Annotated in this window: 55 protein-coding genes and 1 tRNA gene (1 of these 56 only partly in view); 43 read left to right on the top strand and 13 right to left on the bottom strand. The window is 65.8% G+C overall.

Translation table 11 applies throughout. The features are described 5' to 3' along the window. Positions 1-434: 434 nt before the first annotated feature. The 4 genes from rnr to AC3WOS_RS16040 all read left to right on the top strand — a co-directional run bounded on the left by rnr (position 435) and on the right by AC3WOS_RS16040 (position 5,259). On the top strand, positions 435-2,921 hold the full coding sequence (rnr, locus tag AC3WOS_RS16025; RefSeq protein ID WP_492717018.1) for a ribonuclease R: 2,487 nt from the start codon (positions 435-437) through the stop codon (positions 2,919-2,921). Between the two features lie 3 nt (positions 2,922-2,924). After that, entirely contained in the window at positions 2,925-3,668 is a 744-nt protein-coding gene (rlmB, locus tag AC3WOS_RS16030) for a 23S rRNA (guanosine(2251)-2'-O)-methyltransferase RlmB (protein WP_492717019.1), read from the top strand. A gap of 149 nt (positions 3,669-3,817) precedes the next feature. Next, entirely contained in the window at positions 3,818-4,567 is a 750-nt protein-coding gene (gene cysE / locus AC3WOS_RS16035; RefSeq protein WP_492717020.1) for a serine O-acetyltransferase, read from the top strand. 14 nt (positions 4,568-4,581) lie between these two features. Beyond that, the gene (locus AC3WOS_RS16040; protein ID WP_492717105.1) at positions 4,582-5,259 is read left to right on the top strand and encodes a YceH family protein; all 678 of its coding nucleotides are present in this window, start codon (positions 4,582-4,584) and stop codon (positions 5,257-5,259) included. Between the two features lie 77 nt (positions 5,260-5,336). Here the strand turns inward: AC3WOS_RS16040 and AC3WOS_RS16045 are convergent, their stop codons facing one another. From AC3WOS_RS16045 to AC3WOS_RS16055, 3 genes are read right to left on the bottom strand one after another with little or no spacing between them, the layout of a single operon-like run. Then, positions 5,337-6,272 carry a hypothetical protein gene (locus AC3WOS_RS16045; protein WP_492717021.1) on the bottom strand — a complete coding sequence of 312 codons (936 nt, stop codon included), beginning with the start codon at positions 6,270-6,272 and terminating at the stop codon, positions 5,337-5,339. Then, positions 6,269-7,126 carry an ABC transporter ATP-binding protein gene (locus tag AC3WOS_RS16050; protein ID WP_492717022.1) on the bottom strand — a complete coding sequence of 286 codons (858 nt, stop codon included), beginning with the start codon at positions 7,124-7,126 and terminating at the stop codon, positions 6,269-6,271. The genes AC3WOS_RS16045 and AC3WOS_RS16050 overlap by 4 nt, the downstream gene beginning before the upstream one ends. Then, complete coding sequence (locus AC3WOS_RS16055; protein ID WP_492717023.1) at positions 7,123-7,491, bottom strand: GntR family transcriptional regulator; 369 nt, start codon at positions 7,489-7,491, stop codon at positions 7,123-7,125. Before AC3WOS_RS16055 ends, AC3WOS_RS16050 begins: the two co-directional genes overlap by 4 nt. A gap of 150 nt (positions 7,492-7,641) precedes the next feature. Here AC3WOS_RS16055 and AC3WOS_RS16060 point away from each other — a divergent pair, with 150 nt between their 5' ends. From AC3WOS_RS16060 to AC3WOS_RS16120, 13 genes are all read left to right on the top strand, one after another. Then, positions 7,642-8,223, top strand: a complete 582-nt coding sequence (locus AC3WOS_RS16060; RefSeq protein ID WP_492717024.1) for a DUF1439 domain-containing protein — start codon at positions 7,642-7,644, stop codon at positions 8,221-8,223. Between the two features lie 90 nt (positions 8,224-8,313). Beyond that, on the top strand, positions 8,314-9,198 hold the full coding sequence (locus tag AC3WOS_RS16065) for a class I SAM-dependent methyltransferase (protein ID WP_492717025.1): 885 nt from the start codon (positions 8,314-8,316) through the stop codon (positions 9,196-9,198). A 761-nt stretch (positions 9,199-9,959) separates the two neighbouring features. Next, on the top strand, positions 9,960-10,097 hold the full coding sequence (locus tag AC3WOS_RS16070; RefSeq protein WP_492717026.1) for a hypothetical protein: 138 nt from the start codon (positions 9,960-9,962) through the stop codon (positions 10,095-10,097). Positions 10,098-10,243: 146 nt separating this feature from the next. After that, positions 10,244-11,218: a TOMM precursor leader peptide-binding protein gene (locus tag AC3WOS_RS16075; RefSeq protein ID WP_492717027.1), complete on the top strand. Its 975-nt coding sequence runs from the start codon at positions 10,244-10,246 to the stop codon at positions 11,216-11,218. Between the two features lie 3 nt (positions 11,219-11,221). Then, complete coding sequence (locus AC3WOS_RS16080) at positions 11,222-12,565, top strand: YcaO-like family protein (RefSeq protein WP_492717028.1); 1,344 nt, start codon at positions 11,222-11,224, stop codon at positions 12,563-12,565. A gap of 12 nt (positions 12,566-12,577) precedes the next feature. Continuing rightward, a complete protein-coding gene (locus AC3WOS_RS16085) occupies positions 12,578-13,423 on the top strand; it encodes a SagB family peptide dehydrogenase (RefSeq protein ID WP_492717029.1) in 846 nt (281 codons plus the stop codon). Beyond that, positions 13,420-15,882, top strand: coding sequence for an ATP-binding cassette domain-containing protein (locus tag AC3WOS_RS16090; protein WP_492717030.1), 2,463 nt, complete (start codon positions 13,420-13,422; stop codon positions 15,880-15,882). Before AC3WOS_RS16085 ends, AC3WOS_RS16090 begins: the two co-directional genes overlap by 4 nt. Beyond that, complete coding sequence (locus AC3WOS_RS16095) at positions 15,879-16,979, top strand: ABC transporter permease (RefSeq protein ID WP_492717031.1); 1,101 nt, start codon at positions 15,879-15,881, stop codon at positions 16,977-16,979. Before AC3WOS_RS16090 ends, AC3WOS_RS16095 begins: the two co-directional genes overlap by 4 nt. A 28-nt stretch (positions 16,980-17,007) precedes the next feature. Next, entirely contained in the window at positions 17,008-17,562 is a 555-nt protein-coding gene (locus AC3WOS_RS16100; protein ID WP_492717032.1) for a DUF2141 domain-containing protein, read from the top strand. A 10-nt stretch (positions 17,563-17,572) separates the two neighbouring features. Continuing rightward, on the top strand, positions 17,573-18,247 hold the full coding sequence (locus tag AC3WOS_RS16105) for an ABC transporter ATP-binding protein (RefSeq protein WP_492717033.1): 675 nt from the start codon (positions 17,573-17,575) through the stop codon (positions 18,245-18,247). Next, positions 18,244-19,479 carry an ABC transporter permease gene (locus tag AC3WOS_RS16110; protein ID WP_492717034.1) on the top strand — a complete coding sequence of 412 codons (1,236 nt, stop codon included), beginning with the start codon at positions 18,244-18,246 and terminating at the stop codon, positions 19,477-19,479. Before AC3WOS_RS16105 ends, AC3WOS_RS16110 begins: the two co-directional genes overlap by 4 nt. A gap of 9 nt (positions 19,480-19,488) precedes the next feature. Next, the gene (locus AC3WOS_RS16115) at positions 19,489-20,229 is read left to right on the top strand and encodes an outer membrane lipoprotein-sorting protein (RefSeq protein ID WP_492717035.1); all 741 of its coding nucleotides are present in this window, start codon (positions 19,489-19,491) and stop codon (positions 20,227-20,229) included. Positions 20,230-20,231: 2 nt separating this feature from the next. Beyond that, positions 20,232-21,485: a hypothetical protein gene (locus AC3WOS_RS16120; protein ID WP_492717036.1), complete on the top strand. Its 1,254-nt coding sequence runs from the start codon at positions 20,232-20,234 to the stop codon at positions 21,483-21,485. 73 nt (positions 21,486-21,558) lie between these two features. Here AC3WOS_RS16120 and AC3WOS_RS16125 read toward each other — a convergent pair whose 3' ends face one another. Together AC3WOS_RS16125 and AC3WOS_RS16130 are read right to left on the bottom strand one after the other, a co-directional pair. Further along, positions 21,559-21,771 (bottom strand): hypothetical protein, encoded by a 213-nt coding sequence (locus tag AC3WOS_RS16125; protein WP_492717037.1) that lies wholly within the window; start codon positions 21,769-21,771, stop codon positions 21,559-21,561. Between the two features lie 90 nt (positions 21,772-21,861). Continuing rightward, on the bottom strand, positions 21,862-22,527 hold the full coding sequence (locus tag AC3WOS_RS16130) for a hypothetical protein (protein WP_492717038.1): 666 nt from the start codon (positions 22,525-22,527) through the stop codon (positions 21,862-21,864). Positions 22,528-23,267: 740 nt separating this feature from the next. On the opposite strand from AC3WOS_RS16130, the gene AC3WOS_RS16135 reads away from it, so the two are divergent. Continuing rightward, positions 23,268-23,777, top strand: coding sequence for a DUF6622 family protein (locus tag AC3WOS_RS16135; protein ID WP_492717039.1), 510 nt, complete (start codon positions 23,268-23,270; stop codon positions 23,775-23,777). A 96-nt stretch (positions 23,778-23,873) separates the two neighbouring features. Further along, positions 23,874-24,623: a hypothetical protein gene (locus AC3WOS_RS16140; protein WP_492717040.1), complete on the top strand. Its 750-nt coding sequence runs from the start codon at positions 23,874-23,876 to the stop codon at positions 24,621-24,623. A 53-nt stretch (positions 24,624-24,676) separates the two neighbouring features. Here AC3WOS_RS16140 and AC3WOS_RS16145 read toward each other — a convergent pair whose 3' ends face one another. Beyond that, positions 24,677-24,988, bottom strand: a complete 312-nt coding sequence (locus AC3WOS_RS16145) for a cupin domain-containing protein (protein WP_492717041.1) — start codon at positions 24,986-24,988, stop codon at positions 24,677-24,679. 144 nt (positions 24,989-25,132) lie between these two features. Here AC3WOS_RS16145 and AC3WOS_RS16150 point away from each other — a divergent pair, with 144 nt between their 5' ends. Next, positions 25,133-26,089: a helix-turn-helix domain-containing protein gene (locus tag AC3WOS_RS16150; protein ID WP_492717042.1), complete on the top strand. Its 957-nt coding sequence runs from the start codon at positions 25,133-25,135 to the stop codon at positions 26,087-26,089. A gap of 9 nt (positions 26,090-26,098) precedes the next feature. Here the strand turns inward: AC3WOS_RS16150 and AC3WOS_RS16155 are convergent, their stop codons facing one another. The 4 genes from AC3WOS_RS16155 to AC3WOS_RS16170 form a co-directional block, all read right to left on the bottom strand. After that, complete coding sequence (locus AC3WOS_RS16155) at positions 26,099-26,902, bottom strand: hypothetical protein (protein WP_492717043.1); 804 nt, start codon at positions 26,900-26,902, stop codon at positions 26,099-26,101. A gap of 71 nt (positions 26,903-26,973) precedes the next feature. Beyond that, a complete protein-coding gene (locus tag AC3WOS_RS16160) occupies positions 26,974-27,732 on the bottom strand; it encodes a UDP-2,3-diacylglucosamine diphosphatase (protein ID WP_492717044.1) in 759 nt (252 codons plus the stop codon). 138 nt (positions 27,733-27,870) lie between these two features. Beyond that, complete coding sequence (locus AC3WOS_RS16165; protein WP_492717045.1) at positions 27,871-28,365, bottom strand: peptidylprolyl isomerase; 495 nt, start codon at positions 28,363-28,365, stop codon at positions 27,871-27,873. A 77-nt stretch (positions 28,366-28,442) separates the two neighbouring features. Further along, positions 28,443-29,069 carry a peptidylprolyl isomerase gene (locus tag AC3WOS_RS16170; RefSeq protein WP_492717046.1) on the bottom strand — a complete coding sequence of 209 codons (627 nt, stop codon included), beginning with the start codon at positions 29,067-29,069 and terminating at the stop codon, positions 28,443-28,445. A 282-nt stretch (positions 29,070-29,351) separates the two neighbouring features. On the opposite strand from AC3WOS_RS16170, the gene cysS reads away from it, so the two are divergent. The 8 genes from cysS to AC3WOS_RS16210 all read left to right on the top strand — a co-directional run bounded on the left by cysS (position 29,352) and on the right by AC3WOS_RS16210 (position 37,786). Continuing rightward, positions 29,352-30,743 carry a cysteine--tRNA ligase gene (cysS, locus tag AC3WOS_RS16175; RefSeq protein ID WP_492717047.1) on the top strand — a complete coding sequence of 464 codons (1,392 nt, stop codon included), beginning with the start codon at positions 29,352-29,354 and terminating at the stop codon, positions 30,741-30,743. After that, entirely contained in the window at positions 30,743-31,405 is a 663-nt protein-coding gene (locus AC3WOS_RS16180; protein ID WP_492717048.1) for a DNA-3-methyladenine glycosylase family protein, read from the top strand. Before cysS ends, AC3WOS_RS16180 begins: the two co-directional genes overlap by 1 nt. Positions 31,406-31,469: 64 nt before the next feature. Then, positions 31,470-32,444, top strand: a complete 975-nt coding sequence (locus tag AC3WOS_RS16185; protein ID WP_492717049.1) for an acetyl-CoA carboxylase carboxyltransferase subunit alpha — start codon at positions 31,470-31,472, stop codon at positions 32,442-32,444. 221 nt (positions 32,445-32,665) lie between these two features. Then, positions 32,666-34,060 (top strand): tRNA lysidine(34) synthetase TilS, encoded by a 1,395-nt coding sequence (gene tilS, locus AC3WOS_RS16190; protein ID WP_492717050.1) that lies wholly within the window; start codon positions 32,666-32,668, stop codon positions 34,058-34,060. Between the two features lie 141 nt (positions 34,061-34,201). Then, positions 34,202-35,449 (top strand): aspartate kinase, encoded by a 1,248-nt coding sequence (locus tag AC3WOS_RS16195; protein WP_492717051.1) that lies wholly within the window; start codon positions 34,202-34,204, stop codon positions 35,447-35,449. 114 nt (positions 35,450-35,563) lie between these two features. Further along, positions 35,564-35,656 (top strand) — tRNA-Ser (locus AC3WOS_RS16200). 560 nt (positions 35,657-36,216) lie between these two features. Continuing rightward, positions 36,217-37,083: a transposase gene (locus tag AC3WOS_RS16205; protein WP_492717052.1), complete on the top strand. Its 867-nt coding sequence runs from the start codon at positions 36,217-36,219 to the stop codon at positions 37,081-37,083. Positions 37,084-37,234: 151 nt separating this feature from the next. After that, positions 37,235-37,786: a hypothetical protein gene (locus tag AC3WOS_RS16210; protein WP_492717053.1), complete on the top strand. Its 552-nt coding sequence runs from the start codon at positions 37,235-37,237 to the stop codon at positions 37,784-37,786. Here AC3WOS_RS16210 and AC3WOS_RS16215 read toward each other — a convergent pair. The 3 genes from AC3WOS_RS16215 to AC3WOS_RS16225 form a co-directional block, all read right to left on the bottom strand. Then, entirely contained in the window at positions 37,783-38,010 is a 228-nt protein-coding gene (locus AC3WOS_RS16215) for a DUF885 family protein (RefSeq protein WP_492717106.1), read from the bottom strand. The genes AC3WOS_RS16210 and AC3WOS_RS16215 overlap by 4 nt on opposite strands. 283 nt (positions 38,011-38,293) lie before the next feature. After that, positions 38,294-38,956, bottom strand: coding sequence for a response regulator (locus AC3WOS_RS16220; RefSeq protein ID WP_492717054.1), 663 nt, complete (start codon positions 38,954-38,956; stop codon positions 38,294-38,296). An 84-nt stretch (positions 38,957-39,040) separates the two neighbouring features. Next, positions 39,041-39,292, bottom strand: a complete 252-nt coding sequence (locus AC3WOS_RS16225) for a hypothetical protein (protein WP_492717055.1) — start codon at positions 39,290-39,292, stop codon at positions 39,041-39,043. Positions 39,293-40,011: 719 nt separating this feature from the next. Between AC3WOS_RS16225 and AC3WOS_RS16230 the strand changes: the two genes are divergently transcribed. The 15 genes from AC3WOS_RS16230 to AC3WOS_RS16300 form a co-directional block, all read left to right on the top strand. Continuing rightward, a complete protein-coding gene (locus AC3WOS_RS16230; protein ID WP_492717056.1) occupies positions 40,012-40,950 on the top strand; it encodes a LysR family transcriptional regulator in 939 nt (312 codons plus the stop codon). Positions 40,951-41,107: 157 nt separating this feature from the next. Continuing rightward, positions 41,108-41,611, top strand: a complete 504-nt coding sequence (locus tag AC3WOS_RS16235; RefSeq protein ID WP_492717057.1) for a cupin domain-containing protein — start codon at positions 41,108-41,110, stop codon at positions 41,609-41,611. A gap of 25 nt (positions 41,612-41,636) precedes the next feature. Beyond that, entirely contained in the window at positions 41,637-42,641 is a 1,005-nt protein-coding gene (locus tag AC3WOS_RS16240; protein WP_492717058.1) for a hydroxyquinol 1,2-dioxygenase, read from the top strand. A gap of 96 nt (positions 42,642-42,737) precedes the next feature. Next, entirely contained in the window at positions 42,738-44,201 is a 1,464-nt protein-coding gene (locus AC3WOS_RS16245) for an aldehyde dehydrogenase family protein (RefSeq protein WP_492717059.1), read from the top strand. 11 nt (positions 44,202-44,212) lie between these two features. Continuing rightward, a complete protein-coding gene (locus AC3WOS_RS16250; protein ID WP_492717060.1) occupies positions 44,213-45,286 on the top strand; it encodes a maleylacetate reductase in 1,074 nt (357 codons plus the stop codon). Positions 45,287-45,393: 107 nt separating this feature from the next. Then, positions 45,394-46,296, top strand: coding sequence for a SphA family protein (locus tag AC3WOS_RS16255; RefSeq protein ID WP_492717061.1), 903 nt, complete (start codon positions 45,394-45,396; stop codon positions 46,294-46,296). 37 nt (positions 46,297-46,333) lie between these two features. Further along, positions 46,334-47,608: an ABC transporter substrate-binding protein gene (locus tag AC3WOS_RS16260; protein ID WP_492717062.1), complete on the top strand. Its 1,275-nt coding sequence runs from the start codon at positions 46,334-46,336 to the stop codon at positions 47,606-47,608. Positions 47,609-47,624: 16 nt separating this feature from the next. Beyond that, on the top strand, positions 47,625-48,347 hold the full coding sequence (locus AC3WOS_RS16265) for an ABC transporter ATP-binding protein (RefSeq protein ID WP_492717063.1): 723 nt from the start codon (positions 47,625-47,627) through the stop codon (positions 48,345-48,347). Next, positions 48,344-49,063: an ABC transporter ATP-binding protein gene (locus AC3WOS_RS16270; RefSeq protein ID WP_492717064.1), complete on the top strand. Its 720-nt coding sequence runs from the start codon at positions 48,344-48,346 to the stop codon at positions 49,061-49,063. Before AC3WOS_RS16265 ends, AC3WOS_RS16270 begins: the two co-directional genes overlap by 4 nt. Beyond that, positions 49,060-49,938: a branched-chain amino acid ABC transporter permease gene (locus AC3WOS_RS16275; RefSeq protein WP_492717065.1), complete on the top strand. Its 879-nt coding sequence runs from the start codon at positions 49,060-49,062 to the stop codon at positions 49,936-49,938. The genes AC3WOS_RS16270 and AC3WOS_RS16275 overlap by 4 nt, the downstream gene beginning before the upstream one ends. A 10-nt stretch (positions 49,939-49,948) precedes the next feature. Continuing rightward, the gene (locus AC3WOS_RS16280) at positions 49,949-50,980 is read left to right on the top strand and encodes a branched-chain amino acid ABC transporter permease (protein WP_492717066.1); all 1,032 of its coding nucleotides are present in this window, start codon (positions 49,949-49,951) and stop codon (positions 50,978-50,980) included. A 14-nt stretch (positions 50,981-50,994) separates the two neighbouring features. Further along, positions 50,995-51,855: an intradiol ring-cleavage dioxygenase gene (locus AC3WOS_RS16285; protein WP_492717067.1), complete on the top strand. Its 861-nt coding sequence runs from the start codon at positions 50,995-50,997 to the stop codon at positions 51,853-51,855. Beyond that, complete coding sequence (locus AC3WOS_RS16290) at positions 51,852-52,154, top strand: Dabb family protein (RefSeq protein WP_492717068.1); 303 nt, start codon at positions 51,852-51,854, stop codon at positions 52,152-52,154. Before AC3WOS_RS16285 ends, AC3WOS_RS16290 begins: the two co-directional genes overlap by 4 nt. A 291-nt stretch (positions 52,155-52,445) precedes the next feature. Next, positions 52,446-54,125 carry a methyl-accepting chemotaxis protein gene (locus AC3WOS_RS16295; protein ID WP_492717069.1) on the top strand — a complete coding sequence of 560 codons (1,680 nt, stop codon included), beginning with the start codon at positions 52,446-52,448 and terminating at the stop codon, positions 54,123-54,125. 330 nt (positions 54,126-54,455) lie between these two features. Beyond that, positions 54,456-55,914, top strand: partial view of a methyl-accepting chemotaxis protein gene (locus AC3WOS_RS16300; RefSeq protein ID WP_492717070.1) — the 5' portion only. Its footprint extends 167 nt past the window's final position; the window shows 1,459 of its 1,626 coding nt (coding positions 1-1,459); the start codon lies at positions 54,456-54,458; its stop codon lies off the right edge, out of view.

Raw genomic sequence — 55,914 nt, forward strand, 5'->3', positions numbered from 1 at the left:
GGGACTCGAACCCCCACACCTTGCGGCACATGGACCTGAACCATGCGCGTCTACCAATTCCGCCACGTGGGCACTGATGTTACTCTTAGATGCTGCTCAACAACTTCTGCTATTATAGCGATCGGGAGAGTTTTGCGCCAGATGAACTTTCATTCCTTACTGCACATCAACCCTGTCTTACGCTTCCCGCTTTGCCGCTGTCCGTAGACGTTGTCGCTGCGAGAGACCAAGATTATAGAGTAATCTTGTGCGATGTCAAATGCGATTGCGTAAAAATTTTCCAAAAAAATCTGAGCCCGCGTGGCCCCATGTTAGGTAAAGCGGGCCGATACCAAGTACACTACGCGCTATCACCGTGTCAATATAGGTGACCGGTCGCAGTCGTCGGGCCTTGTCCCCAGTGATCACTGTCAATAATAACTATAGAAATACTTTTGAGCCCAATTACCCATACCATTCCCAGCCGGGAGGAAATTCTCGGCATCTTCCGCAGCGCCTCGGCGCCGCTTGATCTGCGCGCCCTCGCCAAATCGCTGAAAGTCGGCACGGAAGCGCAAGCTGTCCTGTCGCGCCGCCTGAACGCCATGGTGCGCGACGGCCAGCTGATGGCCGACCAGGACACCGGCTGCTTCGTGCTGGCCGACCTGAGCGGCTTTATCGCCGGCCGCGTCTCCAGCCACCGCGACGGTTTCGGCTTCGTGATTCCCGACGAACCGGGCGACGACCTGTTCCTGCCTGAAAAAGAAATGCAGAAAGTGCTGCATGGCGACCGCGTGCTGGCCAAGGTGGTCGGCGTGGACCGCCGCGGCCGCCCGGAAGGCACCATCGTGGAAGTGGTGCAGCGCGCCAACACCCACATCATCGGCCGCCTGCTCAATGAAAACGGCGCCTGGATCGTGGCGCCGGAAGACCAGCGCATTTCGCAGGACATCCTGGTGGCCGGCAGCATCGGCAAGGCCAAGTCCGGCCAGGTGGTCAGCGTGGAGCTGACCGAGCAGCCGATGCGCTTCAAGCAGCCGGTGGGCAAGATCGTCGAAGTGCTGGGCGAGCTGGACGACCCCGGCATGGAAATCGAAATCGCCGTGCGCAAGTTCGGCGTGCCCCATATCTTCTCGGACGGCGCCCTCAAGCAGGCTGCCAAGCTGCCCAATGAAGTGCGCGAAGCCGACCTGGGCGAACGCGTCGACCTGCGCGACGTGCCGCTGGTGACCATCGACGGCGAAGACGCGCGCGACTTCGACGACGCCGTCTACTGCGAACCGGTCAAGATCGGCCGCACCAAGGCTTACCGCCTGATCGTGGCGATCGCCGACGTCAGCCACTACGTCAAGCCCAACGACGCGCTGGACCTCGATGCGCTCGAGCGCAGCACCTCGGTCTACTTCCCGCGCCGCGTGATTCCCATGCTGCCCGAGAAGCTGTCGAACGGCCTGTGCTCGCTGAACCCGGCCGTCGACCGCCTCACCCTCGTGTGCGACGCCGTCGTCACGGCCAAGGGCGAGATCAAGGCTTACCAGTTCTACCCGGCCGTGATCCACTCGGCGGCCCGCCTGACCTACACGGAAGTGGCCGACATCCTCGGCAACACCAAGGGTCCGGAAGCGGCGCGCCGTCCCGGCATCGTGCCGCACCTGCTGAACCTGCAGGAGGTGTACCAGGCGCTGCTCAAGGCCCGCCTGGAGCGGGGCGCCATCGATTTCGAGACGACGGAAACCTACATCGTCTGCAACCCGTCGGGCAAGATCGAGAAGATCATTCCCCGCACCCGCAACGATGCCCACCGCCTGATCGAGGAATGCATGTTGACGGCCAACGTGTGCGCCGCCGACCTGCTGATCCGCCACAAGCATCCGGGCACCTACCGCATCCACGCCAGCCCGACGGCCGAAAAGCTCAAGCAGGTACGCACCTTCCTCAAGCAGGCCGGCCTGCACCTGGACGGCGGCGACAAGCCGACGGCGGCCCACTACGCGGAACTGATGCGCGAAGTGAAGTTGCGGCCGGACGCCTCGCTGCTGCAGACCATGCTGCTGCGCTCGATGCAGCAAGCCGTCTACAGCCCGGACAACATCGGCCACTTCGGCCTGGCCTACGAGGCTTATGCCCACTTCACCAGCCCGATCCGCCGCTACCCCGACCTGCTGACGCACCGCGCCATCAAGGCCATCCTGCTGGGCAAACGCTACGAGCCCAAGCTGACGGAAAAGAGCGTGCTGAACACCAACGTGTCGAACGCCACCCGCAAGCAGCAGGCCAAGGACAAGGCGGAAGGACGCGAGAAGAAGGCGGCCGACCTGACCGTGTGGGACGCGCTGGGCGTGCACTGCTCGGCCAACGAGCGCCGCGCCGACGAAGCGTCGCGCGACGTGGAAGCATGGCTCAAGTGCTACTTCATGCAGGACAAGCTGGGCGAGGAATTCACCGGCCTGATCACGGGCGTGACCACGTTCGGCATCTTCGTCCAGCTCGACCAGCTGTTCGTCGAAGGCCTGGTGCACGTGACGGACCTGGGCGCCGACTACTTTCAGTACGACGATGCGCGCCACGAACTGCGCGGCGAGCGCACCGGGAAGCGTTACCAGCTGACCGACCGCGTCACCGTGCAGGTGGTGCGGGTGGACCTGGAAGCGCGCAAGGTGGACCTGCGCCTGGCCGGCATGCCGGAACGGGAAGCGGCGCCCGCCAAGGGCGGCCGCGGAGCATCATCGCAGGCGCCGGGCCGCACCAACGTCAAGCCCGGTCCCCGGACGGAGCAGCAGCCGCGCTTCGAAGCGGCCGGCGCCGGCAAGAGCAAGGCCGGCAAGACCAAGGCAGCGGCCGCCAGCAAGGCCAAGCCTAAACGCAAGACCAATGCCGCGGCGAGTGCCGCGGTAGCACCCCGGGCAGCCAAGCCTGCCTCAAAAAGTAAGAAGAAGCGATAAACAATGAAGAATAAAATGATTTTTGGTTTCCACGCGGTGACCTCGCGCCTGCGTCACGAGGCCAGCTCCGTGGAAGAGATCTTCATCGATGCCGGCCGTACCGACCGCCGCATGCAGGATCTGGTGGCCGCCGCCAAGGCTGCCGGCGTACGCGTGATGCCGGTCGATTCGGCCCGCCTGGACAAGATCGTCGGCACCCGCCGCCACCAGGGCGTGATCGCCTTCGCGTCGCAGCTGGCGCTGGCGCGCAACCTCGATGAACTACTCGATGCCATCGAAGGCCCGCCGCTGCTGCTGGTACTCGACGGTATTACCGATCCCCATAACCTGGGCGCCTGCCTGCGCGTGGCCGACGGCGTGGGTGCCCATGCCGTGATCGTCCCCAAGGACCGTGCCGTGGGCCTGAACGCGACGGCCGCCAAGGTGGCCAGCGGCGCGGCCGAGACCGTGCCCTACATCACTGTAACCAACCTGGCGCGCACCATGCGCGAGCTGAAGGAACGCGACATCTGGCTGATCGGTACTTCCGACGACGGCGAGAAGGGTTTGTACGAAGCGGACTTCACGGGCCCGACGGCGCTCGTCATGGGTTCGGAAGGCGAGGGCATGCGCCGCCTCACGCGCGAGACGTGCGACGTGCTGGTGAGCATCCCCATGTTCGGTTCCGTCGAGAGCCTGAACGTGTCCGTCGCATCGGGCGTCTGTCTGTACGAAGCCCGCCGCCAGCGCATGGCCAAGGAAGGCTGACCGCCCTCCGAACGCAACGCTGGTGGCGCCGCACGGGGCCGCCGGCTTTCCTCCCGCCGTCCCCGGCAAGCCCCCGCCAGCAATTTGGGACCGGATACGCTACCATAGCTATCCGGTCACCTTGTTTCCCCGTCACTAAAGCCTGCACCATGTTCCGTCACCTGCGCCAAGACATCAACAGCATCATCGAACGCGATCCCGCCGCCCGCAATGCCTGGGAGGTGCTGACGTGCTATCCGGGCCTGCAGGCCATCGTGATGCACCGCTGGGCGCACTGGTGCTGGACCCACGGCCTGAAGTGGTTCGGCCGCTTCATTTCCTACCTGGCCCGCATCATCACCGGCATCGAGATCCACCCCGGCGCCACCATCGGCCGCCGCGTGTTCATCGACCACGGCTTCGGCGTGGTGATCGGCGAGACGGCCGAGGTGGGCGACGACTGCACCATCTACCAGGGCGTGACCCTGGGCGGCACCTCGCTGCATACGGGCAGCAAGCGCCATCCCACGCTGGCGCGCGGCGTCATCGTGGGCGCCGGCGCCAAGGTGCTGGGCGCCTTTACCGTGGGCGAATACGCCAAGGTCGGCTCCAACGCCGTGCTGCTGAAACCCGTGCCGCCGGGCGCGACGGCGGTCGGCAATCCGGCCCACATCGTGCAGAAGGACGTGGAGCAGACCAGTGCCAGCGCGGCGGCCAACCTGTTCTCGGCCTACGGCGTGACGGCCAACGGCGACGATCCGCTGTCCAAGGCCCTGCACGCGCTGATCAACCACGCCGTGACGCAGGAAAAGCAGCTCGAACGCGTGGTGGCCGTGATGAAGGCGGCCGGCCTGAGCTGCCCAAGCATGCCTGAGTGTGATAAATTCGATTCGGCCCAACTGAACAAGCTAGTCGATTAAGGACGCAAATGAACATGGCATCGTCGCCGGAAGGCACTGAAATACTGGACCCGTTTGAAATCCGCGTGCTGGCCGTGCTGGCCGAGAAGGAAGGGCTGACGCCGGATAATTATCCGATGTCGCTGAACGCCATCACCAATGGCTGCAACCAGCTGTCGAGCCGCGATCCCGTCATGTCGATTTCGGAAGAGACGGTGGCCGAGGTGCTGCAGCGGCTGATGCAGCGCAAGCTGGTCAACGGCATCACCCAGGCCGGCGCGCGCGTGACCAAGTACGAACACCGCATGCGCATCAAGTGGTCGCTGGAACAGGACAAGCTGGCCGTGCTCACCATCCTGATGCTGCGCGGCTTGCAGACGGCCGGCGAGATCCGCACTCGCAGCGGACGGCTGCACGAGTTCAAGAGCGTGGCCGACGTGGAGCAGGGCTTGCAATTCTTGATCGATAAATATCCGCCGCTGGTGTCGCGCCTGGCGCTGGCGCCCGGCACCAAGGAGCCGCGCTACGGCCAGCTCTTGGGCGGCGAGGACGCGCTGGCGCGCGAGGAAACGGCGGCCGGTTTCGCCGGCGCCGTGTCGGCGCCCCAGCAGGGCAGCCGCGTGGCGCAGCTGGAGCAGGAAGTGCAGCAGCTGCGGCGCGATTTCGAAGACCTCTCGGCCCAGTTCGCGGAGTTCCGCAAGCAATTCGAGTAACGGTTGGCGGCAGTTGGCGCCGCGGCCAGTGCGCGCTGCGGCCCCGTGCCCAGCGTCCCGCCTTCAATCCCCATCAATCAGCCTTCCTCGCGCCGGCGCCGCATCCACACGGCGACGGCGATCATGGCCGCGCCGGCCGCCACACCTGTCCACAGGCTGGCATTGCCCAACGTGGCCCACGAGGCACCGAACACGCTGTCGCTGTGCAGCAGGTGCCGGTCTTCCAGGTCGGTGAACAGGAACCACGAGCCGGGCGCCACGCCCAGCAGGATGCGGGCCACGATGGCGTGCATGAACCAGGCGGAATTGAGGCCGAAGTGCAGCACCTTGTCGGCCCAGCCCACCAGCATGGCCGCCAGCAGCGGGCCGCCCACGGCCCACAGGAACACCTTGGAGCGCGCCATGCTCGATACCATCAGCAGCCAGCCCACCGTGGGCAGCGCCCACAGCACGTAGACCGGCAGCAGGGCCACCACGCGCAGCGGCGCCAGGTACAGCTCGGGCGACGTCAGCACGGCGCCGAACAGGTTGCTGCCATGGAGCAGCAGCATGCCGCAGCCCGCCAGCAGCAGCAGCAGCGACAGCGCGGTGCCGATGGCGATGGTGAGCAGCGGCGCCACGGCCAGTGCCAGCAGCGCCTTGGACAGCACGGTGGCGCGGTCCGAGATGGGCAGCGATTTCCAGAACAGGATGCTGCGGTCGCGCCGCTCGTCGTGCAGGGCACCCAGGCAGTAGAAGAACACCAGCACGCCCAGCATCATGAACAGGGGCAGGGCGGCGGCCATGTAGTTCCTGGTCATGGTGGCCACCATATGGCCGCGCGCATTGCCCTCGATGACGATGTCGCCGATGGGACCACTCACGCCGTCGGCCTCGTAATTGATGTTATGCCCCAGCAGCAGGGCGGTGCCGGCCAGCAGCGCGACCAGCGCGGCCGCCGCCAGCGGCGCCCACAGCAGCATGCCCTTGTGTTCCCAGAATTCGCGCCGGATCAGCCATTTCATCGTGTTCATGCGTAGGTGCCTTTCATGGTTGCGACGAACAGGTCGGCCACACTGGGGGTGCGGGTTTCGCCGAAGGTGTTGAGCTGGGCCCGCGCCACGCCGTCGAACAGCATGACGGCCTTGCCGAATACGTTGCGCTGGCTGAGCGGCTGCAGCGCGTTGGCGGCGGCCACGAACTGCGGCTCCACCATCACTTCCGTGAAGCGGTCGCCCACTTCGTCCATCGAGGCCGACAGGGTGATCTTGCCTTCGCGGATGAACATCAGGTCGGTCAGGATGTGTTCCACTTCCTCGATCTGGTGGGTGGTGATGAGGATGGTCTTGTGCTCGTCGAAGTAATCCTCCAGCAGGTTCTGGTAGAACTGCTTGCGGTACAGGATGTCGAGCCCCAGCGTGGGCTCGTCCAGCACCAGCAGGCGGGCGTCGATGGCCATCACCAGCGCCAGGTGCAGCTGCACCACCATGCCCTTGGACATGGCCTTGACCTTCATGTCCAGCGACAGCTTGGTGCTGGCCAGGTAGCGTTCGGCCTTGCTGCGGTCGAAGCGGGGATGGACGCCTTCCACGAAATCCAGCGCCTCGCGCACCCGCAACCAGCGCGGCAGGATGGCCACGTCGGCAATGAAGCACACTTCGCGCATCAGTTCCTCGCGCTGGGTACGCGGGTCCAGGCCCAGCACGGACAGTTCGCCGTCGAACGGCGTCAGGCCCAGCATGGCTTTCAGGGTGGTGGTCTTGCCGGAGCCATTGGGGCCGATCAGGCCCACCACGCGGCCGGGCTGGATCTCGAAGCTGGCATCGTCCAGGGCCGTCTGGCGGCCGTAGCGCTTGACGAGGTGGCGCGCGGTGACGACGGCGCTCATGATGCCGCTCCCGGCCGGGCCGCCTTCAGCAGCTGTTCCAGGTCCAGGCCCAGGCGGCGGATGCGCTCCACCATGGCCGGCCATTCCTCGCGCACAAAACGCTCCCGTTCCGTAGCCAGCAGCTTGTCGCGGGCGCCGTCGATGACATACATACCTAGTCCCCTTCGTTTTTCCACTAAAGATTCGTCCACCAGCTCCTGATAGGCGCGCGAGACGGTGATCGGATTGAGTTGATAGTCGGCCGCCACCTGGCGCACCGAGGGCAGGGCATCGCCCGGTTTGAGCAGCCCGTCCAGCATCATGCCCACCACCCGTTCCTTGAGCTGGCGGTAGATGGGCGTGTGTTCGTTCCAGCCTATGTTCATGGCGGCGTCCATTCAGGTGTTGGTGTTGTAGTTAACTATAACACTAAGTGTTAAAAATGCAAGTGCAATGTTCAGGCGTGCCGGCTGGCCGCTGGCGGATGTGAAATAATGGCGCACTTCGTTATAGCCACAGAACCGGAAAGACCCGAAATGACCATCACCACCAAGCATGGCGCCGTGCGGCGCTGGATCACCGTGCGCGGCGCGCCGCTGCTGCTGGCAGGCCTGCTGGGCGCCTGCGCCTCCCTGGTCGGGCCGCGCCAGGTCGACTTGCCGCAGGAACGGCTGCAGCACAGCATGGACCGCCGCTTCCCCATGCACCAGCGCGCGCTGGGCATCCTGGACGTGGAACTGAGCCACCCGCAGCTGACCATCCTGGACCAGAACGACCGCGTGTCGCTGTCGCTGGACGCCAACGTGGCGCCGCTGCTGGCGCGCCAGTCGTGGAACGGCAGCATGGCCATTTCCGGCCGGCTGACGGTGGACCGGGCGCGCAATGCCGTCTACCTGACTGACGCTCACGTGGACCGCTTTGAGTTCGACGGCCTCGATGAGGGGCGCCAGCACCAGGTGGCCAGCATCGCCAACCTGTTGAGCGACAAGGTGGTGCGCGACATGCCGATCTACACCTTCCGCCCCGAAGACTTGCGCTACGCGGGCATGCAGTTCGCGCTGACGGGCATAGGCACCAAGCCCGGCGCGCTGGTGGCGACCGTGGAGCCGGCGCAGTAAGATTCTTCGCCCAGGCTGCGGCGTTGCCAACCTACTGGCGCGCCGTTTGGACTAGAATTGCTGCTTATTCCATGTTTATAAGCAGATAATATGACCGGGACCGCGGGGACTGAAAGCAACAAGGGACTGCTGGAGCAGGGCGAGGCCAGCCGCAGCGCATTGATGGTGGCCATGCTGCGCGCCGCCCACCAGCTGCTGGACCAGCCGCCCCTGTTCGACGACCCGCTGGCCCTGTCCATCCTGGGCCCGGAACACGGGGCCCAGGTGCGCGCCGATCCCCTGCAGTTCGACACCGGCATGCGGCGCATGGTGCGCATGGCCATGGCCGTGCGCAGCCGGCTGGCCGAGGACGAGCTGGCGCAGGCCGTGGCGCGCGGCGTGACGCAGTATGTGGTGCTGGGCGCGGGCCTGGACAGCTACGGCTGGCGCCCCCATCCGCCCGGGCTGCAGGTGTTCGAAGTGGACCATCCGGCCACCCAGGCCTGGAAGCGCGGCCTGCTGCGCCAGGCCGGCCTGGCCACACCCGAGAACGTCCACTTCGTGCCCGTCGATTTCGAGCGCGACCGCCTGGCCGACGCGCTGCAGGCGGCCGGCTGCCGGCTGGACCGGCCCGTGTTCTTCTCCTGGCTGGGCGTCACCTTGTACCTGACGCGCGAAGCCATCTTCGATACCCTGTCCATGGTGGCCGGCCTGCCCGCCGGCAGCGCCATCGTGTTCGATTACGGAGTCACGCCGACCTTGCTGTCTGCCATGGAGCAGTGGGGCGTGAGCCAGTTCGTGCGCAAGTACGCGGCCGAAGGCGAGCCGTGGATTTCCTTCTTCGCGCCTGAGGTGCTGACTGCGGAGCTCAGAGTGCTGGGCTTCACCGATGTACGCAACTTTGGCCCGCGCGAACTTGCAGCGCGCTATTTAGCAGGTCGCAGCAATGCTACCCGTTTCGGAGGCGCAACCTGTTTGATGTTGGCGATAGTGTAGTGATAGCCGGTATTGGTCGATTGTGAATTAATATTGTTATTTCGCAAAATTAGTTGCTAATTATTATGTTAATCTGGATTTCAGTACTTCGTTATGGGTAGAGAAAATATATCTCATGACGTAGTCTTTTCATTATTCTTTTGCAAGGAGATGACAAAATGGAAACCTTGATTGACACTAAATTTATCTCGGTCAACGATTCAACCGAGTCGGAATATCTGCGGGATGACTGCAGCGGTGCACTGGCCATGCTTTTCCCCACCTACGAAATCTCCTGCTGTACCTGTTCTTGCTCTTGCTGCTGCTAAGCTTAAGGGTACCGACTCGCATAAGTCGTCAAAACCGGTTTCTTTCGCTCAATAGCTACGACGTCGGCAGCGCTCGACAATTCGAGTGCCTGCCGCAGTTCAAGTACTTACACATTTGAGTCATCCGACTTCGCGCGAACGGTTGAAGACGAACAGTTGGAATATCCTTGCGCTATCGCAAGACGGGTTCAAATCTTTCTAGTTATTCTCAATTTGCATTCGTGTTGAGCTGCTGTGCAATATCACACGATTCTGCGGCGCCCCCAATTAGATGCCGGCGACCATGCGAAAGCAGCTTAATTAGAGTTGTTATTCTAATATCGTTGTTTTCCTGCAAATTATTTCTGTGCGGCAAGCATCCCGTGTTACTCTCGATTTCGGCTCTTGTTATGAGAAAAACATATATGTCTCATGATGGGGGTCTTTCATTCACATTCTACAAGGATAAGAGAAATGGAAATCTTGATTGATACCAACTTCATCTCCATCACCGATACGACCGAATCGGAATACCTGCAAGACGACTTCAGCGGCGCGCTGGCCGACGTCAGCGTTTCCTGCTGCACCTGCTCCTGCTCCTGCTGCTGCTAAACCCTTGCTGTGCTGACTTTCGCTGGCCGAAAGTCGGGCCGGGTGGGATGGCGGCCTGACCGCTTCCACGTGGCCGGCGGGACCCTGCGCGTGCGCCCGGGTTTCCCGCATTCCGGATCAGGTATTGAGAGATGATGGGGTGTTTGATGAATGAGTGTCTGTACGTTTCGCCGCTGGCGGAAATCACTACGCTGGGCGAGGACAGGATCGCCATGTCCGTGGTCGGGCGGCGTTTCACCGTGGAAGACAAGGTGGGCGTGCTCAAGGTTATCCTGGCCCGCGCCGCCCACGGCTTGCGCGTTGCGGAGCTGGGCGCGGAACTGGGCGAACACTTCCCGCCCGAGGCGGTGCAGGCGGCCGTGCAGGCGCTGGTCAACGCGCGCGTGCTGGTGCCGCACAATGCCCGCGGCAACGGCGACGCCACCCATCAGCACCTGGCCTACCGCCGCGAGATGGATGCGCTGATCGCGCCCGACCAGCAGGCCGCCTACGAGCGCGCCAACTGGCAGCTGGTGCTGGCCGGCGAGGGCGCCTGCGCCGACGCGTTGGCCGCGTCGCTGTCCCAGCTCGACGTGCCACTGACCCGCATCGCCGTCGGCGACGACTTGCCCGACTGCGCCGGCAAGCGCGCGCTGCTGCTGGTGTGCGCCGACTTCGAGGATTACGGCGCCTTCCGCGCCATGAACGCCAAGGCGGTCGAGCGCAGCATGCCCAGCCTGTACCTGGGCATGGACTGGAGCACCGTCCAATGCGGTCCGCTGGTGCTGCCCAAGGCCACGGCCTGCTACGAATGCTATTTCCACCGGGTGCGCAGCACGCGCAAGTTCGTCGCCGAGTTCGACGTGCGCAGCCGGCGCGACAACATCCTGTACCACGCGCTGCCCAGCCGGCTGGCCGTGCAGTTCGGCGTGGCCGAAGCGTCGCGGGTGGCGCTGCAGTACCTGAGCGGCACGCTGGAGGATGTGCAGCACAGCGTGTTCAGCGAGATCGACAGCCTCACCGGCGAAGTCCAGCGCAGCCGCATCCTGCGCCTGCCGCGCTGCGCCTGCTGCGGCACGGCCAGCACGGCCCGTCCGGTTGGCAGCGTGTTCCAGCAAGCGCTGTTGCGGCGCAGGGCGTAAGCGATGGAACGCATGTCCCCCGAAGCGCGCGACGCGGCGCGCCTGGCCCTGATCCACCAGGCACTGGTGCATCGCCGTCACGGCATCATCACCTCGCTGCTGGAAGAAACCGAGCATCCGGATGCGCGCGGCCTGTTCGTCTTCAACGCCCTGATGGTCGACGTCAAGGCGATGATGATCGACCCCTCGCGCGCCAAACCGAACAACCCTACCAGCGACCGCGCCAGCCTGGCCGGCTCCGGCGCCGCATTCGACCGCACCTCGGCCCTGTGGGCGGCGTTCGGCGAAGCGATCGAGCGCTATTCGGCTGCCGCCCATTTCGACGACCAGCTGCACTACGCAAGCCAGCAGGAACTGGGCGACGCGGCCGTGGGGATGGAGCAGTTCGTGCTGTTCGCGCCCGAGCAGTACGGGGCCGCAGGCTTTGCCTACGCGGCGCCCGATCCGGCCGTCACGCGGGCCTGGGCCAGCGCGCTCGACCTGCACGATCCGCAGCGCGCCAGCTACGTGCCGGCGCAGATGGTCTACCTGGGCATGCAGGTCAAGGACAAGCGCGAGATCGTGTTCCAGTCCTCCTCCACCGGCCTGGCCTGCGGCATGGACGAACAGCGCGCCATCCTCAGCGGCTTGTGCGAAGTGATCGAGCGCGACGCTTTTGCCGCCATGTGGCAGATGCGTTATGCGCCGCGCAGCCTGCAGGTCAGTCCCGCCACCCGCGCCACACTGCTGCCAGGCGCGCTGCGCGCGCTCGACCATCCGTCGCTGGAAGTGCGGCTGTGGGACATCAGCACCGACATCGGCCTGCCGGTGGTGCTGTGCCTGGCCCGCAGCAAGACCGACGGCACCATGTCGCTGGGCGCGAGCGCGCAGCTGAACGTGGGGCAGGCCATCAACAAGGCCGTGATCGAGGCGCTGCACGGCTACTGCTGGGCGAGCTCCATCCTGGGTGCGGGCACGCCGCTGCCGGAACGGGCCGCCATCAACAACCCGGGCGACCATTTCGCCTACTTCCTGGAGCCGTCGCGCCAGGCGGCGCTGGCGTTCGTGTTCGGGAACGAGCTAAGCGTGTCGAGCGACGATCCGGCGCTGCACACGCTCGCCACGCTGGACGACCTGCTGGCGCGCCTGCGCGCGCTGGGCCACCGGGCGCTGGCCGTGGATGTGACGTCGGACGATATCGCCAGCCTCGGTTTCGTGGTGGTGCGGGCGCTGATCCCCGGCCTGCATCCGCTGTTGTTCGGCAGTGACCTGCACAGCGCGGACCAGCGCCGGCTGCGCACCATCGCCGCCCACTGGGGCCTGGCGCAGGTGCCGCCGCCCAATCCCGATCCCCACCCATTCCCATAAGGCCCGGCATCCATGAAAAATAGTTTGCAAGAGCTGCTGCCGCCGCAGGCCATGGCGGGCGAGTTCGATATCGACGATCCGGCCGAGATCCTGCACGAGCAGACCAAGTTCCACCGCGCCACCCTGTCCGGGCAGGTGCGCAACATCGTGCGCTATCTGCGCCATCCGGCCTATATCGCCCGTGGCGTGGCCGGCTACAACGTGTACCCATCCTGTCCCCCCATCGCCCTGCCGGAACCGTCGCTGGAACTGGGCCAGCTGTCGGCCGCGCTGGCGGCGCGCAGGAGCGCGCGCGGTTTCGCCGGTGCCGTCACGCTGGCCGAGCTTTCCAGCCTGCTGCACCATGCGCTGCGCGTGAACCGCTACCGCAGCAGCGACGTGGCGCCCCACGTCAAGCTGGCATTCCGGGCCTATCCGTCGCCGGGCGGACTGTATCCGACCGAGTTCTACCTGTTCCTGAACGAGGTGGAGGGCGTGGCGCCCTGCATCGCCCATTACGACGCGCGCAACCATTGCCTGCGCGTGCTCAAGCCGCAGGACGGCAACGCCTTCGCCGGCGCCGAAGTGCGCGGCGGCGAAAAATCGATCAAGGCGCCCATCGTTTGCGTGATGACGAGCGTGCCGCAGCGGGCTACCGCCAAGTACGGCGCGCGCGGCTATCGCATGGCCTTGCTGGAAGCGGGGCACGCGTCGCAGAACCTGTGCCTGGCGGCGCAGGGGCTGGGACTGGGTTCGCTGGTCTACGGCGCCTATTACGACGACGAGCTGGCGGCCTTGCTCGATATCGACGGTGTAACGGAGACCGTGGTGTCCGTCATGCTGCTGGGCCGGGAAGCGGCCGAGGCGCCGGCGCCATGAACGATAACGCCATCCGCGTGCTGGAGACGGAAGGGCAGGGCGCCGCCGCCAGCGCCGCCGCGACGGCCGCCCTGCGGCAAGGCGCCCGCGACGTGCTGCGGCTGGCCGCGGCGGGCGAACGCGACGCGGCGCTGGCCGCGCTCGACGCCCTGTTCGGATTGCGCGGACGGTTCCATGCCTATCCGCTGCTGCTGGACATGGTCACCGGCCGCCAGCCGTGGCGCCAGAGCGGCCCCTTGTGGGTGCTGGGCGAGACGGTCCTGTCGCCGGCCATGCAGGCCAATTTCGAGGACGCCATCGCGCAGTGCCGCCAGTTCCTCGGCCTGCCGGCGCCGTGCATCCTGCTGCAGTGCCGGGCCGAGACGCGCGACCTGCACCTGACCATGGAAAGCTTCCCCGGCCTGGCCGTGCTGCGTCTGTCCACGCTGTCGCCCGGTTATCCGGACGGGCTGCGCGCCGTGCAGTTCCATGAAGTGGTGCACTGCTTCCTGACCTGCGGCGTGCGCCTGCTGGACGAAGGCCTGGCCCATTTCATCGCCGGCCGCTTTGCCGGCGCCACGCTGCCTGAGGCGGACATGGCGCTGCTGCCGCCCATGCGCGCGCTGCTCAGCCGCGCCTCGGACAGCATGTTCGGCGAAAGCGCCGACAGCGACCTGCAAGTGTACCTGTCGGCCTGCCGCGTCGGCGCCGACCTGGTGCAGGCTATCCATGCGCAGGGCGGAGCGGACGGCATCGTGCGCCTGTTCGCCGCCGTGGCGCGCGCCACTTCCGAAGCGCAGATCGTGCGGCTGGTGGAACAGGCCAGCGGCCGGCAGTTCCCGGCCGCGGTGCGCGGCGGCGGTCCCACGCCGGCCCAGGCGGAGCTGATAAGCCTCGCGCGACAGGCCGTCTTCACGGCCTGGATCAACAAGCAGCCGGCCGATACCGACCAGGCCATCGCCGCGCTGGAGGCGGACGATATCTATGGCGAACCGGCCATCCTCGACAGCCTGCTGGGTGCGTTAATCAACCGCGCGCTGTTGCAGGCCAATTTTGCCGAGCCGCCAAATGCGGCCGAAATGGCGCGGCTGGACCAGCTGATGGCCGCCGCCGACTGCTTGCCGCAGGGGCGCCTGTGGCTGTGGCGCGGCACGCGCGCGATCCTGGCCATTTTGCTGGCGCGGCCCAACATCATCAAGGTGGCGGCGGCCGGGCAGCAGGCGCTGGAGTGCTTCGGCAAGGCCGTCCAGCTGATTCCGGACGATCCCGATCTGCTGGTGCAGCATGCCTCGCTGCTGCTGCACGCGCCCACCGCATACGGCGGCGACCGCGACCTGGGCGTCAGCAAGCTGCGCCAGGCCATGCAAAACCCCGTCTACCGCGAACACGCGCGCCAGGTGCTGCTGGAGTACGGCATCGATACGCCGGCGCAGGAGCCGGCGCTGCCACAGCCGGCCGCCGGCGCGGCAAGGACGGCGGCAGATGCCAGCCCGGCGCAATCTGGCCACCAGGCGCAACATGGCGACCCGGCGGCCCATGCTGATGCCGACGTGGGCGGCAAGCTGGCGGAAGCGCCCGTCCTGCTGGAAGTGCGGGACGTCGAGCTGCGCATGTCGTCCGCCTTCACGCTGCGTCCCGGCGCGCTGACGGTGCGGCGCGGCGAGCGCGTGGCCTTCATCGGCCGTAACGGCAGCGGCAAGTCGATACTGATGGAAGCGCTGCTGGGCCTGCGCCAGCCGGACCGGGGCAGCATCGCGCTGCACCTGGGCGATCCGCGCGCGGCCGCCACGCGCCAGCGCATTGGCGGCCTGCTGCAGGGTTACGATATGCCGGGCCTGACCCGCGTCAGCGAAATGATGGCGCTGCACCGGGCCATGTACCGCCGCACCGACCCCGCCGTCACGCGCGCGCTGGGCCTCGACGAGCTGCGCGACCGCTATTGGCAGCAGCTGTCGCGCGGCCAGAAGCAGCGCCTGATGCTGTGGATGGCCCTGGCCCACGTGCCGGAACTGGCCATTCTCGATGAACCCTCGCTGGGACTGGACGAGTGGTTTGCCCGATCCCTGCGCGAGCTGCTGGCCAGCCTGCCGCTGACGCTGCTGGTGATCTCCCATGCACCGGGCGACCTGCAGGGCATGGACCGTATCTGCTGCATGGACGATGGCCGCATCGTGGCCGAGGGCAGGCTCGATGCACTGATGGCGCAACGCGTGGGCCGCCACAAGGGCGTGTTGCGCCAGGCGCTGGGCGACGATGCGCTGGCGGCGCTGCAAGCCTTGCCCGGCCTGGTGCGCGCGCCTGCGCAGCGCGAGGGCGCGTGGGAACTGTACGGCGGCGAAGGATTCGACCAGGCGTTCCGCCACTACATCGATCAGCGGCGCATCGCGTCGTTCAGCCTGGAGCCCGTTTCGGTGGAGGACTTCCTGGCCGACGTCACGCAGGCGCCACTGCCGACCAATCAACCGATTCCGCGACCATGAAAATACTGCTGCACCTTGTACGCGCCGACCTGGCGATGTTCCTGCGCGGACGGCTGGCGCTGTTCTGGACCTTTGCCTTTCCGCTGCTGATGCTGGTGATGCAGATGGCGCTGTTCGGGCATGACGTCAAGCTGGGCCCCGTTTCGCTGGCCGTGGTGGACCAGGACCGCAGTGAGGAAAGCCGCGCCTACACGCGTCACCTGCGGGCCGGCCTGCGCCAGCAGCATAGCGTGGAATTTAATCTGCTGCCCGAATCGGGCAGTGGAGGCGACTTCGTGCTGACCATCCCGTCCGGCTTTGCCGGCAACGTGGCGGCCGGTCGCAGCACGCAGCTGGCGCTGAGCGGCGGGCAGGGCGGCGGTGCCGCAGCCGAGGCGGCCTATGGCCTGCTGCGCGGCTACAGCGATGCCTACAACCTGACCGGCCTGCAGGGCGCCCCGCGGGTGACCCTGCCACCGCCGCCCGAGCGGGGCGCAAGCGCGCTCGATTACCGGCTGTTCCTGGTCACCGGCCTGGCCGGGATGGTGATCCTGTCGACCAGCCTGATGGGGTTTGCCGGCCCGCTGGTGGCCGCGCGCGAAGGCGGCATGTTCCGCATGTACCAGCTGTTTCCCATGCCGACCGGGGTGGTGGTAGTGGCATGGTGCATATCGCGGCTGGCGATCATGCTGCTGGCCAGCCTGGTGATGTTCCTTGCCGCCTGGGGCATCTATGGCATCCGGATCACAGCTGGCGGCATGCAGGTCGCTGCCGCGGTGGGCATGCTGGCGCTGGGCGCGGCGGCCTTCCTGGCCCTGGGCTTGCTGATTGCGGCGCTGTCCAGCAGCGTGGCTGCCGCCACCATGCTGTGCAACCTGCTGTATTTTCCGCTGCTCTTCTCGGGCAACCTGATGGTGCCGATGGGCGGCCTGCCCAAGCCCTTGCGCGACGCATTCGACTGCATGCCGCTCAACGCGCTGATGGCCAGCGTACGGCGCGGTCTGACCGGCGCCATGGCGTGGCATACGGAAGCCTACAGCATGGTGCTGCTGGCGCTCATGGCGGGCGTCTGCCTGGCCCTGTCGGCACGGCGGTTTACCTGGATGCCGCGCGCCTGACGCCGGCCTTAGCAAGAGGATGGAATCGATGCAGCAGTCTCAAATCAAGCAAGTGCGCAAGCAGGTGCGCAAGCCGGTGCAGCCAGTTCCCGGCGCTGGCGGCAAACGCTGGCGCCTGATCGCCGGCGGCGCGGCCGCTGCCGCCTGCGCCGGCCTGGTCGTGGCGGCATTGTGGTGGCGCACGCCTGCCGTGCCGGCCATGGCGGCTGTGCCGGCAGGCGCGGGGGCGAGCGCTGGCCTGACAGTCAACCTGACCGGCGTGGCCGGCAACCAGGGGCAGGTGCTGGCCGCGCTGTGCGACAGGGACAGCTTCCTCAAACGCTGCCGCTACATGTTGATGGTGGCCGCGGCGCCGTCGGTCAAGCTGCATTTCAATCACGTGGCGCCGGGTAAATACGCCTTGATGGCATTCCATGACGAGAACGCCAACGGCACGTTCGACAAAGCCGCCAACGGCATGCCGCTGGAGGGTTATGGTTTCTCCCGCAACGCCAGGGGCAAGTTCGGGCCGCCAACGTTCGACGATGCCGCCATCGACCTGCAACCCGGCACGACGTCCATCGACGTCGAACTGGCATATTGACGGGCGGCGCATGACAGCCATCGTGGAAGTGGACGCCGTGTCCCGGCACTTTGAGCGCGGCGGTGAACGGATCGTGGCGCTCGATGCCGTGTCGTTTTGCATCGACCAGCCCAGCGTGACGGCCGTCGCCGGTCCGTCCGGCAGCGGCAAGAGTACGCTGCTGGCCATGCTGGCCCGCTTCGACCGGCCCGACAGCGGCACCATCACGGTCGGCGGCGAGCGGCTGGACCGTATCGCCGAAGGGCAGCTGGACCAGTACCGCAACCGCAAACTGGGCTTCGTGTTCCAGCAATTTAACCTGGTGCCGGCCCTGTCCGCCCAGGAGAACGTGGAGCTGGCGCTGGCCATGCACAAGCTGCCGGCGGCCGAACGGCGCCGCCGGGCGGCGGCGGCGCTGGAACAGGTCGAGATGGGACACCGGCTGCGCCACACGCCGGCCGAGCTGTCGGGCGGGCAGCAGCAGCGCGTCGCCATCGCGCGCGCGCTGGTGAACCAGCCTGGCCTCGTGATCGCCGATGAACCGACCGGCAACCTCGATGGCAGGACGGCCCAACATCTGCTGGAGCTGATCGGCCGCCTGCAGCGCGAGCTGGCCACCACCTTCATCATCGCCACCCACGACCCGCGCGTGATGGACATGGCGCAGCGCGTGATCCGGCTGGCCGACGGGAGGCTGGCCGCATGACGCAGTGGGCCATGCTCGCGCTGCGCAATGTGCGGCGCAACGGACGGCGCGCGCTGCTGCTGTCCGGGACCATCGCCGTGGGTACGCTGGCGCTGCTGCTGTTTGTCTCCTACATCGCCGCCGCGCTGGACGGCCTGCGCGAGAGCACTATCCGCAGCGGCCTGGGACATGCGCAGCTGGCCGGCCGCGGCCAGTTTGACGGTTACGCCGAGCAGCAGCTGCAGTTTGGCCTGGACCGGAGCCAGCTGGACCGGCTGGAAGCGCTGCTGGGCCGCCAGGAGCAGGTGCGCCGCGTGGTGCCGCGGCTGCTGTTCGGCGGGCTGGTGTCGAACGGCCCGCGCACGCTTAACTTCGAGGGCACTGGCGTCATGCCCGAACGCGAGCGGCAGGCCTTCGGCGCGTTCCAGACCTTGTTGGCCGGCGCGCCGTTGCGGGCCGGAGTGGAAGGACGCTACCAGGTTTTGCTGGGCAAGGAGATGGCACGCCGGCTGTCGGTGCGGCCTGGCCAGTCCGTCACGCTGATGACGAGCACCGTCAACGGCAGCATCAACGCCATCGACGTCGACGTGGTGGGCCTGGTGGCCACCGGCGTGCCGCAGACGGACTTGTACCTGTTGCAGCTGCCGCTGGAGACGGCGCAGGCACTGCTGCGCACCGATAAGGTGTCCAGTGTCGCCGTGCTGTACCGGGACACGGCGCGGTCCGATGCCACCTCCGCGTTGCTGCGCCAGGCGCTGGCGCAGGAAGGGCAGATCGAGCTGCGCACCTGGCAGCAGCTGGCGCCCCTGTACGCGCAGGTGCTGGCCCTGTATGGCAACCAGTTCGTCGTGTTCGGCGTGGTGATCTGCATCGTCGTGTTCCTGGGTGTGGCGGCCATGACGCTCACCACGATCTATGAACGCTCGAAGGAGATCGGCACCATGCGCGCCATGGGCATCCCCCATGCGATGGTGCGTCGCCTGTTCGTGCTGGAAGGCTTGCTGCAGGGCGTCGCGGGTGCGTGTGCGGGCGCGCTGGCCGGCTATGTCGCCACACTGGCAATCAATGCTGCTCACATCGAGCTGGCGCCGCCGCCGGGGCGTAACGTCGGCGTGCTGCTGCAGCTGCTGTGGGTGTCCGAGTACAGCGCCGCCATCGTCTGCGTGCTGCCGCTGGTGGCTATGGCGGCCGCCTGGATCGTCAGCCGCCGCATTGGCCGCATGCCCATCATGGCATCCCTTTCCTTACAGTGAGCTAGCACCATGGACGAATTTACATTACGTGGCGCATGGCGCTGGACCTTGCTGGCTGCCGTGCTGGTGGCATGCCCCGCGCTTGCGGCGGTGCCGTCGGCACAGGACATCTTGCGCCAGGTGGACCATTACCGTTTGCCGCTGGACAGCTTCGAGGCTGCCGTGCGTATCGTGCCGGTCCAGGGCGGCAAGGAACAGGAGCCGGGCACCTACGTAGTGCGCGGCGCCAACCACAACCAGGCACTGGTGGAGGCGACCAGCGTGGACCAGCGCGGTGAGAAATTTCTCACCACGGACGGCGGCATCTTTTTCTACGCGCCGCGCACGCGCCGGGCGATCCGCCTGACGCCGCTGCAGACCCTGCGCGGCAAGGCGTCGATCGGCGACCTGGCCCGCATCAGCTTTGCCAACGACTACGATGCGGCGCTGGCCGATGCGCCGGCAGGTTGCGCGGACGGCTGCATTGCGCTCGACCTGCGCAGCAAAAACGAGGCGGCCACCTACACCCGCATCACGCTGCTGGTCGGCAAACAGCGCGGCCAGTACGTGCCGCTGAAGGCCATGCTGCACGTGGCCAGCGGCAAGCTGCTGAAGGTAGCTTTGTTCGACACCGCCAGCGGCGGCCTGCCGCCCACCACGCGCTACCTCGATCCGCAGCTGCCGGACGATGAAACGCGCGTCGTGTATGAAAAAATCAAGGCCGTGGACTTCGCGCCCAGTACCTTCAACCCGCGCAGCCTGGAACAATGAAGGTGCGGCTGACGGCAATCGTGGCGGGCGTGCTGCTGTGCTGCAGCGCCCGCGCCGACGAGGGCGCCGACTGGTTCGGCGGCTTCGTACTGGGCAGCGAGGAGGCCGCGCACCTGCAATCGACCCCGCTCAATGCCGACAACTTCCTCGGCATCCCGCGACGCAAGACCACGTTCGCCACGCTGCTGGAGGGGCGCTACCGCGACATCACCTGGCGCACCCGCATCGAAGCCCGGCATACCGACGTTGACGGCCAGCATACGGGCTTCAGCGCGACGGTGCAGGAATTGAACCGGGTGTTCCAGCTATCGCCAGCCGTGACGCTGTCGACCGGCAAACGGCTATATGCCTTGGACCCGGCCTTCGTCAACCAGCCGCTCGGTTTCCTGCAAAAGCGCACGGACTTGAGCGACCCGCTCGACACGTTGGGTCAGTCCGAAGGCTTGCCGATGGCGGTGTTGAGCTGGACGGACGCACGGGCCAGCGCGACAGCGATTTACAGCAAGGACGCGTGGCGCCATGCGGACGGCTACAACCGCGGGGTGGAACAGGCCATCGTCAGGCTGGGCTACGAGTTCGACCAGCTGAGTGCCAGCGTGCTGCTGCGCCGTGCCAGCGGCGAGAGGGGCGGGGCAGGGCTGGCGCTGAGCGGCGCAGTCGGCGACAGCCTGTCATGGTATGGCTCGGCCTACACGGCGTTGGGCAGCCAGCGGCCGATATTACCGGTCTTGCTGGAGCCAGCCTCCAACGGCGACGCCGGCCCCGAGTCCGGTCCCGGGCCGCTGCGCACCGACGATGGCCGGCGTTACACGCGTGCCACGGTGGGCATGACCTATGTCTTTGCCGCGCTGCCCAAGCTGCAGCTGGAATACGCCTACGATGGCCGCGGCCTGTCCGACGCACAGTTCGCGCGCATGCAGGCGCTGGTCGAGCGCAACGCGCAGGCACCGCTGCCCGATTATGTTCGCAAGGGACTGCAGGCGGCAGTGGTGCAGCTGCTGCCCAGCCAGGGCGCGCGCCGGCGCTACCTCAGCGTGTCGCTGGGGCAGACGGCCGGCGACTGGGAGCTGGGCGGCGGCGTCTACGTGGGCCAGGATGATCGCAGCAAGGTCTGGCACGGCACGGCCGACTACCACTATTCGACCCGGCTCACGCTGATGTTGTCCGCCTTGCGCCAGACCGGGGCGGGGGACTCGGAACGTGCCCTGTCGCCGCTGGGCGGGATCTTGGCGGTGCGCTTGCGCGGGGTGTTTTGAGCAAGAGTTCTTTCTGGAGGCGGCATGGAAACGACAGCTTTGGTGAATAGTCTGTTCGCTCAGTACCCCATGCCTAGTTCCTGAGCTTGTGCAGCCAGTTCCTCCAATGCCTTGCAACGCTCGGCGTCGATGCGACTGTGCGTACCGCACCCTTGTCGTCATGGAAGTCGATCTGCTGGGTATCGGCACGAGTCTGCAGCACGGTCGATAGCGCCCGGCTCGACTCGCGGGCGAGTGCGATGTCCTCTTCCGAGGGCGGCATTTGAGGGACTGCAGTAGTGTTCACGGCGGTCTCCTTTTCGGGCAAAAGTTCAGTCTGAGTCTAATGCCGTTACGTTAGCGGTCTTCTCAATCGACGCTCCAAAAAAAAGGTTCTTCACGGCTTTGCGGGAACGTGCTTTTGTGCCCGGCGTTTGCGTCGAGCCGCTCTCGCCGCACCATGCTTACGCTGGTTGCCATCACTATGGATAGTGTTCTCGAAGCTGGACGAGGCGGCGCTCCTTTTGTTCGGCTTGGACTGGGGTTTCCCAGCGCGCTTGGCACGGCTCGCCGGCGCCGGATGTGGTGATGTGGCGCGATGGACTGCCTGCCCATCGCCACCGAACAGGCGTGCGATGGCTGCGTTCTGCTGCGCCCGGCATACATCGGCCAGCAACCATTGTTCACTGCCGGGGAAGCGCAACCAGAGGGCCTTCCACGCGTTGCGGTTGCCGCTTCCATGCCGGTTGGCGAAGACGGACGGCGAGACGGCCTGCCCGTCAAACAAGACGTCGTCGCCTACAACGACGGCGAAGCTGGGCTTGCCGTCGAAACTGGCGCGCAGCCTGGTTCCGGCCGGAAGAAACAGCTGCTTCCATTGATAGCCGGCCGTATCGGAGTCCGTCGGCGGCTGGCGCTTCGCCGGCGCCGGTTTGATGTAGGCGCGTATGGCCTCGACGATGATAGGTTCCAGCGCGGGGTCCGACCACCAACGACCAGAGTGGTCACCCAATTCTTCCAGCACATCGGCGGGCAAACGGACTTGCTTTTCGTAGACAGCCATGGTGGTGCTCCCGGAGAGGGTGGTTTTATAAACGCAGCTAATCCCCACGAGGGACCACTGCAACGCGCTATCGCGCACTAAAATAGCCGTTGCGGCAACACTAAGTTCTGCTAAACGGCTATATAGGTTTTAGAGGCGTCCCGTGCGTTTTAGTTCCGCGATTTTCCACTAATCAGAGTCAAATCGTGGCGGCCATAGTGGTCTATTACGCGATCGCGCGTTTTAGTAAAACCGAAAAAAAAAGAAGACGGCCGCCTTGTGTCCTGCGGCGTTGCGGCTATCGGAAGAGGCGCGGAAGTGCTTGGAATTCACGCAAATCCCATGAAGAACCAAAAAAATGGGGTACCCGAAAAAGGGGTACGTCCCCATTTTTGAAGAAAAGGGGTACGTCCCCATTTTTCTCCCTGAAGCTGGCTTAGAGGTTCGTTGACTTAACGGCATTACAGTCCGAGTCGATATTAATCGAAATAACCGAAATGGCAATGTCCAAAAGGGGGGGGGAAGGCACAAGTAAATCAAAGAGTTGCTGCTCGCGCCTTGGTTCAAGCTTGGAAGCCATATGCCGTGGTGGTATGAGGTGCGACGACGCTAGCCCCCGGGAGGGGGATGCCACGCCCGCATTTCGCGCCGTCTGCATGCAGTTGGCGCCGTTGCCCCTTCATTTCGTCGCCTCGGCGCCGCCGCCCCGGCCGGCCGCGGCATAGTGGTGACACTTCACCAACCAAGCAACGGAGTCCATCATGATTCAGCAGATTATCAGCCACACCCCGCTCTACGTCTGGGCCATCCTGGCCTTCCTGGTCACGCGCGGCATGGCCGCCAGCGCCGACCGCGAAGTGACCGTGCGCAGCCTGTTCATCATTCCGGCCGTGATGCTGGCCCTGTCGCTGCTTGATCTCGACAACAAGTTCGGCATCGATCACCTGGTTTCGATATTGTGGCTGGCCGGCGCACTGGCCGGCGCCGGCCTGGTATGGCGCAACTTCGACCGCGGCGCCATCGTGTGCGACCCCGCCAGGGGGACGGTGCGCCTGCGCGGCAGCTGGCTGCCGCTGGCGCTGATGCTGGCGATCTTCTGCACCAAGTACGTGGTGGCCGTGCTGCTGCACATGCAGCCTGCAGCCCGCGACAACACGGGCTTCGCGGCGGCGGTCTGCATCATGTTTGGCCTGTTCAACGGCGCCTTCCTGGGCCGCCTGGCCTGCCAGATGGCGGCCTGGCAGCGCGCGGCAGGCGCGGTGCGGGCCTGAGCGGGCAAGATTTCCCCGGTGCGGCGGCGATGCGGGTTGTCGGCGCCGGGCATAGCTTCTACAATCGGCCCCATCGAATTTTCTGATAGGGCAGTCATGGCGATTTTTGGTATAGGTTTGCACGTGCTGGTGGCGCTGTTCTTCGCCGTGCACGTGATCCGCAGCGGGCAGCAGATGTACTGGCTGCTGATCCTGTTTTCGTTCCCCATGTTGGGCAGCATCGTCTACTTCCTGGCGATCTACCTGCCCAATTCGCGCCTCGACCATGGCGCCCGCAAGGTGGTGGCGGCCGCCGCCCGTTCGCTCGACCCCACGCGCGAACTGCGCGAGGCGCGCGCCGCGTTCGACTACACGCCCACCGCGCAAAACCAGATGCGCCTGGCCGCCGCCCAGCTCAATGCGGGCGACACCGATGGCGCCACCGCCAGCTACGAGGCCTGCCTGCAGGGGCCGTTCGCGGGCGACCTGGAGATCCGCTACGGCGCGGCGCGCGCCAATCTGGCCAGCAAGCGGGCGCAGGCCGCCATCGGCCACCTGGAGCTGATACGGCAGCGCGACCCCAATTTCCGCGCCGAGCAGATATCGCTGCTGCTGGCGCAGGCGCTGGCCGGCGCCGGCCGGCAGGACGAGGCGAAGGCGGAGTTCGAATTCGCGCTGGCGCGCTTCGGCAGCTTTGCCGCCCGCGCCGAATTTGCCATCTGGGCCGCCGCCACGGGCGATGCGGCACTGGCGCGTGAACTTCATCGCGAACTGGAACGCACCATGGCGCGCTGGAACGGCGCCACCCGCGACATGAACCTGGCGCTGATCCGCCGCCTCAATTCGGCCATGGCCGGCATCAGGTAAGCGCGGGGCGGAGCGCCGTCAGATGGCAGTAGAGGCTTGCGCGCCGCCGCGCCTTAGCGTTCCATGGCCCGTTCGACTACCAGCACACGTGCTTCGCCGCGCGGATGGGCCACGTGGGCGCATCCTTCCCCCGCAAAGAACACGTCGCCCGCATGCAGCAGGGCGCTGCCTTCCTCGCCCGACTCGCGGTAGAACATCTCGACCGTGCCATCGAGCACGGCAAACACTTCCTCGCCGTCGTTGACGTGCCACTCGAATGGCTGGTCGGTCCAGTGCAGGCGGCTGGAAATGCCGTTCATGGTGGCGATGTCGATCGCGCCCCAGGCGCGGCTGGCCGTAAATTCGCGGCTTCTGATGACTTTCATGGCACATTCCTTTCGGCTGGCGGGCCGCGCGCCCGATGCGGCGACCAACGGCGACAGTGTGACGTCCCAGGCCGCGTGCCGCCAGTGGCCCGAATGCCAGTGTTCGATATAATCGGGCCATTCACTCAACTGGCCGGGAGCGTCATGCAGCCCCATACCATCGCCGTACTGGCATTTGACGGCATCAGCCCATTCCACCTGTCCGTGCCGTGCAATGTCTTCTGCGCCGACTGCAACGAGGGCGGCTCGCCACGCATCGTCTTGCAGGTGTGCGCCCAGCACCGCGGCCTGTTGCGCACCAGCGCCGGTTTCGACATCCAGGTCCGTCACGGTCTGGCGGCGCTGGCCAGGGCCGATACGGTGATCGTCCCCAGCTGGACGGCGCCGGACGACGCGCCGCCACCGGCGCTGCTGCGGGCCTTGCGTGCGGCCCATGCGCGTGGTGCGCGCGTGGTGGGGTTATGCCTGGGGGCTTTTGTGCTGGCGGCGGCCGGCCTGCTGAACGAGCGTCCCGCCACCACGCACTGGCAGGGCGCGGACGAACTGGCGCGCCGCTACCCGCGCGTGCGCGTGCAACCGGACGTGCTGTATGTGGACGACGGCGACGTGGTGACTTCGGCCGGCACGGCCGCCGGCATCGATTGCTGCCTGCACCTGCTGCGCACCCTGTGCGGCAGCGCTGTGGCCAGCCATGTGGCGCGCTGCATGGTGGTGCCGCCCCACCGTCAGGGTGGCCAGGCCCAGTATGTGGAGCGTCCAATGGCCGACGCGGCGGGCGGCGAGCGCTTCCTGGCGCTGCTGGACTGGCTGGGGCGTCATCTGCACCGGCAGCATGACCTCGATACGTTGGCCGCACGCGTGTTGATGAGCCGCCGGAGCTTCACGCGCCGCTTCCGGCAGGTGACGGGAACCACGGTGGTGCAATGGCTGCTGGCGCAGCGACTGGCATTGGCGCGGCAATTGCTGGAGACGAGTGATCATCCGGTGGAGCGGGTGGCGGAGCTGGCCGGGTTCGGTTCGGCGCTGTCGCTACGCCAGCATTTCGGCAAGGTGCTGGGCACCACGCCCAGCCGCTACCGGCGTGAATTCGGCGGCGTTTGAACGGCGCCGTTATGGCTGCTGGCGCGCCTTCTTGCCGTCCTCGGCCCCATGCTCGCTGCGCACGGCGCCGCCGGTGGCGGTGATGGCCTGGTTGATCTTGTCCATCACCTGGGGCGCCACGTCGCGGCTGCAGACGATGTAGCGTTTCAGGCCGGGCGGCATGTCGGGAAAGTCCAGCCGCGTGGTCGATTGCAGCATGGGCTCGTGGCGGTGGACGTATTCCCAATCCTCCCGGTCGACCAGCATGAAGGAAGCCCGGCCAACACCCAGCATGCGCATCATGGACGTGGTATCGACCGTGCGGCGCATGATCTGGTTGGCGCTATGGCTAATCATGGCGTCCAGTTCCGGGCCATACGATACGCCGTCGACCACGCCCAGCGTCAGCTCCTGGTCCGCCAGCAGCGAGGCCAGCGTGGCATGGCTTTTTACGCGCGCCAGTCCGGTCGCCGACACCAGCACGCTGTGCGGCGGGTCGATGGAAATGGGCAGCGTGTATTGTCCCAGCGCCTCCCGCTCCGGCAGGCGATACCAGCTGAACGAGCAGTAGTTGGTGGCGCCGTGGCTGAAATTGGCCCAGATCCGTTTCTGCGGTTCGGGCGCGAGGCGGGTGGCGATGCCGGCTGCGGCGAAGATGGCCTGCGTACGCTCCAGCAAAAAGCCCTTGGGGATGCCGTTGTCCAGGTAGTGGTAAGGCGGCTTGTCGCGCCAGCTCACGGTGATGATGGGCGTGGCCCACGCTGCGACGCTTCCACCCAGCAGCAATAACGCTGCCAGCATGGCGGGGCGCGCGTAATTCGGGACGGTAGGCATATGCTACCGATTATAAGCAGCGCTCAGGGGAAAGTCACGCCGATATCAAATCGTTCATTCCCGTCGGGCAGTCAGGCGGCCGGCGTGCCATCGAGGTTGTGGCGGGTGACGGCGCCTTGCGCGTCGATCGCGATCCAGCCGCCGCGCGGCGGGCTGGCGTCCGGCTCCCAGTCCGGCAGCACGTAGCGGCGCGTGTCGCCCACCGTGTGCAGGGCAGGGCGGTGAGTGTGGCCGTGGATCATGATGCGCGCGCCGGTGTCGGCGAAGACGGCGGCGATGGCTTGCGGCGCCACGTCCATGATCTCATAGGACTTGCTGCCCTGGTCCTTGCGGCTATGCTCGCGCATGCCGGCGATGATGGCCTTGCGCTGGGCCAGCGGCATGGCCACGAACTGCTGCTGCCATTCGGGCTGGCGCACCATGGCGCGGAACTCCATGTACTTGGCGTCGCCGGTGCATTGGGCGTCGCCGTGCAGCAGCACCACGCGCTGGCCGCCGATGTCGGTCACGTGGATTTCCGGCAGCAGGGTCAGTCCGGCCGCCTGCGCGAAGCCGGCGCCGACCAGGAAGTCGCGGTTGCCGGCGATCCAGTACACGGCCACGCCGGCATCGGCCACGCGGCGCAGCGCGGCGATGATGCGCTGGTGATAGGGATCGGACAGGTCGTCGTCGCCGGCCCAGTATTCGAACAGGTCGCCCAGCAGGTACAGTTGCTGCGCGTGGCGCGCATGCTGCTCCAGGAAGGCCAGGAAGGCGTCGGTGGTGTGCGGGTGGGACGCTTGCAGGTGCAGGTCGGAGATGAATAACGCTAGCGGGCGCGGTGTAGGCATTGCAGGATTCCGGAATGTAGCCGGGGCGCCGCTGGCGCCCCGGCTGTCCGCGGGCCGGAAACGACGGCGGGGGCGCCCATGTTTCCGTTCCGGGGAAGGCAGCCGCTGCGGCAGCGGCGGCCCTGGTTCAAACGCCGCTTAGGCGGCCGCTTCCACTTTCTCGATGATCACGTCTTCCGCCGGCACGTCGGCGAACATGCCGCTGCGGGTGGTCTTGACCTTGCGGATCGCGTCCACCACGTCCATGCCGTCGGTGACCTTGCCGAACACGGCGTAGCCCCAGCCGTCCTGGCCTGGGTAGTCCAGGAAGCTGTTGTTCTTGACGTTGATGAAGAACTGGGCCGAAGCCGAGTGCGGGGCCGAGGTACGGGCCATGGCCAGGGTGTAGGGCTCGTTCTTCAGGCCGTTCTTGGCTTCGTTTTCCACCGTGGTGTCGGCCGGCTTTTGCTTCATGCCTGGCTCGAAACCGCCGCCCTGGATCATGAAACCGTCGATCACGCGGTGGAAGATGGTGTTGTTGTAATGGCCGGCGTTCATGTAGGCCAGGAAGTTCTCAACCGTCTTCGGTGCTTTTTCAGCGTCCAGTTCGGCGGTGATCTTGCCCATGTTGGTGGTGATGATTACGGTCGTCATAATAAATCCATGTGGTGAGTTGTTATAAGTACTGTGCCGGCGCGCGCCGTGCGTCTGGCCGGGGCCAAACCGCTATTTTACAGTTTTGGCTGCACTGGGGTCTTCAAAATCGTGGCCGAGGTGATCACCACCGGCACCACGGGCACATTCTGGAACATGCCCTTGTCGTCCACCAGCACGCCCTTGATCTTGTCGACCACTTCCTGGCCCTTGACCACCTTGCCGAACACGGTGTAGCCGAAGCCGTCGCGGCCCGGGTAGTTCAGGGCGTCGTTGTCGGCCACGTTGATGAAGAACTGGGCCGTGGCCGAGTGCGGGTCGGCCGTGCGGGCCATGGCGATGGTGTAGGGGGCGTTGGTGAGGCCGTTGTTGGCCTCGTTCTGCACCGGTTTTTTCGTCGGTTTTTGCTTGAGCTTGGCGTCGAAGCCGCCGCCCTGGATCATGAAGCCGTCGATCACGCGGTGGAAGATGGTGCCCTTGTAGTGGCCGCTTTTCACGTATTGCAGGAAGTTGTCGACCGTCTTGGGGGCCTTGTCGTGGTCCAGCTGGACGACGATCTCGCCCATGCTGGTCTTCATCGACACTTGCGGCGTGGCGTCGGCCGCCAGCACGGCGCCGGACAGGGCGACGCCCGCGAACAGGCTCATGAATTTGGCATAGACGGACATACGGCCGGGCAGGCGGCGTTGCAGTGTTGCATGCATGTTGGGTTCCTGGTCAGTAAGGATGTGCTAAAAAGTAAAGAACTTGAATATTCGCAGGGGGCTGCAAAAAACCTCAGGTATATCGGGCCAGCCGGGATTTTATCAATGCTATACTTGACGACGACGTTCCATTCTAACCCGACAAGGTTGGAAAAAAGAACAATAACGAGGACCCGTCAGTTTCCAAGGCGACAAGACGCGTGCCGGCGCCGCACTCCCCAGTGCGCGCGCCACGGCGTCGTATTGCCTGACTGGCCGGTGCTGCACAACTGCAAGAGCCCGATGAGCAATTTAAAGATTTACAACACGCTGGCGCGTGACAAGCAGACCTTCGTGCCCATGGTGGCCGGCAAAGTGGGCATGTATGTCTGCGGCATGACCATCTACGATTACTGCCACATCGGCCACGCCCGCATGATGATGGCGTTCGACGTGATCTACCGCTGGCTGCGCGCCAGCGGCTACGACGTCAACTATGTGCGCAACATCACCGACATCGACGACAAGATCATCAAGCGCGCCGTCGAGAACGGCGAATCGATTTCCCAGCTGACGGCCCGCTTCACCCGCTACATGGACGAGGACACGACGGCGCTGGGCATCCTGCCGCCCACCCAGGTGCCGCGCGCGACCCAGTACGTGCCGCAGATGCTGGCCCTGATCGAACAGCTCGAGCGCAAGGACCTGGCCTACCAGGGCGCCGACGGCGACGTCAACTACGCCGTGCGCAACTTCCCCCAATATGGCCGGCTGTCGGGCAAGTCGCTCGACGACCTGCGCGCCGGCGAGCGGGTGGACGTCAACACGGGCAAGCGCGATCCGCTCGACTTCGTGCTGTGGAAGTCGTCCAAGGAATCGGAACCGGAAGAGGTCAAGTGGGATTCCAAGTGGGGCAAGGGCCGTCCCGGCTGGCACATCGAGTGCTCGGCCATGTCGTGCGCGCTGCTGGGCGAACAGTTCGACATCCACGGCGGCGGCGCCGACCTGCAGTTCCCGCACCATGAGAACGAGATCGCCCAGTCCGAGGGTGCGTTCGGCCACACCATGGTCAACTACTGGATCCACAACGGTTTCGTGCGGGTCGATAACGAAAAGATGTCCAAATCGCTGGGCAACTTCTTCACCATTCGCGACGTGCTGAAAAAATACGACGCGGAAGTGGTGCGCTTCTTCATCCTGCGCGCCCACTACCGCAGCCCGCTCAACTACTCGGACGCCCACCTGGACGACGCCCGCGGCGCCCTCACGCGCCTGTACACGGCGCTCGACGGCGTGGACGGCGACGGCTTGCCGCTGGACTGGAACGAGGAACATGCCCGCCGCTTCGCCGACGCGATGGACGACGACTTCAACACGCCGCTGGCCGTGGCCGCGCTGTTCGACCTGGTGACGGAACTGAACAAGTCCAAGTCGCCCGTGCTGGCGCGCCAGCTCAAGGGCCTGGCCGGCGTGATCGGCCTGCTCGAGCGCACGCCGCAGCAGTTCCGCCAGGCCAGCGTGGGCCCGGCGGAGGGGCTGGACGAAGCGGCCATTGACGACGCCATCGCGCGCCGCAAGGCCGCCAAGCAGGCCCGCAACTTCGCCGAATCGGACCAGATTCGCGCCGAGCTGCTGGCGGCCGGCATCATCCTCGAAGACAAGCCTGACGGCAGCACCAACTGGCGCCGCGCATAATGGTTTCCGCCAAGGAGATGAACGTGGGCGGCGCAGCCGCGGCGGCGGCCGTGCCGCCGTACTGGGAAGACGCCAAGATCGAGCTGATGAAGCGGGACCGCATCATGAAGAAGCTGATCCCGCAATTTGGCGACCTGCACCTGGTCGGCCATGACGACCCGTTCACCACCCTGGCCCGTTCCATCGTGGGACAGCAAGTGAGCACCAAGGCGGCCGACACGGCCTGGCGCAAGCTGCTGCTGGCCTGTCCCAAGTGCACCCCGGCCCAGGTGCTCAAGGCCGGCGCCGAGCAGCTGGCCGGCTGCGGTCTGTCCAAGCGCAAGACCGAATACATCCTCGACCTGGCCGACCACTTCAAGGCGCGCCGCGTGCACGCCAGCCAGTGGGACCAGATGGACGACGAAGCGGTGATCGCCGAACTGGTGCAGATCCGCGGCATCACGCGCTGGACGGCGGAGATGTTCCTGATCTTTAACCTGCTGCGCCCCAACGTCTTGCCACTCGACGACGCTGGCCTGATCCAGGGCATCAGCGTCAATTATTTTTCCGGCGAACCCGTCTCGCGCAGCGATGCGCGCGAGGTTTCGGCCAATTGGGACCCCTGGCGCACGGTCGCCACCTGGTACTTATGGCGTAGTCTGGACCCGGTTCCTGTAGAATAATGACTCTAATCGCTGAGCGAGGCATTTTTCTGCCCGCCCGGTCGAGCATAAACACGGAGGTACAATGACTAAAACGACTTTCCTCAATTTTGAGCAACCGATCGCGGAACTCGATTCCAAGATCGAAGAGCTGCGCTTCGTGCAAGACGATTCGGCCGTCGACATCTCCGAAGAGATCGACCGCCTGGCCAAGAAGAGCCAGCAGCTGACCAAGGACATCTATGCCAAGCTGACCCCCTGGCAGGTCGCGCAGATCGCGCGCCATCCGCAGCGCCCCTACACCATGGACTACGTGAACGAAATCTTCACCGACTTCCATGAACTGCACGGCGACCGCAGCTACGCCGACGACCTGTCGGTGGTGGGCGGCCTGGCCCGCTTCAACGGCCAGGCGTGCATGGTGATCGGCCACCAGAAGGGGCGCGACACCAAAGAGCGCGCCATGCGCAACTTCGGCATGCCCAAGCCGGAAGGCTACCGCAAGGCCATGCGCCTGATGAAGCTGGCTGAAAAATTCGGCATTCCCGTGTTCACCTTCGTCGACACCCCGGGCGCCTTCCCCGGCATCGACGCCGAAGAGCGCGGCCAGTCGGAAGCGATCGGCCATAACCTGTACGTGATGGCGGAACTGAAAGTGCCGCTGATCGCCACCATCATCGGCGAAGGCGGCTCGGGCGGCGCGCTGGCGATCGCCGTGGGCGACGCCGTGCTGATGCTGCAATACTCGACCTACTCCGTGATTTCGCCGGAAGGCTGCGCCTCCATCCTGTGGAAGACCTCCGAGCGCGCCGCCGACGCGGCCGAAGCGCTGGGCCTGACGGCGCACCGCCTGAAGGCGATGGGCCTGATCGACAAGATCGTCACCGAACCGCTGGGCGGCGCCCACCGCGACCCCAAGCAGATGGCGACCTTGCTCAAGCGCGCGCTGGCCGATTCGCTGCGCCAGTTCCACGGCATGAAGACCAAGGACCTGCTGGAAGCGCGCCACGAAAAGCTGATGAGCTACGGCAAGTTCAAGGAAACCACCCCGCAGGAATAAGCCACAAAAAAATGGGGACGTACCCCATTTTTTTTAAGATTGCGGGTGCTACAAAAAATGGGGACGTACCCCATTTTTTGAGCGGAAATGGGGACGTAACACATTTTTCCGGAAGACGCCGGAACTCGTGTTGCGTCTCTTTTTCGTTCTTTTGGCGAAAATGGGGTACGTCCCCATTTTTTTCGTCCCAGTTTTTCTGTCTTGGAATTTTGGAGTAGCAATTGACGAAGCAACAAATCCCTACGCTGGCGTCGGCATTCGCCGGGACGCTGGCCGCGATGGGGCAGGGCGTCACGGCCCGCATGGCCATCGCCCTTAGCGGCGGACTCGATTCGTCCGCGTTGCTGCACCTGGCTCACGCCTACGCGCGCGAACATGGCAGCGCGCTGCATGCCTTTCACGTGCACCACGGGCTGAGCCCTAATGCCGACGCCTGGCTGGCCCACTGCGAGCAGGCTTGCGCCGCGCTGGGCGTGCCGTTCGCGGCGCGCCGCGTGCAGCTGGACCCGCGCGCCGGCACCGGCACGGAAGCGGCGGCCCGCAAGAGCCGTTACGCCGCCCTGGGCGGCCTGTGCCGTGAGCACGACGTCCAGTTACTGCTGACGGCCCACCACCTGGACGACCAGGCCGAGACGGTGCTGCTGCAGCTGCTGCGCGGCTCCGGTCCGGCCGGCCTGTCGGGCATGGATGCGGCCAACGCCGCGCCCGGCCTGCTGGACCACGATGCGCTGGTGATGGCCCGTCCGCTGCTGTCGGCTTCGCGCGAGCAACTGGCCGCCTACGTGGCCGAACACGCCATCCCCTACGTGGACGATGAATCGAACACGGATCCCCGCTTCGCCCGCAACGCGCTGCGTCACCAGGTGATGCCGGCCCTGGCACTAGCCTTCCCCGGTTTCCAGCAGCGCTTCGCCCGCAGCGCCGCGCACGCCCAATCGGCCCAGCGCCTGCTGACGGAAATCGCCCAGCAAGACCTGGCCGCCTGCCTGGACGGCGACTGCCTCGACATCGGCCAGTTGCGCCAGTTGAGCCTGGATCGCAGCTACAACCTGCTGCGCCACTGGTTCGGCACGCGCCAGCTGCGCATGCCCAGCACGGCCTGGCTGTCCGAGATGCTGACCCAGCTGCTGGAGGCGCGCTACGACGCCCAGCTGCTCGTCACCCATCCCGACTGCCACGTGCGGCGCCACCGCGACCGCCTGTACCTGACGCCCAAGCTGGCCGACTTGCCCGGCACCCGCGAAGACCGGTTCGACCAGAGTCCGGGCCAGGACTTCGTGTGGCAGGGCGAAGCGTCGCTGGCGTTCCCGGCCTATGGCGGCGTGCTTCACTTCGACGTGGCCGACACCGGCTTCGCGCCCGACTGGCTGCGCAGCCAGGCGCTGGTGATCGAGTTCCGCCGCGGCGGCGAGCGCCTCAAGCTGGCGCCCAACCGTTCCACCCGCCCCTTGAAATACCACTACCAGGCCTGCAATATTCCGGCCTGGGAACGCACCCGCCTGCCTGTCGTGCGCACGGGCGCCGACCTGCTGTACGCGGCCGGCATCGGCATGGATTGCCACCACCTGGACAGCGGAGCAGGGCCGCACATCAGCTTGCGCTGGGAGTCTGTATAGACAAGCTTTCACCCGCGCAATTTGACATGTAGATATACCGATACAGTATGACTTTATGCCTTTTTTGACTTGTTATTTTGCAGTGCGGCATGTACAGTAAAGGGCTCCATTTACTCCTATTTGAGCGGAAAACTCACTGTTATGGCTTTAATCGTGCACAAATACGGCGGTACGTCGATGGGTTCGACGGACCGTATCAAGAACGTCGCGCGTCGCGTTGCCAAGTGGCATGACGCTGGACACCAGATCGTCGTGGTGCCGTCGGCAATGTCGGGCGAAACCAACCGCCTGATCTCGCTGGCGAAGGAAATCCAGGCCCAGCCCGACCCACGCGAGCTCGACATGATTGCCTCCACCGGCGAGCAAGTGTCGGTCGGCCTGCTGTCGATGGCGCTGCTGGCGATCGGCAAGCAAGCCGTGTCGTACGCCGGCTGGCAAGTGGCGATTAAAACCGATTCCGCTTTCACCAAGGCCCGCATCCAGTCCATCGACGACGAAAAAGTGCGGCGCGACCTCGACGCCGGCAAGATCGTCATCATCACCGGCTTCCAGGGTGTGGACGAGCACGGCAACATCTCGACCCTGGGCCGTGGCGGCTCGGACACTTCGGCCGTGGCCATTGCCGCCGCCATGAAGGCCTCCGAATGCCTGATCTTCACGGACGTGGACGGCGTCTACACCACCGACCCGCGCGTGGTCTCGGAAGCGCGTCGCCTGAAAGCGATCACGTTCGAAGAGATGCTGGAACTGGCCTCGCTGGGCTCGAAAGTCCTGCAGACCCGTTCGGTGGAATTTGCCGGCAACTACCGCGTCCCCACGCGCGTGCTGTCGTCGCTGACCGACCCGATGCTGGACCTGGAAGTAGAAGCCAACTCGGGCACCCTGATTTCGTTTGAGGAAGATACACACATGGAACAAGCAGTCATCTCCGGCATCGCATTCAACCGTGACGAAGCCAAAATCACCGTGTTGGGCGTGCCAGACCGTCCGGGCGTGGCGTACCACATCCTGGGTCCGGTGGCCGCAGCCAACATCGAAGTGGACATGATCATCCAGAACCAGTCGGTGGATGGCAAGACCGACTTCACCTTCACGGTCTCGCGCAACGACTACGCCAAGGCGATGGACGTGCTCAACGCCTGCAAGGACGAGCTGGGTGCATCGAGCTTCACGGGCGACGCCAAGGTATCGAAGATCTCCGTGGTTGGAGTGGGCATGCGCAGCCACGTCGGCGTAGCATCGCAGATGTTCCGTACGCTGGCCGAAGAAGGCATCAACATCATGATGATCTCCACCTCCGAGATCAAGATTTCCGTCCTGATCGACGAGAAATACATGGAGCTGGCGGTGCGCGCGCTGCACAAAGCGTTCGAGCTGGAAAAAGAGTAAATATTTCGAAAAAAAATCGCCGGTAACCTTGACCAAACAAGTCTTGGCCTATACTATGGCGGTCGTCTGCTCTAGCGCAGTTTGGTTAGAAAGACATAGTTGAGAGATCGACTAGGAGACGTGGCCGAGTGGCCGAAGGCACATCCCTGCTAAGGATGCATACGGCTTATACCTGTATCGTGGGTTCGAATCCCACCGTCTCCGCCAGAACAAAGCAAAAAGCCTCCCCTGCGGGAGGCTTTTTGCTTTGTGCCGGACGGAGACGGTGGAATTCGAAGACGGAGCCCCCTAGCGGGGGCGAAGGCTCTCCGAATCGCCCGACTGCTGGCCCTGTGGGCCAGCCTCGCGCGCCGAGGGCGCGCGGCGTGTGCGTTACCGCAAAGCTCCCAAGCCGAAAAGCTCCCAAGCCGCCAAGGTCGCCGGGGTCCCGGGGTCCCCGGGTCCCGGGGTCAAGTCTGACATTCGGACACGACCTCGGCTGTAGTGACTGAACGACCCGATCAGTCGCTGCGCGATCCCACCAGCCGCCGTGCGGAAGGCAAAGGCCACGCTTGGTTCGTTTGCGGATTAAGGGGGGCGCGCCTCATGGCGAGCCACCGGGGCCAGATCTGACTTTTGGACACGAAGTCGGCTGTAGCGTCTGCATTGAAGGTACGCGCTCCGATGCGAATTCGCGCTGAAACGGGTCTCGGAAAGAACGGCGCCGATTGGCCATATCACTGAGACTAGTCAGTGTCGCGCGAAATGAGGCCTGCTAAATTGCGGGCATGGTCCGACCGCTCAGAATCGAATTTCCGGGAGCTCTCTATCACGTCACGTGCCGCGGCAACCGACGTGAGAGCATCTATCGACAACGGCCCGACCGTCTCGCTTGGTTGCTTGAATTAGAGCGGACCTGTCGACGGTTCCATTTTGTGGTGCACGCGTATTGCCAGATGACGAATCATTTCCATCTGCTCATCGAAACGCCGGAGGGAAATCTCGGCCAGGGCATGCGGCAACTAAACAGCGCGTATTCGCAGTTTTACAATCGACAACACGGTTTGCTTGGCCACGTCATGCAAGGGCGGTACAAGGCCGTCCTAGTGCAAAAAGAGGGATACCTGCGCGAGTTGGCGCGCTACATCGTATTGAATCCCGTTCGGGCAGGTATCGTCAGCAGGCCCGGCGATTGGGAGTGGAGCAGTTATCAATTCATGATGGGCGACGACCCCGCTCCGCCTTGGCTGGCGGTCGAGTGGCTGCTCGCTTGTTTTGGCTCGGATCGGGTGAAGGCGCGGCTGGCTTATCAAGAATTTGTGGCAGAGGGAATGGGACTGGAGAGTCCATTAAAGAAGGTTTGTTTCCAATGTCTACTCGGCGATGAGGGTTTCATCGCGCAGCATCGAAAGGTAGCGGACGACCTGATGTCCCGAGAGATTGCGAGGGAGCAGCGGCGCGCGCTGACGATGTCGCTCGATGAATATGCGGTGAAATTTGCGCCGCGTGAAATGGCAATGGCTGAAGCTTATAAATCGACATCGTATTCGATGGGGCAGATTGCGGCATACTTTGCGGTGTCTACAAAAACGGTAAGCCGGGCAGTGGCGGCAATGGAACGCGCTGCGGTTACGGTCAAAGTGGAGGACGGATGAGGCTGTGTCCGAAAGTCAGATCTGACCCCGGTGACGTGCGAAAGTCAGATCTGACCCCGGTGACGTGACCCCGGTGACGGGTGAGAAAGTCAGATCTGACCCCGGTGATGCGGTGATGTTACACTTCGCCCTTACATTCAAAAGCTAAGCCATGACCAACAAAAAACAGCCTCCTGCCAAACAGTCAGCCGAGGCGCCCATTGGGCGGGTGCTCAATCCCTTCCTGAACGCCGAGTTCTACAACCGGATGCGCGACTACACCGAGCGCGACGCTGCCTTTTCAAAGGAGTTGAAATCCATCGCCGAAAGTGGCGCGGGAAAGCAAAGCACCGACGCGCGCACGGCGCCGTCGCTGCAGTTACTGCGTGCCGTCGTCAAAAAAGGCTTGTCGCTGGATGCCATGCTTGACCGCATCGTGCAAGGTGTGGAGCTGGGCCTGTGGGAGCCGTGGTTGAGCGCTTTCGGTATTGAGATACGCGGCGTCAATTACACTAAGCCGGAGCAGCGCAACGCTCGCCTGGCGCTCGACATGAGCCTGGCATGCAAGGTTAATTCCGTCTTCGCCAATGCCGGCGTCGCCAACTGGCGTAGCCTGGTGGCCGAGGACTGTGCGCAAATCCAGATCGACAAGCCGACCGAAAAGACCGGCGCCAAGATCTACGCCATTTTCTACTTGGACGCGCCGGACAAGTCACGCGGCTAGTGCGCTTGGCGGCGGGCGTGCTTAACTTTCCTTTGTGCGGCGATTCCGCGATTGACTGCCGCATCGAATACGCCGAGTGAAACCGAGCCGTGAGATAGTACTTCGTTGTGGCAGGCGTGCAAATCAAAGGCCGGGCCCTGCGCGTTTTCAGGACGGGCGCGCAGTTCTCGCTGCTTCAACTTGCGGAACTTGTAGCTGATGGCCTGGCCGGCACCGCAATGCAGCGCTTGACTCCCCCACCGCCGTCACCTCGTCCTGCGCTCATTGTCCTTGAAGTATGCGATCGCCTGCTCGCGCGGTGCCATTGTTGCTATGCGGGTAGAGATGGCGGCCAGCCAGGTTTGATTTCGCTATTTGAAGCGTGAGCGTACCGGGGGCCTGACGGCCGTTTGGTCGGTGGGGTAGGCAGGGGGAGGAGCAAATTTCCACGTCGTCTCCCCCCAACACCCCAAATACCCCCGCGCAATTCAAAATCACGACAACAAATGACGGGAAGCCTGCCCCGTCCTAAAGCACCCCGGACGAATCGGGCGCGGCCCGCAACTCATGATAGACAAACGCCTCGCGTATCAGCTCACGCAAGGCATCGTCCTGCCACGGCTTGTGCAGGAATTTAAACAGCGTCCCGCGACTGACCGCGTCGACCACGGTAGCGAAATCCGCATGCCCCGACAAAATGATACGTATCGTATCGGGGTAGAGTACCCGCACCCGCGACAGAAACTCCGTGCCGCTCATGGCCGGCATACGCTCGTCCGACAGAACGACCTGTACCGGATGCTCGGCCAACAATGCCAAGCCCTGCGCAGCGCTGGCGGCCGTCAACACCCTGAAGCCCTCGCGCCGGAACGAGCGCTGCAGCGCGGCCAGTACATTGGGTTCATCATCGACCATCAGCAGCGTCCTGCGCTGTGCCAGCTGCGCGTCCGGCAACCGGGAGGCATGCTGGCGCACCGGCGCGTCCACATATTCCGGGGCCGGCAATGGCCGGCTGAAGCAATAGCCCTGTAACTGATCGCAATGATGCCGGTGCAGACAGCTCAGCTGGCCCGCCGTTCCCACCCCTGCACCCACCACGGGCGACTGCAATGCATGGGCCAGCGCGATGGCCGAGCGGCAGATCGCCGCGTCGCCGGGATCATGACCGCAGATCGCTGTCAGTTGGGCCATAAAGCCTCCTTGGGGCAAGCCCCGTCTAAAGTAGCGCCTGTTGTTGCCTGTGCAAAATCGCGCCAGGCCGGCGCCCGGCTAAAGCTACGGTGCCGGAACACCCATCAGCGTCCTGATTTCAGCGATGCTCAGCCTGGTCGCGTCATGGATCAGAATCACGAGCTCGGCCGGCACCGGCAGGCGCCGATGCCGCACCTTGCTCAGTTGGGGCGGCGCCACGCCCAGCACGCGCGACAAGGCCACATCGGTCCTTAAATCGAGCGTTGCCAGCACGGTATCGAGCAACCGGTTTGGGTCGTAGTTGGGATCGGCGAGTAATTTGGATGGCGCTTTCATGAACGTCGCTCCTCTCTCTGCGTGGTGGTCAGTGCCCGGCCGCTGTCTGACTGTGAAAAGATGGATGTTGCCGAGTGAAAATCTATTGCTGTCAAGTTAGACTAACATGACTTTCCTGTCAAATAGAACTTAACTACCGCCCCGAAGTATTGATGGGATGGAAGTCGGACGCGCAGACCGCCGCGCAAGTGGGGGCTGGCGTACATACCGGCATGCCGTCAGGGGATAGATTGACGACAATACAGCCTCAGTGATCACTCGAACGGGAGCACAACCATGGAAACCACAGCCTCCAGCACATCATCGGTGCAAACCGTGATGCAATCCTGTATAGACGCCAGTTCCACATGCCACCACACGTGCAGCTGCAAATTGGCCGCCGTCTGGCAGACCTCATTTTGCCCCGTTACCCTTGGCAGGAGCGGGGCGGGTTTAGCCTGCCCCGTGGGGCGCGGTTATTCGTCCCGATGATACATCTTATTACAAATGATGATTGGCGGAATATCTTGCAATGCAGCATAATTCACCTGTCTCCTCCAACTCTTCCAAGAATTGGATTTAACCCGCCCTCTGTTGGCGGGTTTTTTTTTGCCGCGCACAGTGCGATCCGTTGGCCCGGCGTGGAACGCGGCGGCACCGGGACCGCGCCCCGGCGCGTACTGGAAAAAAGCGGGGCGGCGCCTGGCATGACCACCGCAGGCTGATGCTATCATCGTGCGATGGACATCTATCTTGCAATTGAAGCATTCGTCAGCGTCGCCGAAACCCAAAGCTTTGCCGAGACTGCCCGTCGCATGCGGCTGTCCAAATCCGTCATTACCACCCGCGTCCAGCAGCTCGAGCAATTCGTCGGCTCACCGCTCTTTCACCGCAACACCCGCAATGTCCAGCTGTCCGAAATAGGGCAAGCCTTCGTGCACGAATGCGCGGAGCTGGTCACCCGCACCGACCAGCTGGTCGGCCAGATGCGCGGCCACACGGGCGCGGTGGCGGGGCGGCTGCGGATCCACGCCTTGCCGGGTTTCGTGCTGGGCCGCATGGGCGTCTACCTGCGCGAGTTCCAGGCCCAGTATCCCGGCATCCTGCTCGACCTGATCGTCAACGACGCCGTGGTCGACCCGGTCAAGGCCGGCGTCGATTGCGCCTTGCAGATCTTCGAGCCCAGTTCCGACGAGCTGATCGGACGCGAAGTGTTTACCGTGCGGCGCGTGTTCTGCGCCTCGCCCGACTATCTGCGACGCCACGGCGCGCCGGGCAATCCGCGCGAACTGTACGACCACACGCTGGGCCTGTATTCCGGCTATCCGACCCGCGACCGCTGGATCTTCGACCGTCCCGGCGAGCAGGTATCGCTTGACCTGAAGCCGGCGCTGCGCTCGAACAGCGTGCACCTGCTGAAGGAATACGCGTGCGAACACGCGGGCATCGCCTGCCTGCCGACGCTGGTGGCGTCCGACGCCATCCTGGCCGGCCAGCTGCGGATCGTGCTGGACGACTGGAGCCTGTCCTCATTTCCGTTTTCCGTCGTCTATGCCCGGTCGCACCGGGGCGAAGTCAAGCTGCGCCTGTTTATCGAAAGCCTGCTGGCCAGCTTCTCCGGCGAGCCGCCCTGGGACCGGGCCCTGACCGAGCGCGGCCTGCTGCCGCCGCTGCGCTGATACGCACCCGGGCACGTCACGCCGCCACTGGCAGTCATTGTTTGGAAATCCAGAACGCTCCAGTCGTGTGCCGTGGACTACTCGCAGCCGTCATTGTTCCCTAGACTGCAAGGCAGGACGACACGCAACGGTCGCCATTCCGCCAACAGGAGACAACATGACACAGTACACCACCAGGTTCGGTTCGCTGGACAGCTATGAGAAGGGCGGCGTCCAGGTAATCAACGACGACGCCAGGCATTACGCCTTTTCCAATTGTTTCGAAATCGCGAGCAAGGCGCGGCCTTACGAAAAAGTCGTTTTCGGCATCAACCAGATCTACGTGCTGGAAACCATCCGCGCCGAGGGCCGTTCGCCCTGGTATGCCTGCGCCCACGACGAGTTCGTGCTGTGCATGGACAGGGAAGTGGACATCATGCTGGTCAAGCTGGACCCGGCCGCCCGGATCGCCGACCAGGACAAGAACGGCGCCGTGCTGGTGGAAGGTGAGCCGCAAGGCCGGCCCATGGGCTGGATGCGCGTGCGGCGCGGCCACCAGGCGCTGCTGCCCGCCAACACCGCTTACTGCTTCAAGGCCGCTGCGCCCGCCGTGCTGATCCTGCAGACCTGCCTGGGCGAGTTGTCGGTCGAAAAATGGGCAGACATCTGCCAGGCCGCCTGAGTACCGAACCGAAGGAGAGATAAAGATGAACGCAGCTACCCAATTCGACGTGCTGGCCAGCGCCGCGCACCCGGTCCTCGGCTACCAGGCCTACACCCTTGGCGACTTTTCATTCGAACGCGACGAATACTTTGTCCACATCCGCTGGGTCACGGCGAAGGGCAAGCAGCTCTCGCACACGCTCGATGCCGGCGACTTCCTGCGCGCGCTCATGCGCGACGTGGGCTGGGGCTTCTTCTACGGCTGGGTCAATTTCGACAGCGTGTTCGGCACCACCAACCATTACAACACGGTCGACGTGTTCGCCGGCAGCTACAACGCCAGCTACAAGACGGCCGGCGCCGACCTGCTGCAGAACTTCCCGTCCGAGCAGGTGCGCCAGACGTTCGTGGCCATGCTGGAAAACTGGACCAACGACGGCTTCGATCCCTACGCCGCGCCGCTCGAAACGGGCAGCCCTTACGGCCGCAAGCACGGCGACAACACGGGCGCCGTGCGCCGCCTGCGGCAGCTGGCCGCGCGCTGCGTGGGCCTGCGCGACGACCTGGCCATGCGCACCGATGCCGGTGGCTATCCGGTCAACCGCGCCTTCGCCGACGTGGCGCAGGACGCGCCGGAGCTGCACCCCGAGCCGGGCTTCGAGGACGAAGTGCACGCCTTCAACCTGTTCGCCTACCTGTCGCGCTCGGACGTGGTGTGGAATCCCTCGTTCACGTCGGTCGTCAAGCACAGCTACATGTGCCCCACCACGGAAGAGCACAAGCTGCCCATCATCCACGGCAACGACCGCGTCGAGTGGTTCTTCCAGATGAGCGACGAAATCACCTGGGACTGCGGCGACAAGCTCACCGCCGAACCGCTGGCGCGCATCGTGATGAAGGCCGGCGACATGGCCGCCATGCCGGCCAACTGCCGCCACCAGGGCTATTCGCCCAAGCGCTCCATGCTGCTGGTGTGGGAGAACGGCTCGCCCAAGGTGGTGCATGACATCCTGGCCGGCAAGTCGCCGGTCTACCCAGTGACTTTCTAACCCCCCCAAACTCGTATCCGGCGCAGTACCGCAGTGGATGGGCCCCGGCCCATCCAGCGGACCTGCTCGCCCGTTCCATCTGTCAGCGGAGAAGCTATGCAAACCAAACTATTCATCGATGGCCGCTTTGTCGAGGCCGAGGACGGCGCCACCCTGGCCAGCCTGAACCCGCACGACAACTCGGTGATCGCCCACGTCGCCATGGCCGGCAAGGCCGACATCGACAAGGCGGTGGCCGCCGCCGCCCGCGCCTTTCCGGCCTGGTCGCGGCTGCCGGCCATGGAGCGGGGCCGCCTGCTGCTCAAGCTGGCCGACGCCATCGAAGCCAACGCGGACCAGCTGGCACGCCTGGAATCGCTGGACACGGGCCACCCGCTGCGCGACACCCGCGGCCTGGACGTGCCGCGCACGGCCGCCACCTTCCGTTATTTCGGCGGCATGGCCGACAAGGTGGAAGGCAGCGTGGTGCCGGTGGAGGCGGGCTTCCTGAACTATGTGCTGCGCGAGCCGCTGGGCGTGGTGGCCCAGGTGGTGCCGTGGAACTTCCCCCTCATGTTCACCAGCTGGAAAATGGGGCCGGCACTGGCGGCTGGCAACTGCGTGGTGATGAAGCCGGCCGAGCTGACCCCGCTGTCGACGCTGCGCATCGCCGAGCTGATGGCCGAAGTGGGCTTCCCGCCCGGCGTCGTCAACATCGTGCCCGGCCTGGGCCACGTGGCCGGCCAATACCTGGCCGAACACGAGGGCGTGGCCAAGATCGCCTTCACCGGCTCCACCCAGACCGGTCGCCGCATCGTGCAAGCGTCGGCCGGCAACCTCAAGAAGATCCAGCTGGAGCTGGGCGGCAAGGGCGCCAACATCGTGTTCGGCGACGCCAACGTGGACGCGGCCGTCAATGGCGCCGCCTTCGGCATCTTCCATAACCAGGGCCAGGCCTGCATCGCCGGTTCGCGCCTGGTGCTGCATGCGGCCATCGCCGACGAGTTCCTGGAAAAATTCACGCGCCTGGCCGGTTCCATCAAGCTGGGCGATCCGCTCGACCTCGCCACCGAGATGGGGCCGCTGACGTCGCAGCAGCACCGCGACCGCGTGCTGTCCTACTGCGACGTGGCGCGCGCGGACGGCGGCCAGGTGCTGTTGGGCGGCCGGGCGCCGGCCGACCCGGCCCTGGCGGCGGGCTTCTACGTGGAGCCGACCATCGTGCGGGCCGACGTCCGCGACCGCGTCAGCCAGGAAGAAGTGTTCGGCCCCTTCGTCACCGTCACCACCTTCGAGCGCGATGAACAGGCGCTGGTGATCGCCAACGGCACGCAATATGGCCTGGGCGGCGGCCTGTGGACGCGCGACCTGCAGCGCGCGCACAAGGTGGCGCGCGAGATGGTGTCGGGCATGGTCTGGATCAATTGCTACAAGCGCGTCAGCCCCGGTTCGCCGTTCGGCGGCGTCGGCCAGTCCGGCTACGGACGCGAGATGGGCTTCGAGGTGATGCGCGAGTACACCCAGCCCAAATCGGTCTGGATCAACGTGGACGCCAACGTCGCGCCCCATTATCCGCGCTGAGGACGGGCACCATGGACAACTTCATCTTTTCAGCCGCCTTTCCCCGAGTCGTGTTCGGCGCCGGCAGCCTGCAGCACGTGGGGCGTGAAATCGATCAGCTGGGCGCGCGCCGGGCGCTGGTGCTGTGTACGCGCGAGCAGCGTCCGCTGGCCGAGCGGGTGGCCGCGCTGATCGGTGAGCGCTGCGCCGGCATCTACGACGGCGCCGTCATGCACGTACCGATGGAGACGGCGCGCGCCGCGCGCACCCTGGCGTGCGAACTCGGCGCCGACTGCGCCATCGCCGTCGGCGGCGGCTCCACCACGGGGCTGGGCAAGGCCATCGCGCTGGTATCCGAACTGCCCATCCTGGCCATCCCCACCACCTATGCGGGCAGCGAAATGACGCCCGTGTACGGCATCACGGAAGGGGGCGTCAAGAAAACGGGGCGCCATGCCCGCGTGCTGCCCAAGACCGTCATCTACGATCCGGAACTGAGCCTGACCCTGCCGCCGGCGCTGTCCGTCACCAGCGGCATCAACGCCATGGCCCACGCGGTGGAGGGGCTGTACGCCCAGGACCGCAACCCGATCATGGACCAGCTGGCGCTGGCCGGCATCGCGGCGCTGGCGCGCGGCCTGCCGCGGGTGCTGGCCGCACCGCACGACGTGGCCGCCCGCGCCGACTGCCTGTACGGCGCCTGGCTGTGCGGCGCGGTACTGGGCAGCGTCGGCATGGCCCTGCACCACAAGTTGTGCCACACGCTGGGCGGCAGCTACAACCTGCCGCATGCCGAGACCCATACCGTGATCCTGCCGCACGTGCTGGCCTACAACGCCAGCGCCGTGCCCGAAGTGGCGGCCCGCATCGCCGCCGCCCTTGGCGCCAGCGACGCGGCCCAGGGCATGCTGGCGCTGGCCCGCGCGCTGGGTGCGCCGCTCACGCTGCGCGAACTGGGCATGCGCGAGCAGGACCTCGACGCCTGCGCCGACATCGCCGCATCGAATGCCTACTGGAATCCGCGTCCGGTGACCCGCGCCGCCATCCGCGCGCTGCTGGACGACGCCTGGCACGGCCGCGATCCGGCCGCCGCCGCCCCAACCTGAGGAGAACGCCACCAACCACCAGGCAACCCACAGGCGGCCCATTGCCAGCCAATGAACCGCAATAGCGCAGTTGCAGTCATCACATAAGAACCACAAAGGAGACCATCATGAAAGCAAAGACTACCGCCACGACCCGGCGCGCCCTGTGCGCCGCCGCCTGCCTGACCATGCTGGGCGCGCACGCGACCGAAGGGGGCGGCTCGACCTACCCGATGGGGGCGGAAAGTTATATGTCGGCCGCCATGCCGCCGGCCGGCGTGTACACCATCCTGTTCGCCAACCGCTACCGCGCCGACGAACTGAAGGACCGGCGCGGCGACACCATTCCGCTCGACTTCAATGTGACGGCCAACGTGCTGGCGCCGCGCCTGATCTGGGTGCATGACGCCACGCTGTTCGGCGGCCAGGTGGCGCAGGCCATGATCGTGCCGCTGGTGGACCTGGACGTGGCCGTCAACGGCGCGCGCCAGAAAAAGCAGGGCGTGGGCGACATCATCGTCACCGCGCTGGCGCTGGGCTACCACCACAGTGCCCAGCTGCACAGCGTGCTGGCGCTCGACATCCTGACCCCGTCGGGCAGCTACAGCCAGGACGCGCTGGCCAACCTGGGCCGCCACTACTGGGCCATCGAGCCGGTGTACACGGTGACCCGCATCGACCCGGCCGGCCTGAACTGGGACGTCAAGCTGATGTACGACTTCAACCTGCGCAACAAGGACACCGGCTACCGCTCGGGCCAGGAACTGCACGCCGATTACTCGCTCGGCTACGGGCTGGGCAACAACTGGGTGGTGGGCGTGGGCGGCTATGCCTACGCGCAGACCACCGACGACCGCCGCCACGGCCTGGCCGTGGCCGACAACCGCGGGCGCGCCTATGCCATCGGCCCGGCGCTCAAGTACGACACGGGCAAGGGCTTCTTCGTCACGCTCAAGTACCAGAAGGAGCTGGGCGTGCGCAACCGGGCCGCAGGCAGTGCGCTCTGGCTCAAGGCCACCATTGCGCTGTGAGCGCCGTACCGTTCCCCACCCATCTTCCGGAGTCATCATGAAAACAGTACAACTCGCGCGCCGCCGCCTGCTCGGCGGCACCGCCGTCGGCCTGGCGCTGGGCGCCATCGGCATCACCCCCGCGCTGGCCCAGTCCAAGGAAATCCGCATCGGCTACGTCTCGCCGCAAACGGGCCCGCTGGCCGCCTTTGGCGAGGCCGATAAATGGGTCATCGCCAGCCTGCACGACAAGTTCAAGGCCGGCGTCGACATCGGCGGCAAGCTGGTGCCGGTACGCGTCATTCTCAAGGACAGCCAGTCCAGCCCCAATCGGGCGGGCGAGGTGGCCAACGACTTGATCCTGAAGGACAAGGTCGACCTGATGCTGGTGTCGTCCACGCCGGAGACGGCCAATCCCGTGTCCGACGCGTGCGAACTGAACGAGGTGCCGTGCATCTCGACGGTGGTGCCGTGGCAGCCCTGGTTCTTCGGCCGCAACGGCAATCCGCAAGCCGGCTTCAAGTGGACCTATCATATGTTCTGGGGCCTGGAAGACGTGATCGCCAGCTTCACCCATGGCTGGGCCAAGGTGGCCACCAACAAGCGCGTGGGCGGCCTGTTCCCCAACGACGGCGACGGCAACGCCTGGGGCGACAAGTTCCTCGGCTTCCCCCGCACGCTCGATGAACTGGGCTACAAGCTGACCGATCCCGGGCGCTACCAGAATATGAACCAGGATTTCTCGGCCCAGATCGCCGCGTTCAAGAAGGCCGACGTCAACATCGTCACCGGCGTCATGATCCCGCCGGACGCCAAGACCTTCCTCACCCAGGCGCGCCAGCAGGGGTTCCGGCCCAAGGTGGTCACGCTGGGCAAGGCACTGCTGTTCCCGGGCGCGGTCGAGGCGCTGGGGGAGCTGGGCGCGGGCTTGAGCGCCGAAGTGTGGTGGTCGCCGTCCCATCCGTTCAAATCCTCGCTGACGGGGGCGCGGGCGGCCGAGCTGTGCGACGCCTACGAGGCCCAGACCGGCAAGCAGTGGACCCAGCCGCTGGGCTTTTCGCACGCATTGTTCGAGGTGGCGCTGGACGCCCTGCGGCGCGCCCACAGCACCGACCGCGACGCGCTGCGCGCGGCCATCGCCGCCACCAGCATGGACAGCATCGTCGGCCCCGTGAAGTGGGGCGGGCGCGGCCCGTTCAAGAACGTGTCGAAGACGCCGCTGGTGCTGGGCCAGTGGGTCAAGGGCAAGAAGTTCAAGTACGAGCTGGTCATCGTCGACAACCAGGGCGCGCCGTCCGTCAAGACCGGCGGCGCCATCAAGCTGATGGAGTGAGGCGATGGACACGACCATGGAAACCCTGTTGGCAGTGGAAGGGGTCAGCAAGCGCTACGGCGCGCTGACGGTGACCGACGACATCAGCTTTTGCGTCGGTGCCGGCGAGACGCTGGGCATCCTGGGGCCGAACGGGGCCGGCAAGACCACCCTGTTCAACCTGATTTCGGGCGACGTCAGGGCCGACCGGGGCCGGGTGCGCTACGCCGGGCACGACATCCTGGGCCTGCCGGCCCACCGGCGCTGCCGCATGGGCATCGGCCGTTCCTACCAGGTGCCGCAGCCGTTCGGCGCCATGACGGTGTTCGAGAACTGCCTGGCCGCCGCCACCTTCGGCGGCGGGCTGTCGGAGCAGCAGGCTTACCCGGTCTGCGTCGACGTGCTCACGCAAACGGGCTTGCTGGCGCGCGCCAACCGGCTGGCGGGCGGCCTCACGCTGCTCGACCGCAAGCGCCTGGAGCTGGCGCGGGCGCTGTCGACCGGGCCGCGCCTGCTGCTGCTCGACGAGATCGCCGGCGGCCTGACCGAGCACGAGGCGCACCAGCTGGTGGCCGAGATCGCGGCCATCAAGGCGCGCGGGGTGGCCATGATTTGGATCGAGCACGTGGTGCACGCGCTGCTGGCGGTGGCCGACCGCCTGCTGGTCATCAATTTCGGTGCGCGCCTGGCCGAGGGGGCGCCGCAAGCGGTGATGGACGACCCGCAGGTGCGGCGCGTGTACATGGGAGCGGCGGCATGACACCATTGCTGGAAACACGGGCGCTGGAAGCGCGCTACGGCGACTTCCAGGCGCTGTTCGGCATCGACGCCGCGCTGCACGCGGGCGAAACGGTGGCCATCATCGGCGCCAACGGCGCCGGCAAATCGAGCCTGCTCAAGACCATCACCGGCATGCTGGCCGCGCCGCCGTCGGCCGTGCGCTTCAACGGCGAGGATATCGGCGGCATGGCGCCGGGCCAGATCGTGCGGCGCGGGATCGCCATGGTGCCGGAGGGGCGGCGTTTGTTCCCCAGCCTGTCGGTGCAGGAGAACCTGCTGATCGGCGCCTACAGCCGGCGATCCGGGCCGTGGGACCTGGAACGGGTGTACCGCCTGTTTCCCGTGCTGCGCGAGCGGCGCGCCCATCCCGGCACCGAACTGTCGGGCGGACAGCAGCAGATGGTCGCCATCGGCCGCGCGCTGATGAGCAATCCGGCGCTGCTGATCTGCGACGAAATCTCGCTGGGCCTGGCGCCGGTGGTGGTGCGCGAGATCTACGACGCCATGCCGGCCCTGACGGCCGCCGGCATGAGCGTCATCCTCGTCGAGCAGGACGTCGCCACGGCGCGCCGCGTGTCGCACCGGCTGTACTGCCTGCAGGAGGGCAGGGTGTCGCTGTCGGGCGCCTCGGCCGACATCACGCATGAACAGATTTCACAGGCTTATTTCGGCATCGCCAAGGAGCAGCGCACATGATGAACTGGATCGACACCCTGTTGCAGGGCGTCCTGGTGGGCGGCCTGTACGCCTTGTTCGCGATGGGGCAGTCGCTGATGTTCGGCGTCATGCGCCTGACCAATACGGCCCACGGCGACCTGACCGTGCTGGCCTCGTTCGCCGCCCTGGGCCTGCTGTCGGTGGCCGGCGCGCACGCCATGCCGCTGCCCTGGCTGGCGCTGGCGCTGCTGCCGCCGCTGGCCTTCGGCGCTGGCTACGGCCTGCAGCGCCTGGTGCTGAACGGCACTGTGGGCAAGGACCCGCTGCCTTCGCTGGTGGTCACCTTCGGCATCTCGGTCGTGATCCAGAACCTGCTGACGGAGCTGTTCAGCGCCGACCCGCGCGCCATCGACACCGGCGCGCTTGCCACCGGCAGCGTGCAACTGGGCGGGGGACTGGTGGCGGGCGTGCTGCCGCTGGCCGTGTTCGCCGTCGCCGTGCTGTGCGCGGCCACCATGCAGTGGCTGTTCAAGCACACGGCGCTGGGCCGCGCCTTCCGCGCCACCTCGGACGACCGCGACGTGGCCCAGTTGATGGGACTCGACGCGCGCCACGTGTATGCGCTGGCCACCGGCATCGCCTTCGTGCTGATCGCGCTGGCCGGCACCCTGCAGGGCATGCGCACCACGTTCTCGCCCACCGACGGCCCGGCCCTGCTGCTGTTCGCCTTCGAGGCCGTGATCATCGGCGGCATGGGCTCGTTCTGGGGCACGTTCGCGGGCGGGCTGGTGCTGGGTGTCACCCAGGGCATCGGGTTCCGGCTCGACCCCGGCTGGGGCGTCTGGTGCGGCCATATCGCTTTCCTGCTGATGCTGGTCGTCCGCCCGCAAGGCTTGTTCCCCAAAACCCGTTGAAGGAGTCGACATGATGCGCGACGCAATTTCCCTTTCCACCCCGGCCTACAGCGTGCAGCGGCGCACCCGCGCCAGCCAGGCCGGCGTGGCCGGCGCCATGCTGCTGTTGCTGGTGGCCGGCTCCATGCCCGCCTGGGCCGATCCGGCCTGGCTGCGCGAATTTAACCAGATCGCCTGCTATTTCATTTTCGCCAGCATGTGGAACCTGCTGGCCGGCTATGGCGGCATGGTCTCGATCGGCCAGCAGGCCTTCCTCGGCTTCGGCGGCTATATGCTGGTGATCCTGGCCAACTGGCTGGGCTTGAACCCCTTCCTGGCCGTGCCGCTGGCGGCGCTGCTGACGGCGCTCGTCGCCTGGCCCATGTCGAAGCTGGCGTTCCGGCTGCAGGGCGGCTATTTCGCCATCGGCACCTGGGTCATCGCGGAAGTGTTCCGGCTCTCGTTCGCCAATGCGTCGGCCATCGGCGGGGGCTCGGGCACCAGTCTGACGGCGCTGGCCGGCTACGCCAGGGCGACGCGCGAAGCGGCCACCTTCGCCATGACGCTGGCCGCGGTGGTGGCCACCATCGGCCTGACCTACTGGTTCCTGCGCAGCCGCCAGGGTCTGGCCCTGATGGCGGTGCGCGACTCGGGCGTGGCGGCCGAGTCGCAGGGCATCGACGTGCGTGCCACGCGGCGCGCCGTGTACCTGGTCGCGGCCTTCGGGGCCGGCCTGGCGGGGGCGCTGTACTTCCTGGGCAACCTGCGCATTTCGCCGGACGCGGCGTTTTCCGTGAACTGGACCGCGTTCGCCATCTTCCTGGTGATGATAGGCGGACTGGGGACGATAGAGGGGCCGATCCTGGGCGCCGTCGTGTTCTGGGGCCTGAACAAGTTCCTGTCCGATTACGGCACCTGGTATCTGATCGGCCTCGGCACGCTGGCCGTCATCATCACGTTGCGTTTCAGGACCGGACTGTGGGGCGCCATCGCCCACCGCTACGATGTGCATTTCTTCCCGGTGCAGCGCCGGCTGCGGCTGTCCGGCAGGGGCGGCAAATAAAAGGAGATGATGTGATGCGTAACATTAATGAAGAGACAATCACGCCCGCCGTGCTGGCGGCCATGGCGCACTGCGACAATGCGCGGCTGCGGACGGTGATGGCCAGCCTGGTGCGGCACCTGCACGGGTTCGCGCGCGAAGTGCAGCTGACCGAGGCCGAGTGGGAGCAGGGCATCGCCTTCCTGACCGGCGTGGGGCACATCACCGACCACCGGCGCCAGGAATTCATCCTGCTGTCCGACGTGCTGGGATTGTCGACCCTGGTGACGGCGCAAAACAACGCCAAGCCGGCCGGCTGCACGGAATCGACCGTGTTCGGTCCGTTCTTCGTCGATGGCGCGCCGCAGTACGAGCATGGCGCCGACATCGCCAACGGCGCCAGGGGCACGCCATGCCGGGTGAGCGGGCAAGTGCGCGGCATCGGCGGCGAGCCGGTGGCCGGCGCCGTGATCGACGTCTGGCAGTCCGATGAGGAGGGCAATTACGACGTGCAGGCGGCCGGCGCGCACCAGCACCGGGCCCGCGGCCAGTTGCGCAGCGGCGCCGACGGCCGTTTCCATTTCCGCTCCATCCTGGCGCAGCACTATCCGATTCCCCATGACGGGCCGGTGGGCGCCATGCTGGCCGCGCTGGGGCGCCACCCGTGGCGGCCGGCCCACCTGCATTTCATGATCCAGGCCGACGGCTACGAAAAGCTGATCACCCACGTGTTCCGCGCCGGCGACCCCTATCTCGATTCGGACGCGGTATTCGGCGTGCGCTCCAGCCTGATTGCGGACTGGGTGCGCCGCGCGGCGCCGGAGGACGACGCGACGCAGGCCGCCTATGCGCTCGAATACGACTTCGTGCTCAATCCGGCGGCGGTGGCGCCATGATCCGCCATATCGTGATGTGGCACGTCAAGGGCGATACCGCCGAGGAGCGCACGCGGGTGCGCGAGCAATTCCGGCAAGCCTTCGAAGGCTTGCGCGGCCGCATACCGGGCATGCTGCGGCTGGAAGTGGGGCTCGACGCCGGCATCGACGCCGACGCCTGCGATGTCCTGCTGTTGACCGAGTTCGCCGACCAGGCGTCGCTGCAGGCATATGGCAGCCACCGGGAGCACTTGCGGGTGCGCGACGCGCTGCAGAATTTGCGCGTCAGCCGTCATCAGATCGACTGTTTCGTCGCCTAAGCGCGGGACGTCACGTCCCGTGGCCGTGCTGCGCCCTGGGCCGGCCGCACGGCACCCTCCGCCCTTGCCGCCGGCCTGGCTGGTGGCCCGCACCGCTCCCGGCATCCGCCAATATAAGCAGCCCAACCTTGTCCAGACATGGGTGTGGCCAGTTGCCGTGGCCTGAGCGGCTGCCTAGTATATCCATAGCAAGTTGAGAGTAACGTCAACCGCCAGCCGGTCGTGCCGCCGCGTATCGGATCGCTGGCGGGGCAAACTGGCCTGTGTTGCCTGTCATGTCGGGAGATAATGATGCTACAAAACACCACCATCAAGGCCCGCCTGGCCTTTGCCCTGCTGTTCCTCGCCACCATGATGCTGGTCATCGGCCTCATGGGCCTGTTCAGCCTGGGCGGCACCAACGCCTCCGTCAAGACCATCTACCAGGACCGCCTGATCGCCATGGGGCAGCTGGACCAGGTGATCCGCGCCCTGAACCGCAACCAGCTCGCGCTGGCCCGGGTCGTTGGCGCCGATCCGGACAAGTTGCCGGCGGTGGCGGCCGGCATCGAACGGGAAAAAGCCCTGATCAACAAGGAATGGTCCGCCTACATGGCCACCTACCTGGCGCCGGACGAAAAAGTGCTGGCGGCGAAATTCGTCCAGGCGCGCCAGCGCTTTCTGGAGCAGATCTTGAATCCCGCCGTCGTCGCGGCCCGCGACAAGGATGTCGCCACCGTCACGGCGCTGGTGCAAGGCCCCATGGAGAGCAGTTTTGCCGGCGTGCGCAGCTCGCTCAATGAGCTGATCCAGATGCAGCTTGACATCGGCAAGGCCGAATACGACGCCAGCCAGCGGACCTATGAGCGTTTCCGCGCCATCTCGATCACCCTGATCGCGCTCAGCCTGCTGGCCGCCGCCGCCATCGGCGCATGGCTGGTGCGCAGCATCACGGCGCCGCTCGACTATGCGGTGCGTATCGCCCGCAGCGTGGCATCGGGCGACCTGACCCAGACGGTGGAGGTGGCCTCGACCAACGAAATGGGCCAGCTGCTGCGGGCCATGAAGGACATGAATGCCAGCCTGCAGAGCATCGTGGGCGAGGTGCGCAGCGGCTCGCACACCATCGCCACGGCGGCCGGCGAGATCGCCTCCGGCAACCTGGACCTGTCGTCGCGCACCGAGCAGCAGGCCAGCTCGCTGGAAGAAACGGCATCGTCCATGGAACAACTCACCAGCACCGTCAAGCAGAATGCCGACCATGCGCGCCAGGCCAGCGAACTGGCCGTGTCGGCCTCGGAAGTGGCCGTCAAGGGCGGCGCCGTGGTGCGGGAAGTGGTGCAGACCATGGGCGCCATCAACGATTCGGCGCGCAAGATCGTCGACATCATCACCGTCATCGACAGCATCGCGTTCCAGACCAATATCCTGGCCTTGAACGCGGCCGTCGAGGCGGCGCGCGCGGGCGAGCAGGGGCGCGGCTTTGCCGTGGTGGCGTCGGAAGTGCGCAACCTGGCGCACCGTTCGGCCGCCGCCGCCAAGGAGATCACGGCGCTGATCAACGATTCGGTCGACAAGGTCGGCACCGGCAGCAAGCTGGTGGACCAGGCCGGGAGCACCATGCTGGAGGTGGTGCTGAGCGTGCAGCGGGTGTCGGACCTGATCGGCGAAATCACCCTGGCCAGCCAGGAGCAGAGTTCCGGCATCGAGCAGATCAACCAGGCCATCACGCAGATGGATGAAGTGACCCAGCAGAACGCGGCGCTGGTGGAGCAGGCCGCCGCCGCCGCCGGCTCGCTGCAGGAACAGTCCGAACACCTGGCGCAGGCCGTCGGCGTGTTCAAGATCGGCGACACGCCGGCTGCGCCAGCCAGCTCCGCGCCCGCGCGCATGGTGTCGCGGGGGCGGTGCGCGCCCGTCATCGCCATGCGCAAACCGGCCCGGCGCCTGGGCACCACGGCGGCGGACCGAACGGACTGGAAAGCAAGCTAGCGCGGCCGCTGGCCAGGGGCCGTCGTCCGGCGAGAGGGCGAGATACCACTACTTTGAATATGGGTATTTCGCATCCCGCGACAACCGGTTGCCAGTTGCTGACAAGCGGACCGTCGCGCCACCGGGGCCGTTGACATTGGGCGGCCCGGTGGTCGACACTGTATCTTGCCAATCGGAAAATAATCACAACACGTGCGGCCGGCGGCGCAGCCAGGACGGGCCAGGCCACGCCGCCATGTCCTCCCTGCGCCTGCCGCAATCGGCTGGCAGCTCCCATGACGCGCCAGTGTCGCGTTCCGGCCCGGTCACACCCAGAGTACCAGAGCCACTATGCGCATTAATCTACCGGTGAGCCAGCGCGCTTACACCTTCCCGGCCGACCAGACCATCGTGTCCGTCACCGACACCAAGGGCCGCATCGTCTATTGCAATCCCACGTTCGTTACCGTCAGCGGCTACACGCGCGAGGAACTGATGGGACAGCCGCACAACCTGGTGCGCCACCTGGACGTGCCGGCCGAAGCGTTCCGCGACCTGTGGGCCACCCTCCAGGAGGGGCGGCCGTGGAGTGGGCTGGTCAAGAACCGCCGCAAGAACGGCGACCACTACTGGGTGCTGGCCCACGCCGCGCCCATGATGGATGGCGGCCGCATCACCGGCTACCTGTCGGTGCGCACGGCGCCCGATCCGGCCGCCGTGGCCCAGGCCGAGCAGCTGTACGCCCAGATGCGGGCCGACGCGGCCGCCGGCCGCCCGCGCCATGTGCTGCGCCGCGGCCAGTTGCTGCGCTGCGACTGGCGCGGCCGGCTGCGGCGCCGGCTCACGCCCACCAGCCTGGGCTGGCTGGTGGGGCTGCAACTGCTGGCCGCGGCCATGTTGCTGGGGCTGGGCCGGGCCGGCCTGCCGCTGTGGGGGCAGGCCGTGGGCGGCGCGCTGGTGGCGGGCATGGCCACGGCCGGCGTGTGGCGCCTGACCGTCGCGCGCCTGCACGGCGTGCTGCGCGACGCCAACCAGCTGGCCGCCGGCGACCTGGCGCACCCGGTGGCCACGGGCGCAGCGGGCATGGTGGGCCAGCTGCAGCACGCCCTGGCGCAGCTGGCCGTCAACCTGCGCGCCGTGGTGCGCGACGTGCGCGACGAAGTCGACCACCTGCGCGTGAGCGCGCACGATATCGCGGCCGGCAACCAGGACCTGTCGGCCCGCACGGAGGCGCAGGCGGGCAGCCTGCAGCAGATGGCGGCCGCGCTGGCGGCCATCAACGACAAGGTGGGGCAGGGTGCGCAGGCGGCCAGCCAGGCCACCGACCTGGCCGGGCAGACGGGCGCCGTGGCCGGCCGCAGCGACGCGGCGGTGGATGCGGCGGCCCAGGCCATGGCCGACATTTCGGCCTCGTCCAGCCACATCGGCGAGATCATCCACCTGATCGAGTCGGTGGCGTTCCAGACCAACCTGCTGGCGCTGAATGCGGCGGTGGAGGCGGCGCGCGCCGGCGAAGCGGGCCGCGGCTTCGCCGTCGTGGCCACCGAGGTGCGCACGCTGGCCCAGCGCACGGCGGCGGCCACCCAGCAGATCAAGCAGCTGGTGGCCGAGTCGGCCGACCATGTGCGCCAGGGCGCGGGCCGCACCGACGAGGCGCGCGCCCGCATGCGCGAGGCCGTGCAGTCGGTGGCCGAGGTGACCGACGTCCTGGCCGGCATCAGCCACGCGGCCCAGCTGCAGCAGGCCAGCATGGCCGAGGTACACGCGGCCGTCGGCCACATCGACGGCATGACCCAGCAGAACGCGGCCA

The sequence above is a fragment of the Rugamonas sp. FW305-51 genome, from assembly GCF_058786935.1.

What these genes read in the sequence shown, in the direction of transcription:
- AC3WOS_RS16275 (WP_492717065.1), top strand. Translation starts at nt 49,060, where the DNA reads ATGATGAACTGGATCGACACCCTGTTGCAGGGCGTCCTGGTGGGCGGC.
- AC3WOS_RS16115 (WP_492717035.1), top strand. Translation starts at nt 19,489, where the DNA reads ATGGACGAATTTACATTACGTGGCGCATGGCGCTGGACCTTGCTGGCT.
- AC3WOS_RS16165 (WP_492717045.1), bottom strand. Translation starts at nt 28,365, where the DNA reads ATGACGACCGTAATCATCACCACCAACATGGGCAAGATCACCGCCGAA.
- AC3WOS_RS16185 (WP_492717049.1), top strand. Translation starts at nt 31,470, where the DNA reads ATGACTAAAACGACTTTCCTCAATTTTGAGCAACCGATCGCGGAACTC.
- AC3WOS_RS16075 (WP_492717027.1), top strand. Translation starts at nt 10,244, where the DNA reads ATGAATGAGTGTCTGTACGTTTCGCCGCTGGCGGAAATCACTACGCTG.
- AC3WOS_RS16085 (WP_492717029.1), top strand. Translation starts at nt 12,578, where the DNA reads ATGAAAAATAGTTTGCAAGAGCTGCTGCCGCCGCAGGCCATGGCGGGC.
- AC3WOS_RS16060 (WP_492717024.1), top strand. Translation starts at nt 7,642, where the DNA reads ATGACCATCACCACCAAGCATGGCGCCGTGCGGCGCTGGATCACCGTG.
- AC3WOS_RS16110 (WP_492717034.1), top strand. Translation starts at nt 18,244, where the DNA reads ATGACGCAGTGGGCCATGCTCGCGCTGCGCAATGTGCGGCGCAACGGA.
- AC3WOS_RS16220 (WP_492717054.1), bottom strand. Translation starts at nt 38,956, where the DNA reads ATGGCCCAACTGACAGCGATCTGCGGTCATGATCCCGGCGACGCGGCG.
- AC3WOS_RS16070 (WP_492717026.1), top strand. Translation starts at nt 9,960, where the DNA reads ATGGAAATCTTGATTGATACCAACTTCATCTCCATCACCGATACGACC.
- AC3WOS_RS16245 (WP_492717059.1), top strand. Translation starts at nt 42,738, where the DNA reads ATGCAAACCAAACTATTCATCGATGGCCGCTTTGTCGAGGCCGAGGAC.
- AC3WOS_RS16105 (WP_492717033.1), top strand. Translation starts at nt 17,573, where the DNA reads ATGACAGCCATCGTGGAAGTGGACGCCGTGTCCCGGCACTTTGAGCGC.
- AC3WOS_RS16290 (WP_492717068.1), top strand. Translation starts at nt 51,852, where the DNA reads ATGATCCGCCATATCGTGATGTGGCACGTCAAGGGCGATACCGCCGAG.
- AC3WOS_RS16100 (WP_492717032.1), top strand. Translation starts at nt 17,008, where the DNA reads ATGCAGCAGTCTCAAATCAAGCAAGTGCGCAAGCAGGTGCGCAAGCCG.
- AC3WOS_RS16255 (WP_492717061.1), top strand. Translation starts at nt 45,394, where the DNA reads ATGAAAGCAAAGACTACCGCCACGACCCGGCGCGCCCTGTGCGCCGCC.
- AC3WOS_RS16205 (WP_492717052.1), top strand. Translation starts at nt 36,217, where the DNA reads ATGGTCCGACCGCTCAGAATCGAATTTCCGGGAGCTCTCTATCACGTC.
- AC3WOS_RS16180 (WP_492717048.1), top strand. Translation starts at nt 30,743, where the DNA reads ATGGTTTCCGCCAAGGAGATGAACGTGGGCGGCGCAGCCGCGGCGGCG.
- AC3WOS_RS16140 (WP_492717040.1), top strand. Translation starts at nt 23,874, where the DNA reads ATGGCGATTTTTGGTATAGGTTTGCACGTGCTGGTGGCGCTGTTCTTC.
- AC3WOS_RS16260 (WP_492717062.1), top strand. Translation starts at nt 46,334, where the DNA reads ATGAAAACAGTACAACTCGCGCGCCGCCGCCTGCTCGGCGGCACCGCC.
- AC3WOS_RS16210 (WP_492717053.1), top strand. Translation starts at nt 37,235, where the DNA reads ATGACCAACAAAAAACAGCCTCCTGCCAAACAGTCAGCCGAGGCGCCC.
- AC3WOS_RS16090 (WP_492717030.1), top strand. Translation starts at nt 13,420, where the DNA reads ATGAACGATAACGCCATCCGCGTGCTGGAGACGGAAGGGCAGGGCGCC.
- AC3WOS_RS16055 (WP_492717023.1), bottom strand. Translation starts at nt 7,491, where the DNA reads ATGAACATAGGCTGGAACGAACACACGCCCATCTACCGCCAGCTCAAG.
- AC3WOS_RS16295 (WP_492717069.1), top strand. Translation starts at nt 52,446, where the DNA reads ATGCTACAAAACACCACCATCAAGGCCCGCCTGGCCTTTGCCCTGCTG.
- rlmB (WP_492717019.1), top strand. Translation starts at nt 2,925, where the DNA reads ATGAAGAATAAAATGATTTTTGGTTTCCACGCGGTGACCTCGCGCCTG.
- AC3WOS_RS16280 (WP_492717066.1), top strand. Translation starts at nt 49,949, where the DNA reads ATGATGCGCGACGCAATTTCCCTTTCCACCCCGGCCTACAGCGTGCAG.
- AC3WOS_RS16050 (WP_492717022.1), bottom strand. Translation starts at nt 7,126, where the DNA reads ATGAGCGCCGTCGTCACCGCGCGCCACCTCGTCAAGCGCTACGGCCGC.
- AC3WOS_RS16195 (WP_492717051.1), top strand. Translation starts at nt 34,202, where the DNA reads ATGGCTTTAATCGTGCACAAATACGGCGGTACGTCGATGGGTTCGACG.
- cysS (WP_492717047.1), top strand. Translation starts at nt 29,352, where the DNA reads ATGAGCAATTTAAAGATTTACAACACGCTGGCGCGTGACAAGCAGACC.
- AC3WOS_RS16145 (WP_492717041.1), bottom strand. Translation starts at nt 24,988, where the DNA reads ATGAAAGTCATCAGAAGCCGCGAATTTACGGCCAGCCGCGCCTGGGGC.
- cysE (WP_492717020.1), top strand. Translation starts at nt 3,818, where the DNA reads ATGTTCCGTCACCTGCGCCAAGACATCAACAGCATCATCGAACGCGAT.
- AC3WOS_RS16135 (WP_492717039.1), top strand. Translation starts at nt 23,268, where the DNA reads ATGATTCAGCAGATTATCAGCCACACCCCGCTCTACGTCTGGGCCATC.
- AC3WOS_RS16040 (WP_492717105.1), top strand. Translation starts at nt 4,582, where the DNA reads ATGGCATCGTCGCCGGAAGGCACTGAAATACTGGACCCGTTTGAAATC.
- AC3WOS_RS16235 (WP_492717057.1), top strand. Translation starts at nt 41,108, where the DNA reads ATGACACAGTACACCACCAGGTTCGGTTCGCTGGACAGCTATGAGAAG.
- AC3WOS_RS16155 (WP_492717043.1), bottom strand. Translation starts at nt 26,902, where the DNA reads ATGCCTACCGTCCCGAATTACGCGCGCCCCGCCATGCTGGCAGCGTTA.
- AC3WOS_RS16095 (WP_492717031.1), top strand. Translation starts at nt 15,879, where the DNA reads ATGAAAATACTGCTGCACCTTGTACGCGCCGACCTGGCGATGTTCCTG.
- AC3WOS_RS16170 (WP_492717046.1), bottom strand. Translation starts at nt 29,069, where the DNA reads ATGCATGCAACACTGCAACGCCGCCTGCCCGGCCGTATGTCCGTCTAT.
- AC3WOS_RS16240 (WP_492717058.1), top strand. Translation starts at nt 41,637, where the DNA reads ATGAACGCAGCTACCCAATTCGACGTGCTGGCCAGCGCCGCGCACCCG.
- AC3WOS_RS16045 (WP_492717021.1), bottom strand. Translation starts at nt 6,272, where the DNA reads ATGAACACGATGAAATGGCTGATCCGGCGCGAATTCTGGGAACACAAG.
- AC3WOS_RS16230 (WP_492717056.1), top strand. Translation starts at nt 40,012, where the DNA reads ATGGACATCTATCTTGCAATTGAAGCATTCGTCAGCGTCGCCGAAACC.
- AC3WOS_RS16250 (WP_492717060.1), top strand. Translation starts at nt 44,213, where the DNA reads ATGGACAACTTCATCTTTTCAGCCGCCTTTCCCCGAGTCGTGTTCGGC.
- AC3WOS_RS16080 (WP_492717028.1), top strand. Translation starts at nt 11,222, where the DNA reads ATGGAACGCATGTCCCCCGAAGCGCGCGACGCGGCGCGCCTGGCCCTG.
- AC3WOS_RS16265 (WP_492717063.1), top strand. Translation starts at nt 47,625, where the DNA reads ATGGAAACCCTGTTGGCAGTGGAAGGGGTCAGCAAGCGCTACGGCGCG.
- AC3WOS_RS16150 (WP_492717042.1), top strand. Translation starts at nt 25,133, where the DNA reads ATGCAGCCCCATACCATCGCCGTACTGGCATTTGACGGCATCAGCCCA.
- AC3WOS_RS16130 (WP_492717038.1), bottom strand. Translation starts at nt 22,527, where the DNA reads ATGGCTGTCTACGAAAAGCAAGTCCGTTTGCCCGCCGATGTGCTGGAA.
- AC3WOS_RS16270 (WP_492717064.1), top strand. Translation starts at nt 48,344, where the DNA reads ATGACACCATTGCTGGAAACACGGGCGCTGGAAGCGCGCTACGGCGAC.
- AC3WOS_RS16285 (WP_492717067.1), top strand. Translation starts at nt 50,995, where the DNA reads ATGCGTAACATTAATGAAGAGACAATCACGCCCGCCGTGCTGGCGGCC.
- AC3WOS_RS16225 (WP_492717055.1), bottom strand. Translation starts at nt 39,292, where the DNA reads ATGAAAGCGCCATCCAAATTACTCGCCGATCCCAACTACGACCCAAAC.
- AC3WOS_RS16065 (WP_492717025.1), top strand. Translation starts at nt 8,314, where the DNA reads ATGACCGGGACCGCGGGGACTGAAAGCAACAAGGGACTGCTGGAGCAG.
- AC3WOS_RS16160 (WP_492717044.1), bottom strand. Translation starts at nt 27,732, where the DNA reads ATGCCTACACCGCGCCCGCTAGCGTTATTCATCTCCGACCTGCACCTG.